We start from the raw sequence: 57,351 nt of genomic DNA on the forward strand, positions 1-57,351 counted from the left end.
AAGCTGACCGAAATTGGGTGAAAAAAACGGCTTGATCAAGACGGATACTCGAGACGTTAAGCCTTCTGATCGTAGCCATGATCAGCGCCCGTACGGTGATGCTCGAGCGATACTGCCGCTTTCCGATGATCGCATCGCAGGAATGCGTTTGGCCGGGTCGAGTTCTGCCTGCACCATGATCGTGAATCTCCTCCGGGTGTGCAGGAAATCTTGGCCAAAGATCTGCAACTCAAAGAGAAAATGAAATAATATTCGGGAGCAGGGCTTTGCACTCCAAAAAAATCGTTGAGCGATGAAACTTTTTTCTTCGTCTTTTTCGGATCTGGCCAACATTCATTTCGACAGACATGAACAAGCGAAGGAAACCGAGAAAGTCCGAGAAAGCCGTCGAAGTTACGGCATGACCCTCCAGTCCAAAATCTTGACAACAACAATAACCATGGAGGTTCCAAATGAACGCACTTTCCACCCTCGATCTGCGCGATGCGACTTCGGTCTGTCGCACGCCCATTCACGATTTTGTCGAGCACCATTGGCCTGCTCTGCGCCACGCTGCTGATTTTCTTGGCGGCAGGCGCGCGATTGCAGAAGCTGACCGGCTGTTTGGTGATCTTGCCCGTAGCTTTGAAATTGGCACGCATACACGTCGGCGCATCGAACGTCTGATCCGGCTCCTCGAACTCGATGATGAAGTTGTGAGCGGTGATCATATGCTCACTCTCGTCAATCCTTCAGATCCGATCGTCGAAGAACTTTGCCTGCTTCTGGACGGATTGAGACAGGCTTTTGACATGTTCATCGGCGAGCAGGCGGCCGCCTGAAGACTGCCCCGTTCTTTACTGCCCCCCACCACTTCCAAAAGGAGTGTCAGAAATGACCCTTAATCCCAAACATGAGCAATTCGCCGTGGACGCACGTTTGCAAGATCACCTAATGGAAAACGGAGAGACCCTGTCTGATCTTCTCTCCGCAATTGGGGATCAAAAAGCCCTGTCTGCATTGTCCAACTTGCGCAGTGGCGATGTGTGCTGTGTCCGGTGTCAGGCAAGAAACGTCAGGGCGGTCATTGAGTGCCTGTGCGGCGCTTTCGAAGTGCCAGACGCCACGCGTCCGGACTTCGATGCAGCAGTCCGCTGGCACGGCGCACGCTTGGTGGACGTCCATTCTGGTTTCGCAGGGTGTACCCCATCCGGAGAAAATTACTGATCCGCACGAACAGCACAATTTTCTGATCAGTCGAGCTTGGGAAACCTCCTGAGCTCGGCAGGAAACAAGAAAAAAAGAGCATGTTATGAAAGACTTCCATACCACCGCGTCACTCAGCAACAAAAAAACGGTTGCGATGTGTAGCCAGCCTGATCAGGAAACCGCGGCGCTTCAGCAGCCAGATACACACCCAGTTTGCCGCAAAGAAAATGGCGAAACTGATCTCTTTGCAAACGCAATCAGACTTCCGTCTGAATCATCCGCTGCCAGAACTATCCTGAAGTCGTCCGCCTGGCGGGCGAGTGGCCAGCTTGTTATCGGGACCAATCCAGGCCGCCTAATCCAGATCGACAGTGAACTGGAATACAAGGTCGCACTGATCTTGTCAGTGAAGCCAGATCTTGCTGACTTGCGTGAGCAGGTCTGTTTCAAATGGTTTGATCAAACAGGCAAGTCCCACAGTCATTTCTTTGACTTTGTGATCACCTGCAAGTCAGGCGAGCGGACGGCCGTTATCGTGAAAGAAGCTTCACGTTTGCGTAGCGAGCGATTGCGGCGTGAAATCAAGATGATTGGTGCGCAGGCTGTACCAAACTTTGCAGACCGCGTGATCGTCGTAACCCAGCGCGATATCAACGCAATTGATCTTCACAACGCGAAACTGCTGCACGACGTTCGGCACCCCGATCTCGAAGCTGATGAAGCGGCGGTGGCCGTAACAAACGGTTTGGTTGGTGCCGCGACCATCGCTGACCTCTCGGCAATGATGGAGATGGGCGGTCGCGGATTTCGTGCATTGGCGAGGCTTATTCGCAGGCAGGCCCTCGTCCTTTTGCATCATGAAGTTGTCTCGCATGGCTCATTTGTGCGGAGGGTTATCTGATGCTTATTTATCGCCCAAGTGAAAAACAGTCCCGCCTTGCATTCAGCTCTTGGGACGAGATCATCCTTGATGGAGTTGCTTTTCGTAAGGGCTGCATTCATCACACGGATAGAGGCAGCCAATACTGTTCCCATGACTATCAGAAAGTCTTGAGAAAACATGGCCTCAAAGCGTCCATGAGCGGAAAAGGAAACTGTTACGATAACGCAGGCGTCGAAAGTTTCTTCAAATCCCTAACAGGCCGAAATGATCTGGCGCAGAAACTGGCAGGGACGAAGAGAGGTCGAAGTCGCCTTTTTCGAATACATCAATGGCTTCTACAACCCGCGCCGCAGACACTCAGCCTTGGGCTGGAAAAGCCCCGCGGCATTCGAACGAAAGGCCGCTTAACATGAGCACCTGACCGGAACGAAACCGGTGCAGGTCCAGTCTTCGAGCACAGGCGGCACTGGAAGCGGGGATCGGCGTTCACTGTCTTGCCAAACCGCCGGTAGAACTCGGGATGCGCCTCGGGCGCCATCCCCTGCGCGAAGCATCCCGGCGTCTTGCAGGAAGGCACGGCTGGATCATGCTCTTGCAAATGCTTGAGGCGTTGGTATTTTTCGGCAATCGCGCGGTTGTTCTTGATCCGCGAGGTTTTGTTGCAGGTCGGGCACCTGAAGAACTCTTCGTGCTTCTTGCTGCTGACCTCGCCTCGAAGAGCGGCCGGCGGTGCCGGTGGCTTCTCTCCCGGCCGCTTGAATGGGTCCGGATGCATATCGTAGTTTTCGTAGGCAGGGTTGCGGCAGAAGTTCAGGTCGAGGACCTCGAAGGCTTCGGGAAACCTCCGCCCCAAGGGCGGATTTTCTGTCGAAGATATTTTCGAGACAAAACTCATTCGAGACAAAACTCACCTGATCTCTCCCTCTGATAATGCGTCAACTGTCTTGTCTGAAAAGGAATGCTGGCCACTGTGCGGCCAACAGAAGCAATTATTTCAACATTTGCCGTGAGGGACTGGCCCAAGCAGGGTGCCTTTTCTTTTGCGGTGTTCTGGTCTTTCGTGACGTGGCGTTTCGGCGCGCGGCTTTCCCTTGCCCGGCCCTTGCGCATCGCCCATGCTGCGTCAAAGGCCCGGAACGGACCGTAGGGGAGGACTGAACATGCCAAGATTCGCATCCGTCGCGGACCGTGATGCGGTTGAAAACGAAATGCCCTGGGCTGAACGCCAGCGGCCCGAAACCATGTTTCAGTTTCTGTCTGACGTAAAGGTGCGCTACCCGTCGCGCCCTGCAATCACGTTTCAGCTGTTCTCCGGCCCCAACGACAAGGCACAGACCCTGACCTGGGCGCAGCTTCATGGCCGTGTGACACAGGCGGCGAACCTGTTTCGCAGCCTTGGCGTGGGCGAGCATGACACCATCGCCTATCTGCTTCCAAACTGCCTTGAAACCGCAATTGCCCTTCTGGGCGGCGCCGTGGCGGGCATCGTGAACCCGATCAACCCGCTGCTGGAACCGGAACAGATTTCAGCGATCCTGCGCGAAACCAACGCCAAGGTGCTGGTCACGCTCAAGGCTTTCCCAAAGACCGATGTGCCGCAAAAAGCTGCCGAGGCGGTGAAGCACGCACCCAACGTCAAAACCGTGCTTGAGGTTGATCTGAACGGCTATATGACCCCGCCCAAAAGCTGGATCGTGCTACTTATCCGTCCCAAAAACCCGGTTGAGCACAAGGCGACTGTCAAATCCCTCAACGCCGAGGCGGCCAGAATGCCGGCCGACCGTTTGACCTTTGCCGATGCGACGGGCGACCGGGTCGCGGCCTATTTCCACACCGGTGGCACCACCGGCATGCCAAAGGTCGCGCAGCACAAATATTCGGGCATGATCTACAACGGCTGGCTGGGGGCGACGCTTTTGTTTGATGAAACCGACGTGCTGATGTGCCCCTTGCCGCTGTTTCACGTTTTTGCCGCCTATCCGGTCTTCATGTCGGCTATCGCCTCGGGGGCGCATGTGGTGTTTCCCACGCCGCAGGGCTATCGGGGTGAGGGGGTGTTCGACAATTTCTGGAAGCTGATCGAACGCTGGCAGGTCAGCTTTCTGATCACCGTTCCCACCGCCATTTCCGCGCTGATGCAGCGCCCGGTTGATGCCGATGTATCGTCCCTGAAAACCGCGCTTTCAGGGTCCGCACCCCTGCCGATCGAGCTATACAACCGGTTTGAAAAAGCCACCGGTGTGCAGATATCCGAAGGCTATGGCCTGACCGAAGCGACCTGCCTTGTATCGTGCAACCCGGCGGATGGGCTTAAAAAGGTGGGCTCTGTCGGAATTCCGCTGCCCTACACGAACGTGCGTATTCTGTTGCCCGACGAAGACGGTTTCCGCGAATGTGCGGTCGATGAAATCGGTGAAATTTGCATCGCGAACCCCGGCGTCTTTGAAGGCTCGACCTACACCGAGGCCGACAAGAATCACGATCTGTTTGCCGAAGGCCGGTTTTTGCGTACCGGCGATCTGGGCCGGATGGACCCCGACGGCTATCTGTGGATCACTGGCCGCGCCAAGGATCTGATCATCCGTGGCGGCCACAATATCGACCCCGCCGAGATCGAAGAGGCGATGCTGATGCACCCCGCCGTCGCCTTTGCGGGCGCAATCGGCCAACCGGATTCGTTTGCCGGGGAACTGCCCTGCGCCTATGTCGAACTGGTCGCGGGCGCGAGTGTGACCGTGGATGAACTGATGGAGTATGCGCAAAAACACATCCACGAACGTGCGGCCTTTCCCAAACATATCGAGGTGCTGGATGAATTGCCAAAAACCGCCGTCGGCAAGATATTCAAGCCGGGTCTGCGCAAACGCGCCATTTCCCGGGTGCTGAACGCCACCCTGGCCGAGGCCGGTCTGGCCGCCCATGTGGTTAGCGTGATCGAGGATAAGAAGCGCGGGTTGGTTGCGCATATTGCCACCACCGGCACCATTGATCAGGCGGCATTGGCAGCCAAACTGGGCGAATTTGCGGTGCCGTGGGAATGGGAACGCTAAGAGGCGGGTGGGGTGGCGCAGCGGTTGCACCTGCGCCCGCCACCCCCATTCTCTGGCCCCTTCACCATCGGCGTCAGAAAACGTCGGCCAAATACAAGATGATGATGATCGGGATCGGAATGCCGATTACCCAGGCTAGAATTCCCTTCATGGCGTGTCCTCCGCATCGGGCTATGAGTCAATAACGCGGCTTGCTGCTGATTGGTTCCGCCCGGGGTTTTGCCCCGCCGGGCTTGCCTCCATGCGCCCGCGGCGCTACGCAAGGCCAACCCTTTGTGAGCGGAGCCAATATGTCCCTTCTTGATGATCTGATCGCCCGTTCCGGCGGCGTGTGCGAATTTTGCGGCGACAGCGCCGGCCTGACCCCGGTTGAGGTGCCCCCCGGTGACGAGGCGGTTTTGCTTTGCGCCACCTGCACTGATGATGCGACCCCGCCGTCGCATTGGCGCTGCCTTGAGGGTGCGGCATGGTCCGGCGTCCCCGCTGTTCAGGTTGCTGTGTGGCGCAAACTGGGCGGTATTGACGCGCCTTGGGCCAACGAGGCCCGCGCGAACATGACGCTGGATGCAGCGACCCAATCCTGGGCAGACGCGGGCGCAGCCCTGCCGGGGGTTGAACACCGTGACAGCAACGGCGCGCTGCTGTCGGCTGGCGATACAGTCGTGTTGATCAAGGATCTGCCGGTCAAGGGCGCGGGGTTCACTGCCAAACGCGGCACTGCCGTGCGCGGCATCAGCCTTGTTGCGGACAACGCCGCCCATATTGAAGGCCGGGTCGAGGGGCAACGGATCGTGATTCTGACTGAATTCGTGAAAAAGAAATAAGCGCCATTATCCGATATGAAAAAGGGCAGGGGCTGTGCGGCCGATGCCATTTCCTTAGCGTGATGCGGTTCTGATTTGTGTTTCCGGGGGGCACGGGCACCTTGCGCCTATAGGTTCTTTTTAGTGCCCCCTGATCCGTTCAGGCCGAAACCAGCTTTCCGCCAACCCACACAGCGGTCACGGCCCGGTCATCGCCCATTATGATGGTCGGAAACACCGCCTCCCACAGATCATCCGCCCGGACGGAACGCTGGGCGATGGCAGGTGTCGAGGCCAGATCCAGCACCACCAGATCCGCCTCCATCCCCGGTGCGATATTGCCGACCGACGCGTCAATGCGCAGCGCACGGGCCGACCCAACGGTCGCCAGCCACCACAGCTGTGCGGGGTGCAACGCCACATGGCGCAACTGCGCCACCTCATAGGCTGCGGCCATGGTGCGCAGCATGGAAAAGGATGATCCGCCCCCGGTATCCGTGGCCAGCCCCACCCTTTGCCCCGCAGCAATCAGGCCTTGCAGGTCAAAAAGCCCCGACCCGATAAACGTGTTCGAGGTCGGGCAATGCGCCAGCGCCGCGCCGGTTTCGGCCAGACGGTCGCGTTCGCGCGCCGTCAGGTGGATCGAGTGGCCGTAAACCCCCTTTTCCCCCAGCAATCCATGTGCCTCATAAACGTCCAGATAATCGCGCGCCTCTGGAAACAGGTCTTTGACCCACTCAATCTCATCAGATTGTTCGCTCAGATGGGTCTGCATCAGGCAACCGGGGTGCTCGGCCCAAAGCGCCCCAAGGGCAGACAGTTGTGCGGGGGTAGAGGTGGGGGCGAAGCGTGGCGTGATGACGTAGGACAACCGGTCCACCCCATGCCAACGGCCCAGTAGTGCGCGGCTGTCATCATAGGCGCTTTGCGCGGTATCGCGCAGCCCATCGGGGGCGTTGCGGTCCATGCATGTCTTGCCTGCCAGCGCCCGCATCCCGCGCCCGCGCGCCGCTGAAAAGAACGCATCCACGCTTTCGGGGTGAATTGTGCAATAGCTGCACATCGTTGTTGTGCCATGGGCAAGGGCCAGATCCAGATACCGCCCGGCGATCATGGCGGCATAGGCCGGGTCGTCAAAGCGCATCTCTTCGGGAAAGGTGTAGGTGTTCAGCCAGTCTATCAGCCGCTTGCCCCAGCTCGCGATCATGGCAGTCTGTGGGTAATGCACATGGGCATCAATGAAACCCGCGGAAATCAGCGCCGCGCCATAATCATGGACATGCGCGCCGGGGTGGGCCGCCTGCAACGCTGCGGCCTCGCCCACCGCCGTGATGCGCGCGCCCTCGATCAGCACACCGCCGCGCACCCATGTGCGCGCGGCCGCCGGCCCCTCGGTGAATGGGTCGCCATCAAACGCGATCACCTGCCCGATCAACAGCTCTGCCATATAGTTCGCCCCGCTTCTTGCCTGTGGCCCATGCTAGGCATACGGGAAGATAAGGTAAATCGCCCAAACCTCTGTTTATGAGATGAGCCCTCGGTTATGGTGCGGCCGAACAGAGGGGGATACATGGCCGAATTGCGCGCAGAGGAACAGGATCGCGAAGAACAGGACTACAGCCTGGATACCGACCTGGTTGATCAGATCCTGGAGGCGGTTCATGCGCGCGATACTGCGCGCCTGACCGGCCTGTTGGAATCGCTGCACGCCGCTGACGTCGCTGATATTCTGGAACAGATCGGCGGGCCCGACCGGCGTGCCCTCCTGGCGCTTTGGGGCCGCGAAATTGACGGCGATATCCTGTCCGAGGTCGATGACGCGATCCGCGAAGAAGTCATCGAAGCAATGCCGAAAGACGTGCTGGCCGAAGCCGTACGCGAGCTTGAATCAGACGATGTTGTCGACCTGATCGAAGACCTTGAAGAGCCCCAGCAAGAGGCAATTCTGGGCGCCTTGGAAGAGGCCGACCGGGCCGCGGTGCAACAATCGCTGACCTACCCGGAATATTCCGCTGGCCGTCTGATGCAGCGTGAGGTGGTAACCGCGCCGGAACACTGGACCGTCGGTCAGACAATTGATTATCTGCGCGCCACAGACTGGCTGCCCGATCAGTTTTATCATGTGATCCTGGTTGATCCGGCGCATCACCCGCAAGGCTATGTGACGCTGGGCAAACTGCTATCGGCAAAGCGCGCGACGCCCCTGCGCGACATTGTCGAAGACAGCTTTCGCAGCATCTCGGTTTACCAGGAAGAGGCCGACGTGGCCTATGCCTTTAACCAGTATCACCTGATCTCGGCGCCGGTTGTCGATGAACACGACCGATTGATCGGCGTGATCACCATTGATGACGCGATGGCGGTGCTGGATGAGGAACACGAGGAAGATTTCTTGCGCCTCGCAGGGGTGGGTGACGAATCCTCGCTATCGGATACGGTACCTGAAACCATGCGCCAGCGGCTGCCATGGTTGGGTATCAACGTGATGACGGCAATTCTGGTTTCCGGGGTGATCTCGCTTTTCGAGGGCACGATCGAGCGGTTGGTGGCACTGGCCGTTCTAATGCCGATTGTTGCCTCGATGGGGGGGAATGCAGGAACCCAGACGCTGGCCGTTGCGGTCCGGGCCCTTGCGACCAAAAGCCTGACCGATTCCAACGTCTGGCGCGTTGTGCGGCGCGAGGCGCTGGTCGGGTTGATCAATGGCACGGTATTCGGTCTGGTGATGGGACTGGTGGCCTGGACCTGGTTCGGGCGGCCAGAACTGGGGTTGGTCATTGGTGCGGCGATGGTGGTCAACCTCTTTGTTGCGGCGCTTGCGGGGATTCTGGTGCCCCTTGGTCTTGAGAAAATGGGCGCGGATCCGGCCTTGGCGTCGGGAACATTTGTTACGACGATGACAGATATGGTGGGCTTTTTCACCTTTCTGGGCCTTGCGGCCGCAGTGCTTTTATGAGCCCGCAAGACAAGAAATCCTTCGTCCGCCGCTCGGCACTCGCTGCACGGCGCGCTGCAAGTTCGGCGGGTTCGGGCCGCGCGGTTGAACTCTTGTCATCGGTGCTTGCCCCCTACCGCAACGCAGTTCTTGCAGGATACATGCCAATGCGCAGTGAACTTGACCCACGGCCCGCCATGGCTGCGCATAGGGGCCCGGTTGCAGTGCCGGTGATCCTTGATAACGGTCTGCCACTTGCGTTCAGGGCCTGGTCGCCCACGACCCCCATGCAGCCTGGCGCCTTTGGTGCGCTGATTCCCGAGACGGGCGATTGGCTGTCCCCAAGCGTCTTGATCGTGCCGCTTTTGGCATTTGACCGGCGTGGCTTCCGTCTGGGCTATGGCGGGGGGTTTTATGACCGTACCCTTGAACACCTGCGTATAAACGGCCCGGTCACTGCCATCGGCTTTGCCTATTCCGCCCAGGAATTGCCCGCGGTGCCGATCGAACCCACAGACCAGCCTTTGGACCTGATCGTGACTGAAACCTCGATCATCCTGCCCCACAATTAGGCCCTGGCTGCCAAAGCTTTTGTTTGGTGCAAATACTCCGGGGGTCCGGGGGCAGCGCCCCTGGTCGGTTTGAGTATTTTTACCAAACAAAAGCCGCAATAGAAGACTTGCCCTTCGTAACCTGAATGCCTAACCCTTGCAGTATGAAAATACTCTTTTTGGGCGATGTCATGGGCCGCGCAGGACGCAAGGCCATAACCGAGCGTTTACCAGGCCTGCGGGGTGACTGGGGGCTGGACTTCATTGTGGTGAATGGTGAAAATGCCAGCGCGGGTGCGGGGCTTACGCCGGATCACGCGCGCGGGATTTTAGATGCGGGCGCCGATTGCGTGACCCTGGGTGATCATGCCTTTGATCAAAAAGACATGCTACGCTTCATCGAGTCCGAGCCGCGGATACTGCGACCCCTGAACTACGCCAAAGAGGCGCCGGGCAAGGGCGCGCGGCTTTTTTCTGACGCGCGCGGGCGAAAAATTCTGGTTACGCAGGCGCTTGGGCAGGTTTTCATGAAGCGGCCTTTTGATGATCCGTTTTCGGCGGTTGATGCCGTGTTGCGGGCACATCCCTTGGGTGGGCTGGCCCAGGCCATCCTCGTCGATATGCATTGCGAGGCCACCTCGGAGAAGATGGCGATGGGTCATTGGTGTGATGGCCGGGCAAGCATGGTTGTGGGCACCCATACCCATGTGCCCACAGCGGATGCGATGATCCTGGGGGGCGGTACCGCCTATCTTAGTGATGCGGGCATGTCTGGCGACTATAATTCCGTTATCGGAATGGACAAAGCCGAACCGATGCGCCGGTTCATTACCGGCATGGGCCGCGAGCGATTTACCCCTGCCGAGGGCGAGGCGACTTTGTCAGGGTTTTACGTTGAAACCGATGATCGAACCGGCCATGCCAAACGTTGCACCCCGGTGCGGGTTGGTGGGCGGTTGGCGCAGGTGACGCCGCTTTCGGCGGCGGTTTGAACGTTGCCTATGCCGATGGCGGTGCTTGTGCGGCGCTGGGGCGACGCTATGATCGCGGTGAACGACAACAGGCCCACATATAATGCTTGATCTAGCGCTATCGCAGACCACCGAGGCCATTTTGACCCTGACCGTGGTTCTGGTCATGCTGATCCTGTTCATGCGCGAGAAGTACCCGACCGAAGTTGTCGCGATCGGGGGCGCGGCTTTTGTTCTGGCGCTGGGCATTGTGCCATATGATGATGCGGTCAAGGTGTTGTCGAACAGCGCCCCCTGGACCATCATCATGATGTTCCTGATCATGGGGGGGCTGGTGCGTACCGGTGCGCTGGACTGGGTGACCCGTCAGGCCGAGGCCCATATTGACAACCGCCCTATCGTCACCCTGATCGCCATTTTCGCGCTTATTGCCGCGGCTTCTGCATTTTTGAACAATACGCCGGTGGTGGTGATGATGATTCCGGTGATGATGACGGTCGCGCGAAAACTGGGAATAACGGCCTCCAAGTTATTGATTCCGCTGTCTTATGCGGCGATCCTAGGGGGCACTGTCACACTGATTGGCACTTCTACCAACCTTTTGGTTGACGGGGTGGCGCGGGACCGGGGGCTTGCGCCTTTTACCATGTTCGAGATTTCGGGCATGGGTGTTGTGCAGGTGTTGGTGGGCGGGCTCTACATGGCGCTGATCGGGCGGCACCTGCTTCCGGACCGGGCCTCGATGGGGATGTTGCTGGGCAACAAGCGGCGGCTGAAATTCTTTACCGAGGTGGCGCTACCCGAAGACTCGGCGTTGATCGGGCAGAACGTGCTTGAGGTGGATCTGTTCAAACCCGAAGGTGTGCGTGTCATCGACGTGCTGCGCGGAGATGCCAGTTTGCGCCGTGATCTGGGGGCGGCCATTTTGCAGGCTGGTGACAGGGTGGTTTTGCGCACCGACATGGCAGAGCTGTTGGGCATGCAGCACAACCCGCATTTGCGGATGGTGGACAAGCTGAGTTCGGTGCAGACGGAAACCGTCGAGGTGCTGATTTCGCCGGGGTGCCGGATGATCGGGCGGTCCTTGGGCGAATTGCGGCTGCGCCGTCGCTATGGGGTTTATGTGCTGGCGGCGCATCGCCGCAACCAGAATATCGGGCGCAAGATGGATGATCTGGTGGTGGTTGTCGGTGATACGCTGCTGCTGGAAGGTGCCGCCGAAGATATTGCCCGTCTGGCGGCCGATATGGATTTGGTCGATGTCGCAAAGCCGCGCGCGCAGCCTTACCGCAGAACGCACGCGCCCATTGCCGTGGGGGCGCTGGTTGGCGTGGTGGCGCTGGCCGCTTTTGATGTGGCGCCGATCCTGGCGCTGGCGGCGGTTGCGGTGGCCATTGTCCTTTTGACCCGCTGCATTGACGCCGAAGAGGCGTTTTCGTTTCTGGAAGGCCGGCTCTTGGCGCTGATCTTTGCGATGTTGGTGGTGGGGGCGGCGTTGGACCATTCGGGCGCGGTCAAGATGATTGTTGATCTGATCGCCCCGCATATGACCGGGTTGCCGGTATTTGTGACATTGCTTTGTGTCTATGCCCTGGCCTCGACGCTGACCGAGGTGGTTTCCAACAACGCGGTGGCGGTGATCTTGACGCCGATCGCGATTGAGCTTGCGGCGGCGTTGGGGATGGATGCGCGCCCGTTTGTGGTGGCGGTGATGTTTGCGGCCTCGGCGGCATTTGCCACACCGATCGGGTATCAGACGAATATGCTGGTTTATGGGCCGGGCGGATACCGTTTCACGGACTATATGCGGGTTGGGATACCGCTGAATGTGATTCTGGCCCTGACTGCCTGTACAATGATCCCGCTGATTTGGCCGGTCTAAGGAATGACGCACATGAAACGCCTTTGCTTTTTCGTCGCGCTGGCCGGGCTGGCCGCCTGTACCGGCCCGGTTGCCGACGCCAACCCAGATACGGTGCATCTGTCGGGCAACATGCTTTCGGTGATGTTTAGCGATGGCGTTACCTGCAGCGCTGATTACCGCGCCCTGCCGTCGGGCATGCTGAGGGGCTGCGCCCATCCGCTGCGGTATGATGTCGTGGTTACGCACGAAAGTTATTTTACGGCGCTACCGAAACTGTTTGAACCCTACGCCAGCATAACGCTGACCAAACCGGGGGGCAGGGTCTGGCATTACCGCACGCCCAAGTCGGTTGATCCGGATTTTGGCCGACGGTAAGCCTTAGGCTGCTTGCGGCCCCCCGCCTCGCTGGCATATAGAGACGCCATAATATCGACATCGGACGGAGAGCGTCATGGCAGGCCATTCAAAATGGGCGAATATCCAGCACCGGAAGGGGCGGCAGGACAAGCTACGCTCCAAGCTGTTTTCCAAGCTGGCAAAAGAGATAACCGTTGCCGCAAAGATGGGCGACCCGGACCCCGAAAAAAACCCGCGGCTGCGGCTGGCGGTCAAGGCGGCCAAAGCGGTTTCCTGCCCTAAGGATGTGATAGACCGGGCGATCAAGAAATCGCTGGGGGGCGATGCCGATGATTATACGGAAATCCGTTACGAAGGATATGGCGCGAACGGTATCGCCATTATTGTTGAGGCGATGACCGATAACCTTAACCGCACCGCGTCAAACGTGCGTAGCTATTTCACCAAATGCGGTGGCAATCTGGGCACCACGGGGTCGGTTTCGTTCATGTTCGACCGGGTGGGCGAAATCACCTATCCGCCTGAGGCAGGCGATACGGATACGGTGATGATGGCGGCGCTGGACGCCGGGGCTGATGATGTCGAGTCCGATGAAGAGGGGCATTGGATCTATTGCGCCGATACCGCGCTTAACGAAGTGTCGCTGGCGCTGGAGGCGGCGTTGGGCGAAAGCACCGAGGCCAAGCTGATCTGGAAACCGCAAAACCGGACCGAGGTTGACCTGGAAACCGCGACCAAGCTGATGAAGCTGATCGACATGCTCGAAGATGATGACGATGTGCAAAACGTCACCCATAACTTTGATATGCCCGACGATGTAGCGGCACAGCTTTGACGGGGGGTGCCGCTAAAAAGCCGCACATCTTGCGCTAGGCATTCTTGATTTCAGAAATAAAAAGGCCCTCAGCATCGTCTTGCCAAGGGCCTTTTGAATTGGGTCGTATCAACCTTATTTCGGGTAATGTTGAACCGCGTAGATGCAGGGTTCACGGCTTAAAAGCTGTAATGACGAACCGTTTTCTCAAGCTTGGGGCTGCGCCGACCCAGCCACATGTCGCGGTGCAATTTCAGGTTGGCCTGCTCTTCTTTTGAAAGGGTAAGGGCGGATTTCACCCAGGCAGCAATTGCATGAAAGATCGAATTCGAGGTGTTCTGTTTCATTTCCATACTCTCCGAAATGCGCGGTGGTCGCGCTTTGTTTTAGGGTTCAGGCTGATCGGGTTTATCGCCAACAACCTTCGTTACCAGAGATATAGGCGCCTTTGACACTTAATGCGACACTTCTTCGGGCAATGCCGCAATGCAGAAAATGCATGGATGGCGCGATTGAACTTCTTGTTTTCAATCTAAGATCTGGCGGGCCATTGGCTGGAAAGCCTGCCATCTGTCCAGTCATAGAGCGCCTTGAACGCCCCCGCGGCCAGAACGCTTAGCGCTGTAACAACGCAAAAGCGCAAGGCATCTGACCGCAGTCCAAGGGATGTCACCAGCGAAATGACCGGCACATGGACGATGTAGAGAAATAATGTCACCGAACCGATATGCATCAGGCCACGCGCCAATGGGGTGGGTATGTCGATCGAAAGCCGCCAGATAATTGCCAGGGCGCCGCAAACTATCATGTAATTGACACTGTGCGGGGCATCGCGCCAACTGATCCACCAGACCAGCAGGGTAACAAGCGTCATGAGTGCTTTTTGCGCTCGGTCGCGGGTAAAGAAAATACACCATCCTAAAAGCAAAAGCTCAATCGCGGCGAGCGGATGTCGATGCCGGATTGGTGGCGCAATGTCTGCCACCGGGGAAAAGCGTATGGCCAGCACCACACACGCGAGGATAAACAGGCCAATTGCAAACGGATATCGCACAACCTGGTGCCGGCAGGACGGCAGTAGGAAGGGAAGGGTAAAAAGCAGAACGATTTGCGTATAGGTGCTGACAAACCAATAGGGAACAAGACCCTTTAGGGAAATCACTTGCTCGAAATTTCCCAGCAGAACAAACCAGGGTACGCTGACCGGATGCCATAGCAAAGAAATCAGGCTGATCAGCAGATAATAACAGGCAAGGATCGGCACCAGCATGCTGCGCCAGGTGCGCAGAACATTGCCTTCAAATAGCGTGTGGCTTTGAAACCGGGCTAACGAATACCCGACCATCATCAGCAAGAGATAAGAGCCTCCCCCCGTCGACCAAGGGGTGCTGTGCAAGGCAACCACCGAAAGAATGGCGATGACACGCGCAAGAAGATCGGCGCGCACCCGTTGAACGGAAAACCTGCCGCCTGCAGATGCCGGCCGCACAGGTTTTTCCTGCGCCAAAAGCGTGCGCAGCGGTAGGGTCTCCCAATCGGGGGGGGCCACACCCAGCTTGGTCAAAAGATGTAACTGGAGGTCCAGATAGGCCAGGCTATCGCCGCCAAGATCCACAAAACTACGATCAAGATCAAGAACCGGCATCCGTAGTGCCCGCTGCAATGCTGTCCGCGTGTCCAAACCGGTTTCTTGGGCGCCGGGCTGCAAGGCGTCCGCCTGACGGGCGAGGGTGCGGTAATCCACCTTGCCCGAAGGGAGCAACGGGGCCGCTTTGATCGAAGAAACCAGGATTACATTTTGCGGCAAATGATAAAGCGCTGAGATATGATCTTGTAACTGCCCAAGATTTGTAGCGTCTTGCACAAAAACCGCGAGCTGCGCATCCGAGCCGGTGACATAAACGCGGTTACCTTCGGCTCGTAGTTGGGTTTCCACCTCGTCCAGACTGATGCGCAGGCCAAAGATCTTGATAAACCTGCTGGCACGTCCGGTAATGCGGAAGTATCCGTTTTCAAGTCGCTCTGCCAGATCGCCGGTATGAAGGACGCAAGGCCCCGCAGGTGCGCCCAGATCGGCGCGGGTTACCGCATAACCCAGCATGACATTGGGGCCTTCATAGACAAGCTCTCCGGTTGTGTTGGTCGCCTGCACCTCTTGGCCCGTGCTGTCCAACAACCGAAATCCGCCACCTTCCAACGGGCGCCCGATTGTGTGGAACCACGCTTGGGCGTCTTCGGGTGGTACATAGGACATGCGCGGGCCGGCCTCAGTTTGGCCATACATGATGAAAAGCTGCCAGCCCTCGCGCGCGGCCTTGTCAGAAAATTGCCGCGCCAGAACCGGATCCAGCCGTCCCCCCGCCTGTGTGATGTACCGCAGCCGAGGCAGCCAGGCGAGGTCGCTTAAAAGTTCGAACTGGGTCGGCACCAGCGCAAGGGAGTTGACCTGCATGCGCGTGGCCAAAGCGCGTAGATCCGCATCAATAAGCGAACCCTCGGTCAGGACCAGCCCGGCCCCACGCAGCAGATGGGTATGCAAGACCGACATGCCGTAGGAATAATGAAACGGCAAAAGGGTTATCGCCCTGTCATCACAGGAGATATGAAGGTAATCCGCAATCGCCGCAGCATTGGTTGCCAGATTTTGCCGCGACAGGCGTACCAGTTTGGAGGCCCCCGTGGTGCCCGAGGTCGAAAGCAGCACTGCAAGATCGGGGTGCATCTCAATGGGGTCCGTAAACGCAAACACCGGCTTCCAGTCTGCGGCGCGTCGAAAAATGATATTGGGCCGATAGGTCTGAACGATCTGACTTTCGCGGCCTGCGGAACCCTCTGCGACCAGAATCACCGGCCAGTGCGCCCGTAGCGCCCCAAGATAGGCGATGATGGCCCCCGGCTCATTGACAGCTTCCAGCAGGATCAGGGGGCGGGTGACATCCGGCGGCAATCCGGCCTCTATTTCCAGACAAAATGCGTCTACCTTGACCGCAAGTTCGGTGTAGGAAATTGAAAAGTCGTGCTTTATCAGGGCGAGTTGATCGCCATGGCTTGCCAAGGTATCCCAGAAATCCATTTTCAAGCTTGGCCTTATATGTGCTGATATTTCCGATCGGGCAGTCAAATGGCAGCTTTGGCCCTAGCCTTGGGTCGAAATTCTGAGCGCGCTTTGCGGCTTTTGGCGTTTTCAGTTGTCTGTCAGTTGGCCAGATCGGCACCAGTGAGTTTTCGTCTGTTTCATGAAAAACTGTTACCGCGTCGCATGCGTGTATCAACAAGAATATACGCCTGATCGCGTTTTTTCGATCTTCCCGTTTTGCGCTTCTAACTTTTGCGCTTCTCGGCCTGTAACTGGCTGATTGAGGCGGGGTCTTGGCGTGCTGAAGTCACCCACAATTTCCAACAAATCGACAGCTTGACGGGGCTGGCCATCCTGCGGGCAGGTTAATATGAGACTGCAAGATCCGACCAGAGCCCGGAGAGAATTTTGATAAATCCTGGCCGCTGTAGCCCAGGCCAACCTATTGCAAAACCACGATTGGGGCGGTTTTCGGATCTGTCCGCATCCGGCACCGTCTAGCGGCAAGAGGGATTGCCCGCAGCAATGCCTTGAATTCGACTCCGGTCAGGGCAGAATCGGAGTTGCCATGATAAAGATGGTGCGCATGCGTGACAGGTTGGGGGGTGGCAATACTTCGTATTCCCACTTTATCCACAGCCCCCGCTCTGTTGCCCAGATTACCGGGCTAGTTCGTGCACTGATAGGTTTTCGTGACGTTGTAAACATCGCAGCCACCGTATCCGCCAGTCAGGCATGTGCGCCGGCTACCTTCAAATGGGTCGGCCCTTCTGTAACCCCAGGCATTGCAGCGTTTGGTCGCAGACCGCAAAGCCTGCTCCCAGTCAACCTTGGACACTTCAAGCGAGCTTTCTGTATAGCCCATTTCAACCGTTCCATCGGCGCGGCTGCCACCAATCGGCAGGGCATCCCGCTGCACTTCGCAGCCACTGAGCGCGAGAATCCCCAGTGTAAGGATCATGATTTTTTTCATAAATAATCTCCGGTAATCAGGTAAAACATAAATGCTCCACCATGGTGACCAAAGCGTGGCGCATGTGTGTTGAAAACGGTTTTTGCCGCCCGCTTCAGCCCCCGGCGCGGGTAAAGTCGGTGCGGTTGTCGGCACCAAGCCCAAGCCAGCCTGCGGTGGTGCGGGTCAGATGCGCAACAATGGCGACGCGCTGCGTCAAGCCGCGCTTTTCAGCCTCAACTGCGGCGGCACCGGTTTTGCCGGGAAAATCCGCCTGGATATACTGCGGCGCAAGCAGTTCTTGCCCTGTGCGGGCATCGACCACCTGCACGGTATAACGGATGTCATGAACACCGGTTCCTGCGGGGGCAGATCTGCGCGCCTTTTTGTTCAGCGCGTGGAACTTTGAAACCGTGACTTGAAACCGGACCGGACGGCTGCCGCGCAGGCCCGTTGCCCCGGCGGTGATCCCTTCCTTGACGATCCAGCCGACTTGCGCGCGCCGATCCCCAAGGGGCTCTTCCTGCCAGACGATATCCGCCCTTGGGACATAACTTTTGATGTCCTCTGACACGCTAAGCGTTTGCGGGACCGTCACGTTAACCGCGGCAAGCCGCCAGTCGCGCGCCTGTTCCGGCACCGGCTCATACTCGGTTGCCCAGTTCGACCCGCAGGCAGCAAGGGCGGTTGTCATGGCTGTCGCCAGCAAAAGAAAGCTGCGGCGGCCGAGCGCGGAGGGTGTGGTCATGTCAAAAGCCTTGTCGCTATGAATTTTCAAACGTGCAGATCATAGCTGCACAGGCCGCTTACGCCAACGGTTTCCAACGCTAAAACAACAGGGTGAAGATTCTCTTTACAATCAAACCATCATTTCCTTCGTGGCGGTCAGCTTCAACTCGGGAAAATCGCGTTGGATTCGGTCGATATCCCATTGCAGACGCGTCAGAAACACCGCGTCCCCATCACTGTCAGTGGCGATATGCTGCTTGTTGATGTTCACCAACCGCTCCACTTCTTGTTTGGGTCCGGAAACCCAACGCGCCGAGGTGAACTGGCTTGACTCGAACCGCACCGGCAGCCCGTATTCCAACTCGATCCGCGAGGCGAGAACCTCAAACTGAAGCGAGCCGACAACGCCGACGATGAACCCCGACCCGATCATCGGTTTGAACACCTTGGCGGCACCTTCCTCGGCAAATTGCAGCAGCGCCTTGTCCAGATGCTTGGCCTTCAGCGGATCCAACGCGCGCACCGTCTGCAAAAGCTCGGGCGCGAAGGAGGGGATACCGGTGAAACGCAGCAGTTCGCCCTCGGTCAGCGCGTCGCCAATCCGCAACTGCCCGTGGTTCGGAATGCCGATGATGTCGCCGGCCCAGGCCTCTTCGGCCAGTTCCCGGTCGGCGGCCAGAAACAGCACAGGATTGGTCACCGCCATCTGCTTTTTGCTGCGCACATGGGTCAGCTTCATGCCGCGTTCAAAATGCCCCGAGGCAAGACGCACAAAGGCCACCCGGTCGCGATGCTTGGGGTCCATGTTGGCCTGTACCTTGAACACGAATCCCGTAACGGTGGGTTCTTCGGGGCGGATCGTGCGGTCAGCATGCTGCGGCTGCGGCTCGGGGCCGTGTTCGCCCATCCCATCCATCAGTTCCTTCACCCCGAACGAATTGATCGCCGAGCCAAACCAGATGGGCGTCAGGTGCCCTTCCAAAAAGGACTGTCGGTCAAAGGCCGGCAGCAGTTCGCGCGCCATCTCCAACTCTTCGCGCAGCTTTGCAAGCTGACCTGCGGGGATGTGCTTTTCCAGTTCCGGGTCATCCAGACCGTTGATCTTGATGCTTTCGGCGACGCGGTTACGGTCGGCGCGGTCCATCAGTTCCAACCGATCATGCAAGATGTCGTAACACCCTAGAAAATCACGCCCCATGCCGATCGGCCAGCTGGCAGGTGCCACGTCGATCGCCAGATTTTCCTGTATTTCGTCAATAATCTCAAATGTATCGCGGCTTTCGCGGTCCATCTTGTTGCAAAAGGTCAAGATCGGCAGATCACGCAGACGGCACACCTCAAAGAGCTTGCGGGTCTGGCTTTCGACACCTTTTGCGCCGTCAATCACCATGATCGCGGCATCCACGGCCGTCAGCGTGCGGTAGGTATCTTCCGAAAAATCCGAGTGCCCGGGCGTGTCGACCAGATTGAACCGGTAACGGCGAAAATCAAAGCTCATCGCTGAGGCAGAAACCGAAATCCCGCGGTCCTGCTCCATCTTCATGAAGTCGGACCGGGTGCGCCGCGCCTCGCCCTTGGCGCGCACCTGGCCCGCCATCTGGATCGCTCCACCAAACAGCAGAAACTTTTCGGTCAGCGTGGTTTTTCCAGCGTCGGGATGCGAAATGATCGCAAAGGTCCGGCGGCGGGCAATTTCGGGCGGGAGGGATGAGGTCTGGTTCATGGCGCGGGGTTTATCTGCTGCGCCGGTCTGGCGCAATCACCCACAATGCCCGCCGCCGTTAACAATCACCCCTATCGGCGGCTTTTTTTTGGCGTAAATACTCACCGGGGGGAGGCCGCAGGCCGGGGGGCGGTCAGCCCCCCTCTACTCCGGTCCCGTCTTCGGTCAGTCGGTTTTGCGAAACAGCTTGTCACGGGTGGCGCTATCGATCAGCTCTGGCCCCGCCTCGGTGCCAAGATGCGGTTGGTGGGTCAGGCCCGGCAGGTGGGCGCGCACCTCTGCTGCCAACTCATCGGGCAAAAGGCTCAGCGTGGTATCGCTGACCAAAAGGCTTTCGCAGGGAATACCTTCGGCATAGACAATCTCGTGGCGGTCAAAGACCAGCGCGTAATAATTGATATAACCGCCCTCGCGCCGCCAGACATGACTACCATCCACCAGATATTTGGCCTGCACCAGAATCTCTGCGGTCTGGCCAATTCGCTGCGCACCGCGCCGATAAAGAAATATCCGGTGATGCGGGCTGACCACCAGATCACCCTCATTGCCCAGCGTGCCCGCTGAAATCACCACCGGCGCGAATGACCCCAGCGCGCGCAGCGTCGCCTTGGCCACCAGTCGAACGGGTTGCGGCCCGGAATCGCGGGTCAGCACCATATCGCCAGGGATCAGCATTTCAATCGGGCGCTGCATTCCACCTGCCAGCGTGATCATCGTGCCGGTGGTAAAGGCAATGCAGATCAGGTCTGACAGACGCACTGTCCCCGGATCCTCATGCACTTCGATCAACGTATACTCGGTGCGTGGCGCCATAGGGGTCATGGGCAGCGCATAAAGATCGTGGGTTTTTCCATGCTGAATCATTAGAATATCCACGATATCGCCATCAGCGGCCATCATCACATGACGGCCAACCAGCGTGACAGGGTCACCGGCCTGGCCAATTTGTGAACCGGGCGCAACAGTCTGCTCGCGTACAGTGTCAGTCGGGGGCGCGGAATGCAGCATCAGCGTCATGCTTTGCGCTGCGCGGTCAAGCTGATAAATGTCGCCACGTTCGCATAGCCCGGCCAGGTTCAGCCCGTCGCCCTGATTGGCCCCCGATGTCACCCGGACCGCATCGGCCGCAAAAACATGTGTGACTGTGACGGGTGGTAGGGCGGGGGCGTTCGTAGGCATCGTTGCCAAAGTCCTGTGCAAGCCAAGTGTATGTCCGGCAATCCGGCTTGGGTGGGGTGTAAACCAAATCAATTGCCTTTGGGTAAAGTAATTCAATAATCTTGGGCTTACCCTTGCGGCGGCCCTTTTGCGCCATTACCGGCGCAACAGAGGGTCCGGGTACGGAATGATAGCCCAATTCGGGCATGACTATGAAGGAGTGGACGATGGATCTGGGAATCGCGGGCAAACGTGCCTTGGTTTGTGCCGCCTCGAAAGGGTTGGGGCGCGGTTCCGCCGAGGCGCTGGCCGAAGCAGGCGTTTCGCTGGTGATCAATGCGCGCACGCCGGGGCCGCTGGAACAGGCCGCAGCCGACATTGCCGCGCGTCACGGTGTCAGCGTGGTGCCGGTTGCCGCCGATATCACAACCGCGGAAGGGCGCGCCAGGGTTTTGACGGCCGCAGGCGATGTGGATATTTTGGTAACCAATGCCGGTGGGCCGCCGCCGGGCCTGTGGTCGGACTGGTCGCGCGACGATTTCATCAAGGCGTTGGATGCCAATATGCTGACGCCGATTGCGCTGATGCAGGCGTGCCTTCCGGGAATGATGGCGCGGGGCTGGGGGCGGGTGGTCAATATCACCTCGCAATCGGTGAAATCACCGATTGGCGTGCTGGGTCTGTCAAACTCGGCGCGGGCCGGGTTGACGGGCTTTGTCGCGGGCACGGCGCGACAGGTGGCTGCCTCGGGTGTGTGCATCAACAATCTGCTGCCGGGCATCCACGCGACCGACCGGGCGCTGGCGCTGGATGGGGGCGTGGCCACGGCGCAAGGCATCACCCTTGAGGCGGCGGCGGCACAGCGTCAGGCAACCATCCCCGCCCGCCGCTATGGCACCGCAGCAGAATTCGGCGCGGCCTGTGCCTTTTTGTGTTCCGCCCATGCCGGGTTCATTGTCGGGCAGAATATCTTGCTGGATGGGGGCGGGTTCAATTCGACAATGTGACCGGGCCGGGTGGCTTGCAAGACGGGGGCGGGGCTGGTATCGCACGGTGCCGAAGGGCGCTAAGTTGACTGAATTGATCGGAATGACCGCGTGACCATGCCCTCGCCCGAGAGCGTCCAACAAACGGGCCGCGATGCACCTCCCCGGCTTGAGGTGCAAAATCTGATCCGCCGTTTTGACGCGCAGGCGGTGGTCGATGATGTGTCCTTCAGGATTCCGTCGGGGCAGGTGACGTGCCTGCTGGGCCCGTCGGGCTGCGGCAAATCCACCACGCTGCGGATCATCGCGGGCGTCGACATGCAAGACAGCGGCCAGATTTATGTTGACGGCCGGCTGGTGTGCGACACGGTATTCAGGGTGCCGCCGGAACGTCGCGCCATCGGGCTGATGTTTCAGGATTTCGCCCTGTTTCCGCATCTGTCGGTTGCCGAAAACGTCGCCTTCGGGCTGCACGGCACCCGCGCCGAAAAGCGCGCCCGTGTGGCCGATCTGCTGGAACGGGTTCACCTTGAAGACCATATCGACAGCTACCCCCATGCGCTGTCGGGTGGCGAACAACAACGTGTGGCGCTCGCACGCGCGCTTGCGCCGAATCCGCGTATCCTACTGATGGATGAACCTTTTTCCGGCCTGGATGAGCGCCTGCGCGACGGTATTCGCGACGAGACATTGGCCCTGTTGAAGGAGGAGGGCACCGCCGTGTTGCTGGTCACCCACGAGCCGCATGAGGCAATGCGGATGGCCGATCAGATCTTGCTGATGCGGGCCGGCAAAATCGTGCAGCGCGGCGCGCCCTACAACCTTTATAACGCCCCGGTCGACCGCGCAGCGGCGGCGTTCTTTTCCGATGTGAACATCTTGCGCACGCGGGTGCGGGGCGCGCTTTGCGATACCCCCTTCGGGCAATTCCTGATGCCGGGCCAACCCGACGATACCGAGGTTGAGATCGTCATCCGCCCGCAACACCTGAAAATTGACTTCGACCGCAACGGTCGCGGCCCTAACCCGACGCCACAAGACGGAACAGCCGCCCGTGCCTGCGTCGAGCGCGCCCGCTTCATGGGGCGCGAAAGCCTGATCGAGTATCGTATGGACTTCGACGGATCGGTCTTGAAGGTGACGGTGCCAAATGTCTTTCTACCCAATCCCGGCACGCCAATGTGGTTGACGATCCGCCGCGATCGCTGCTTTGTCTTTCCGGCCAAAGACTGACCCATTCGCTTTTTTTTGGCGTAAATACTCCCGCCGGAGGCCCAACAGAACAGACCCCCCTACGCTGAAGTCCTGGCGCTTTCAGTCGTGGCAGCGCACTTTTGCGGCGCGGGCAGGCCGTGGCCCCATTTTCATTTGGCATTTCCAGCGCGGCACGTTTAGCCTCTTTTGAAACTGGAGGAAAACATGCTGCAAGCAGATGATAACGGGCCCTCGACGCTGCCGCAGGTGCAAGAGGTGCCGCTGGCTGCTATCGCGGATGTGTTGCGCGCTGGTTTGCGCGATTTCATGCGCGCCCCGGCCTTCGGTATTTTCTTCTCAACCGTCTATGTTGTTGGCGGGATGGTACTTTATCTTGTGGTTGCGATGGCAGGGCAGGAATGGTGGTTGATCCCCTTTGTTGTCGGGTTTCCGCTTTTGGCCCCTTTCGCGGCAATCGGCCTTTATGAAGTCAGTCGCCGCATTGAAACCGGTAAGCCGCTGTTTTGGCGCGAAGTTCTGGGCGTCATCTTTGCCCAGAAAGACCGCCAGATTCCGTCAATGTCGATGGTAATCCTGCTGATGTTCATGTTTTGGGTCTTTGTCGCCCATACCATATTTGCCCTGTTCATGGGGGTTGCCTCGTTGACCAATATCACCTCGTCGCTGGGGGTTCTGATGACTGGCAACGGGCCGTTGATGCTTGCCATCGGCACGGGTATTGGCGCGGGTTTTGCCTTGGCGCTGTTTTCGTTTACCGTGGTTGGCCTACCGCTTTTGCTGGACCGGGAGGTTGATTTCATCACCGCAATCGTGACCAGCATCGAGGCGGTTCGGGCCAATCTTGTGACGATGGCGGCATGGGGCTGCACGATCGCAGGGCTTTTGTTTCTGGGCATGGTGCCGCTGTTTTGGGGGTTGTTTGTGGTGCTTCCGGTGCTGGGGCATGCAAGCTGGCACATGTACCGCAGGCTCATGGCGGATTAAGCTGGGCCTGTTCAAAAAAAAGGGCGGGGCCGACTGGCCTCGCCCTCACATCTGAAAGGTATCGTGACGAAGGTTTATTGGCCCTCTGGCATGGGCGGCGCCAGTTTGGGCGTGCCGGTACCGTTCGACAACGGGTCATCCTGACGCTGGACTGAGCCTTCAAAATGTGCGCCCGATTCGATTGCGATTGTCTTGTGGACGATGTCGCCCTCGACCCGCGCGGTTGAGGTCAGCCGGACCTTAAGCCCGCGTACACGGCCGACAACGCGGCCGTTTACAACCACGTCGTCAGCTATGATCTCACCGCGGATCGTCGCGCTTTCGCCAACTGTCAAAAGGTGCGCACGGATGTCACCCTCGACAACGCCTTCCACCTGAATATCGCCTGTGGTCTTGATGTTGCCCGTGATCGTCAGATCTGACGACAGGACCGAGGCCGCAGCTTTGACGCGCGGTGCTGTGGGAACAAAATCCCCGGCGGACTTTGTCATCGTTCCGTCTGAGGTCTTGGATTTTTCAGTGTCGGCCGCAGCTTTTGGGCCGGGCTCATTTATTCTGCTTTTAGAAAACATCTTTGGCCGCCTTGATGAAGGTCATCGGGTTAACAGGTGCACCGCCCACCTGAATTTCATAATGCAGGTGCGGGCCGGTTGACCGTCCAGTATTGCCCATATCACCGATATGATCCCCGCGCGAGACCTTTTGGCCCACGCTTACGCGGATTTTGGACAGATGGCCGTAAACTGTTGTGGTGCCGAACTCGTGCCGGACCTTGATCACATTGCCATAGCCGTTCTGGCGCCCTGCGGTCGTAACAACCCCGTCGGCTGTGCTATACACTGACGTGCCTATCGGGCCGGCCATGTCAATGCCGGCATGCAGCCGCCCCCAGCGGTAGCCGAAGGGCGAGGTAAAGCGGAAAGCCGCCTTCAACGGCATATCGAACGGCATCTTTTCCACAGCGATCCGGTAAAGGTTCATCTGGTCCAGGGAACCAAGAATATTACTGGCGCGCGCCTCATCTGCGGTCAGGCTGGCGTTGCCCTTGGATGAAAAAGATATCGGCGTCAAAGGTCCGCCGTGGCCTGAATAGCCCTTGCGCACCTGTGTCAGGATGCTGTCGGGGTTCATCCCGGCCGCTTTGAACATCTTGTCCAGCGGAGCCATGGAGACAGTTACTGCGCCTTCCAGCGTCGTGAATATTTCGTCATTTCGCTGTTCCAACAGTCGTTTTTCCAGCAAGATCTGGTCGGCTTCGCTACGGGCGGCCTCTGCGTCGCGCTCCATGATGTCGCGTTCCTGGGCGGTGGCACCCAATGCGGCGGTCAGGAAATCAACGGTCGAAGCCATATCCTGGGTGCGCGCGGCGTCCGACACAGCATCGGCGTTGCTGCCGTTCATGTCGGCCTGAACGGCCGCCATTTCGGTGCGCGCTTCGTCGCGTTCACCCATGGTGCGGCGCAGCGTCCCCTGAATCACGTCGATCCCGGTTTCCAGTTCGCGCCGCCGCTCTTCCGAGGAGAGCAGCGTTGACTGCATTTTTGAAACCTGCTCCAGCGCCAACTGAAAGCGGTCTTGCGCCGCCAGCGCCTCGGCTGCGCGGGCATCGCGTTCCTTGGATAGGGTATCAAGCCGATATTCGAATGCCACCTGGGCCCGCGCTGCCTGATCGCGCGTCGAGCCAGAGCTGATCCCATCAATGAACAACAGTGACGTTGCGATGACCGACCAACCAAAGACCAGACACGATACACCCAGCGTCAACGCCTGCGTGATGGGCTTAAGCCGCACGAATCGGGTAGAGGTTTCAGACTTCAAGAACAGCCGCTGTTCGGGCAGCCAGCGTTCAAGTGTTGAATTCAGCCGGTCATTGATGCGTCTGTGCAAGCCACTTGTCCTTTATCGTTTTTGCAAGGGCGGCGCGGACCGAGCCGTTACGTCACCCAAGCGCGGAGTAGCAAGCGCTGTGGTGCCGGCGCAACAAGTTTTGAACGATTTGGTGCAGTGACGGCGGTTCACTGTAAAAATGCGCGGCTTTTCGCCTAATTATCCCCAATTTCGGGCTTTATGAGGTGTTTGACGGCCTCCAGAACTTCTTCGGCATGGCCTGCGACCTTGACCTTTGGCCAAATCCGCGCAACGCGACCCGTGGAATCAATCAGCAGCGTACGACGCTCGATTCCCATGTGGGTCTTGCCGTACATTTTCTTTTCAACCCAAGTGCCATAACGTTCGCAGGTATCGCCGCTTTCATCCGATACCAGCACCACATCGAGGCTGTGTTTGGCGCAAAACTTTTCGTGCCTGGCCGGGCTGTCTTTTGAAATACCGATTATCCGTGCCCCGAAGGCTGCAAATTGCGGCGCAAGGCGGGTAAAATCCTGCGCCTCCAGGGTGCAGCCGGGCGTGTCATCCTTTGGATAGAAATAAAGTACCACCGGGCTGGGACGCAGTGATGACAGGGTAAGGGTTTCGCCGCCGGTCCCGTTTTCTGTCTGGGGCAAGGTAAAATCAGGCGCAGTTTCGCCGATCTGGGGCATCATATCCTCCTTCAGGGGTGAACAGGATTTACGTTTAGGCCGGTTATGCGCCAAGATACAGGCAGACCCGCAACAAGGCCGCACTGTGACGCGCCGGGCAAGTGATGAGGTAGGATGCGCATGGCTGATGGCCAGCCAGAAAAGGCCGCACCAGAACCGGGCGCGGACACCGGCATCGTGACCGGCGACATTGGCGTGGCCGCCGCCGTAAGGGGCGAGCATCGCAAAAGGCGGGTTTGGATGTGGGTTTTGCCAAGCCTGCTGTTGCTGGCATTGGCAGCGGGTTTTGCGGTGATGGTGTTGACGCATCGCCCGCTGGCAGCCCCGGCATGGGTTGTGGCGCGGCTTGAAACGCGGGCCAATGCCGCGCTGGCGGGGGTGGTGCGGGTACGGCTTTCGGGTGGGGCGGATGTGGTGGTCGATCAGGGCTTTGTGCCCAGGGTAAGGCTTCATGGTGTGGTGATAACCAGCCCGTCGGGCCTGCCGATCGCGGTTTTACCTGAATTGCGCAGCACGCTTTACGCGCAACCGTTGCTGCGCGGCAAGATTGTCGCCAAAAGCTTTCGGATCCGGGGCGGCAGTCTGGCAATGCATCGCCTTGCGGACGGCACTTTTGATCTGGCCTTGGGCGGCGGAAACACCTTTACCGCGCCGCGCCCCGAAAACGCCGCCGAGGTGGTAGCCGCCTTTGACGCGGCCTTTGCCACCCCCGCGCTGGCCCGCCTGCAACGCATCGAGGCCGAGGATCTTCAGATCCGGCTGGATGATGCGCGGCAAAACCGCGTCTGGTGGGTGTCTGCGGGGCGCCTGAGTCTGGTGCAGCAAGATACGCGGATCTCGGTCACGCTGGGGTTTGATGTGGGTGAAAAGGATCACCTTCCGGCACAGGTTGCTGTATCGCTCAGCACGCGCAAGGGCAGCGCGGAAACCAGCTTTGGCGCGGCTGTAACGGCGGTTCCGGCCAAAGATCTTGCGTTGCAATCGCCCGCACTGGCGTGGCTGTCGGTGCTGGATGCGCCGATTTCGGGGTCGATCCGATCGGGAATTGATGCGGCAGGCCAGATCGGGCGGATGGATGCGATGCTTGAGATTGGCGAAGGTGCGATCAGCCCCGTTGCAGGCGCGCAACCGGTGCCGTTTGAGGGGGGAAAGGTCTATCTGGGGTATGACCCGGCCACCGAAAAAGTCACGTTTACCGATCTGGCGTTTGACAGCCGCGCAATCAGGTTGCGTGCGCAGGGCCAGGCGGTGCTGCGCGGGCTTGCGGCAGGGCTGCCCGACACCCTGTTGGGGCAAGTCACCATTACCGATCTGCAACTTGACCCCGAGGGGGTTTTTGAAGAACCCGCCCGGTTTTCACAGGGGGCCGCCGATATTCGGCTGCGGCTGAACCCGTTTGGCATTGATCTGGGGCAGGTGCAGTTGATCGAAGGCGATCAGCGCATTTCGGCGCGTGGCCATGTCGGGGCCGATGCCGCAGGCTGGCGGGTGGCGCTGGGTCTGGGGGTGGATCAGATCAGCCAGAACGGGCTGTTGGCGCTGTGGCCGCCCGCCTTGGTGCCACGCACCCGCGACTGGGTGGCGACCAATGTGGCCACGGGAACGCTGCACAACGTTGCCGCCGCGCTGCGCCTTGCGCCCGGGGCCGAGCCGCGGCTGGCGCTGGGGTATGAGTTCAGCGGAGCCGAGGTGAAGGTGATAAAAAGCCTGCCCCCGGTGTTGCAAGGGGCGGGTTTTGCCACCATTGGCGGCACCACCCATGCGCTGATGGTTGAGGCAGGCTATGTGACCGCCCCGGCGGGCGGGCGGGTTGATGTGGCGGATACGGTCATGCTGGTGCCCGATATCCGCATCAAACCGGCCCCGGCCGTCGTGAAATTGCGCACCAAAAGCGCCATCCCTGCGGCGCTGTCGCTTCTGGATCAGCCGCCGTTCGAGTTTTTGACCAAGGCAGGCCAACCGACCGACATCGCCGAGGGCCAAGCCGAGACCGATACCACACTGCGCCTTGTGCTGGCCAAAAAGGTGGACCCGAAGTCGGTAGATTATGACGTGACCGCCCGCCTGACCGATGTGCGCTCTGAAAAGATCGTGCCGGGGCGGGTGCTTGCCGCCGATGAATTGACGCTGACCGCGAGCCGTGAGGGCCTCGAGATAGCCGGGCGGGGCACGCTTTCCGGTGTCGGGTTCGATGCGCGCTGGACGCAGAAATTTGGCCCGGAACACAAGGGCAAATCGCAGGTTGCGGGAAGTATCGAGCTGTCCGCGAAGGCGCTGGACACCTTTCAGATTGATCTGCCGAAAGGGGCGCTGGGGGGTTTGGGCCGGGGGCAATTGACGCTGGATATCACCAAAGGTGCGCCGATCCGCTATGAAATGCAGTCCGATCTGCGCGGGCTGGTGCTGCGCATTCCCGAGGTGGGTTGGTCAAAAGCGGCGGCCACACATGGAACATTGGCCCTGTCAGGGGCGCTTGGCAAACCTGCCACGGTTGACGCGCTAAGCCTGTCGGCGCCGGGGCTTGAGGCGCGGGGGCAGATTACCCTGAACCCGGAGGGCGGCCTGAAACTGGCCAAATTCGACAGTGTTTCGATTGGCGACTGGTTCAAGGGCGGGGTCGCGCTGGCCGGGCAGGGCAGGGGCCGGGCACCCACCATCACGGTCACCGATGGGCAGGCCGATATGCGCCGCGCCAAGCTAAGCGGGGGCAGTGGTACGGGCGGCGCTGTCAAGATCGGCGTGGCACTGGACCGGCTGACCATTTCCGACGGTATTGCCCTGACCGGGTTTCGCGGCGATTTTGGCACCAGCGGGGGCTTTAACGGCTCTTTTGATGCGCGGGTCAATGGCGCCGCGCCCGTGCTGGGGGCCGTGACCCCTTCGACCGCCGGGCGAAGTGCCTTTCGGATTACTGCGCGCGATGCGGGGGCCGTTCTGGCTGCCGCCCATATTTTTGCGCGCGCGCGCGGCGGCAGTCTTGATCTGACGCTGGTTCCAATGCGGGCGCCGGGTAGTTATCAAGGCGTGGCAAAGATCCGAAACCTGAAGGTCAAGGATGCGCCGGTATTGGCGGCGATGCTGGGGGCTGCCTCGGGGATTGGCCTTTTGGAGCAGTTGAACGGCGATGGGCTTGTGTTCAATGATGTCGAGGGGGTGTTTCGCTTGACGCCCGAAGGGGTCAGCATCACAAGGGGCGATGCGATGGGGGCCTCGCTTGGGGTGACGATGACCGGGAATTACTACCCGACGAGCGGAAAGATTGATATGCAGGGTGTGGTTTCGCCATTCTACCTTATCAACGGAATCGGGCAGATCCTGACCCGGCGCGGCGAAGGTGTGTTCGGCTTCAACTATAGCTTGCAAGGCACCGCAGCCGCCCCGCAGATCAAGATCAACCCGCTGTCGCTGCTGACGCCGGGGATGTTTCGCGAAATTTTCCGCCGGGCGCCGCCAAAGGTCGTGCAATGAGGCTTGAGGATTTCGATTTTCATCTGCCCGAGGCGCTGATTGCCACGCGGCCGGCCCGCCCCCGCACCGCCGCGCGGTTGCTGCTGGCTGAGGGGGGGCAGATCCGTGACCAGCAAGTATCTGATCTGGTAAAGATTTTTCGCCCAAGTGATCGGTTGGTGCTGAACAATACCCGCGTCATTCCGGCACGCCTGACCGGTCAGCGCCACCGCGCAAGCACCCAAGGCAATGTCACCGCCAAGGTCGAGGTGACGCTGCTGGAGCCGCTGCCGGGCGGCGCCTGGGCCGCGCTTGCCAAGCCGCTGCGCAAGGTCCGGCCGGGCGAGGAAATTCACTTTTCACCCATACTTTCGGCCCGTGTCATCGCCATTGAGGATGGCCAGCTAAGCCTTGCCTTCAACCTGACCGGCACAGATTTTGACACAGCCCTGGCCAAGGCCGGCGCGATGCCGCTGCCCCCTTATATTGCGGCTTTGCGCGCCCCGGACGAGGCAGACAAATCTGACTATCAGACCGTCTTCGCCCGCCATTCCGGTGCCGTAGCGGCCCCCACCGCCAGCCTGCATTTCACCGAGGATCTGCTGCAAACGCTGGCCGCCCAAGGCGTCGACTTTACCGAGGTCACGCTGCATGTCGGTGCAGGCACCTTTCTGCCGGTCAAGGTTGATGATGTCGCCAGCCACAAGATGCACGCCGAATGGGGCGAGGTTTCCGCCAAAGCCGCTGATGAAATCAACGCCACCCGCGCGGCGGGCGGGCGGATCATTCCGGTGGGGACCACGGCGTTGCGGCTGATAGAAACGGCCGCAGCCTCGGGGCGGGTCATGGCGTTTCGGGGCACCACCGATATTTTTATCTACCCCGGCTACAGGTTTCGGGTGACGGATGCGCTGATGACCAATTTCCATCTACCCAAATCGACGCTGCTGATGCTGGTTTCGGCGCTGATGGGGCCAGAGCGCATCCGCGAAATCTATCGACATGCGGTTGCACAGGGCTACCGTTTCTTTTCCTATGGCGATGCGTCGCTATTGATTCCCCAAGGTCGTAATTAGCGCCCACCGCCGTGCCTACCTGCGCTAAACCCCGCGTTCCGATCAGATGAGGTCCCCGATGCTGAGTGTTTTGCGTAGTTCATGGCCGCTATTGCTGGGCGTGATGTTGCTGATGGTCGGCAATGGGATGCAGGGCACCTTGCTGGGTATTCGCGGCGAGATCGAGGGCATCGGCACCTACGAGATGTCCGTGGTGATGTCGGCCTATTTCATGGGCTTTCTGTTTGGATCGCGGATGACGCCCGAGATGATTCGCCGGGTTGGTCATGTGCGGGTCTTTGCGGCGCTGGGCAGTCTGATTTCTGCCGTGCTGGTGCTTTATGCAACCGCGCCGAACTGGGTTGCGTGGACGGCAATGCGGGTGCTGATCGGATTTTCATTCTCTGGGGTCTATATCGTCGCGGAAAGCTGGCTGAATGCCCAAAGCACCAATGAAAACCGTGGGCAGGCGCTATCGGTCTATATGATCATGCAGATGCTGGGCGTCATTACAGCGCAGATCCTGCTGAATACGGGCGACCCCTCGGGATATTTTCTGTTCGTCATCCCGTCGGTGCTGGTTTCACTGGCGTTCACGCCGATCTTGCTGTCGGTCGCGCCTGCGCCGCCGTTTGCCACCACCAAGCGGATGAGTTTTGCGCGGCTGTTTGCGGCCTCTCCGCTGGGTTGTGTGGGGATATTTTTGCTGGGGGGGGTGTTCTCGGCCTTGTTCGGGATGTCTTCGGTTTGGGGTACCCATGCGGGGCTGAGCGTGCGCGAAATCTCAATCTTCGTTGCGGCGATCTATGTGGGGGGGCTGCTGTTTCAGTATCCGATCGGTTGGGCGTCGGACCGGATGGACCGGCGCGTGCTGATTCTGGCGCTGGCGATCATGGGGGCCGTGTCGATGGGGCTGGTGTTTATAATGGCGCCGGGGTTTGGGGTGCTCTTGTTCATGGCGGCGCTTATTGGCGGCATTGCAAACCCGCTTTATTCATTGATGGTCGCCTATACCAACGACTACCTTGATAATTCCGATATGGCAGCAGCCTCGGCGGGGTTGTTGTTTATCAACGGTCTGGGGGCAATTACCGGCCCGCTGGCAACCGGCTGGCTGATGGAGGCTGTGGGCGACAATGGCTTTTTCCTTTATATCGCACTTTTGATGGCGCTGGTTGCCGCCTATGCCGGCTGGCGCATGACCCGCCGCCCGTCGATCCCTGCCGATCAAACCGGCGCCTTTGCGGTGCTGTCACCGGCCGCAACCACGCTTGCGGTAGAGGCCGCACTGGAGGCCGCGCAGGACACGTCACAGTCAGACACGGATGACACCCCTTCCGTAGGGCATTGATCCCAAGCGCGGAACCTGCCAGCCTTATGTCAAAGGGAGGTGACATAATGAGCGTGAACGACGTTCTGGCCTTTTGGCTGGAGACTGTAGGTCCCTCTGGCTGGTACAAGGTCAACACGGCTTTGGATAACCGGATACGAACCGATTTTCAGCCGCTTTGGGAACGGGTCGCAACGCTGGAATGGGGGGGGACCGCCCGCGGCGCGCTCGCGCAGATCGTGGTGGCAGACCAGTTCCCGCGCAATATGTTTCGCGGCGATCCGCGCAGCTTTGCGACCGACGCGCTGGCGCGTGATCTGGCCGATGCGGCAATTACCAAAGGCTTCGATCTGGACATCGACCCGCCGGCACGGCAGTTTTTCTACCTGCCCTTCATGCATGCCGAAGATATGGCGCTGCAAAACCGCTGCATTGATCTTTTTGATACGCGAATGCCGGGCGATAACCAACGCCACGCCCGCGCCCATGCGCAGGCCATTGCGCGTTTTGGCCGCTTTCCATGGCGCAATGATGCGTTGGGGCGAACCTCTACCCCGGCAGAAAAAGCAATACTGAAGGCCGGCGGCTACAGTGCCGCTCTGGCGCAAACACCCACCATTGATACGGGCAAAAAAATGGTTTAAGGCTAAACTACATTAATTGGAGGAAGTGTCATGGCAGCCAAAAGCTTCGATATGATCGTCATCGGCGCAGGCCCGGGCGGCTATGTCGCCGCGATCCGTGGTGCGCAACTGGGGTTGAATGTCGCCATAGTTGAGCGTGAACATCTGGGCGGGATCTGCCTGAACTGGGGCTGTATTCCTACCAAGGCGCTGTTGCGGTCATCAGAAGTGTTTCACCTGATGCATCGGGCCAAGGAATTTGGTCTGAAGGCCGAAAATATCGGTTATGACCTTGATGCCGTTGTCGCGCGGTCGCGCGGGGTCGCCAAACAGTTATCGGGTGGCATTGGCCATCTGATGAAGAAAAACAAGATCACCGTTGTCATGGGCGCCGCAACGATCCCGGCCAAGGGGCGTGTGCAGGTCAAGACCGACAAGGGCAACGAAGAGCTGACCGCCAAGGCGATCGTCGTTGCCACCGGCGCGCGGGCACGCGAACTTCCCGGGCTTGAGGCCGATGGCGATCTGGTCTGGACCTATAAACATTCGCTGGCACCAAAACGGATGCCGAAAAAGCTGCTGGTGATCGGTTCGGGCGCGATCGGAATCGAATTTGCCAGCTTCTACAATACCTTGGGTGCCGATACGACCGTGGTCGAAGTAATGGACCGTGTGTTGCCGGTAGAGGACGCGGAAATCAGCGCATTCGCCAAAAAGCAATTCGTCAAGCAGGGCATGAAAATTCTGGAAAAGACGACGGTCAAGAAACTGGACCGTGCGCCTGATGGTAAAGGGGGGGGTAAGGTTACCGCCCATCTGGAAGATGCCAAGGGCACGACAACGGCCGAATTTGACACTGTCATTTCGGCTGTGGGCATCATTGGCAATGTCGAAAACCTCGGGCTTGAGGGGCTGGGCGTCAAAATCGACCGCACCCATGTCGTGACCGATGAATACTGCCGTACCGGCGTTGAGGGGCTTTTTGCCATTGGCGATATTGCCGGCGCGCCCTGGCTTGCGCACAAGGCCAGCCACGAAGGCGTCATGGTGGCAGAGCTGATTGCAGGCGGTCATCCACACCCGATCAAACCGGGCAGCATCGCCGGCTGCACCTATTGCCAGCCGCAGGTTGCCAGCGTGGGCCTGACCGAAGCCAAGGCCAAAGAACAGGGATACGAGATTCGCGTCGGTCGTTTTCCGTTTATCGGTAACGGCAAGGCGATTGCACTGGGCGAGGCCGAGGGGCTGGTGAAAACCGTCTTTGATGCGAAAACCGGCGAACTCCTGGGTGCACACATGGTTGGCGCAGAAGTGACCGAGCTGATTCAGGGTTATGTCGTTGGCCGCGCACTGGAGACGACCGAGGAAGACCTGATGAACACCGTTTTCCCGCATCCAACCCTGTCCGAGATGATGCACGAGGCGGTTTTGGATGCCTACGGCCGCGCCTTGCATATGTAGGGATCAAAACCGCGCGTCGGCCTGAAAGACACCTGATCGTTCGCCTAGAGGGTTTTGCAAGGCTATCCGGGCAAAGTGTTGGGCCAGGTGCGTTTCGCGCAGATATTTGACGATAAGGCCCCAATCGCTGGCAACGTGGGCGCGCGCGATTGGGGTTTTCAAAAGGCGCACTGGCGGCAGATCGGTTCGCCGGATCCTGTGTAGGGGTCAAAGACGTCTCTTTCCCCGCCGCGAAAGCTGCTGTCAGCCCTGTGCCATCTGATTGACCAAGCCAAGCGTTGCTTGGGTTGCGCTGCTGCTCATATCAACTGGTTTTCATCAAGGTTTCTTCTTTTGTTCCGAGATCCGGCTTGGAGACTCGGTCTGGATACACTATCAGGTATCGTCTTATCCGGGGGCGAGCATGGCCGAGCAGAAGTTCATCGAAGTACGCGGCGCGCGCGAACATAACCTCAAGAACGTCGATCTGGATATTCCGCGCGACCAGTTCGTGGTGATCACCGGGTTGTCGGGTTCGGGCAAATCCAGCCTCGCGTTCGATACGATCTACGCCGAGGGGCAGCGCCGCTACGTCGAAAGCCTGTCGGCCTATGCGCGCCAATTCCTTGATATGATGGGAAAACCTGACGTCGATCACATCTCGGGGCTTAGCCCGGCGATTTCGATCGAACAAAAGACCACGTCGAAAAATCCGCGATCGACCGTTGGCACGGTGACCGAAATCTACGACTATATGCGGCTTTTGTTCGCCCGCGCGGGCACCCCCTACAGCCCCGCCACCGGCCTGCCGATCGAGGCGCAGCAGGTGCAGGACATGGTTGACCGGGTGATGGCCCTGCCCGAGGGCACGCGGGCCTATCTTCTGGCCCCGATCGTGCGCGACCGCAAAGGCGAATACCGCAAGGAATTTCTGGACCTGCGCAAACAGGGTTTTGCCCGCGTCAAGGTCAACGGCACCTATCATGAGCTGGAGGAACCGCCCGTTCTGGACAAGAAATTCCGCCACAACATCGACGTGGTGGTAGACCGGATCGTAGTGCGTGAGGGTCTGGAAACCCGCCTGGCTGATAGTTTTCGCACCGCGCTGGACCTGGCTGACGGTATAGCGCTTTTGGAAACCGTCGCCCCCGAGGGTCAGGAACCAGACCGGATCACATTCTCGGAAAAATTCGCCTGCCCGGTTTCCGGCTTTACCATCCCCGAAATCGAGCCACGTCTTTTTTCGTTCAACGCCCCCTTCGGCGCCTGTCCCGTCTGCGACGGGCTGGGAATGGAGCTGTTCTTTGACGAACGTCTGGTAGTGCCAGACGTCACCCTGCAAATCGGGAACGGCGCGATTGCGCCTTGGTCCAAATCGAAAAGCCCGTATTTCACCCAAACCATCGAAGCGCTTGCCAAGCATTTTGGCTTTGACCGCCGTAAGGCCTGGAAAGACCTGCCCGAGGCGGTGCAAAAGCTGTTTCTCTACGGGTCGGGCGACGAAGAAATTCCGTTCCGCTTTGACGAGGGCGGCCGCGTCTATCAGGTCAGCCGCACCTTCGAGGGCATCATCCCCAATATGGAGCGTCGCTACCGCGAAACCGATAGCGCCTGGTCGCGCGAGGAAATGGAGCGTTATCAGAACAACCGCCCCTGCGGCGCCTGCGGCGGCTACCGCCTGAAACCCGAGGCGCTGGCGGTCAAGATTGCCGGGCTGCATGTGGGGCAGGTCGTCGAAATGTCGATCCGCGAGGCCCACGCCTGGGCCGAGGCCGTGCCGGCCAGCCTGTCCGTGCAGAAAAATGAAATCGCCAAGGCGATCTTGAAGGAAATCCGCGAAAGACTGGGGTTCCTGATCAATGTCGGCCTTGATTATCTGACACTAAGCCGTGCTGCCGGTACGCTTTCGGGCGGCGAAAGTCAGCGAATCCGCCTGGCCTCGCAGATCGGATCGGGTCTGACGGGGGTTCTGTATGTGCTGGATGAGCCGTCGATCGGCCTGCATCAGCGCGACAATGACCGGCTGCTGACAACGCTGAAAAACCTGCGCGATCAGGGCAATTCAGTGCTGGTGGTCGAACACGACGAAGACGCGATCCGCCATGCCGATTATGTTTTTGACATGGGGCCGGGGGCGGGGGTGCATGGTGGCCAGATCGTTGCACGCGGCACACCCGATGAAATCGCCGCCGATCCCGCCAGCCTGACCGGCCAATACCTGTCAGGAATACGCGAGATTGCCGTGCCAAAATCGCGCCGGGCCGGTAACGGCAAGTCGGTCAAGGTAGTAGGTGCCACCGGCAACAACCTCAAAAATGTGACAGCCGAATTCCCCTTGGGAAAATTTGTCTGCGTCACCGGTGTCTCAGGGGGCGGAAAATCCACGCTCACTATCGAGACGCTGTTCAAAACCGCCTCAATGCGTCTGAACGGCGCACGCCAGACCCCGGCGCCTTGCGAAACGATCAAGGGACTTGAGCATCTCGACAAGGTCATCGACATCGACCAGCGCGCCATCGGGCGGACACCCCGCTCCAACCCGGCGACCTACACCGGTGCCTTCACCCCGATCCGCGACTGGTTCGCGGGCCTGCCGGAGTCAAAAGCGCGCGGCTACAAACCGGGGCGATTTTCGTTCAACGTCAAGGGCGGCCGTTGTGAGGCCTGCCAAGGCGATGGCGTGATCAAGATCGAGATGCACTTTTTGCCCGACGTCTATGTTGAATGCGAAACCTGTAAAGGTCATCGCTACAACCGCGAAACTTTGGAAGTTCACTTTAAAGGCAAGAGCATAGCCGACGTTCTTGATATGACGGTCGAAGACGCGCAAGAGTTTTTCAAAGCCGTTCCCTCGATCCGCGAAAAGATGGATGCGCTGGTCGAGGTGGGCCTTGGCTACATCAAGGTGGGCCAACAGGCGACCACGCTTTCAGGCGGCGAGGCGCAGCGCGTAAAGCTGTCAAAGGAACTGTCGCGCCGTGCCACCGGCCGCACCCTCTACATTCTCGATGAACCCACGACGGGGTTGCATTTCGAAGACGTGAAAAAGCTGCTTGAGGTGCTCCACAGCCTGGTCGATCAGGGTAACACGGTGGTGGTGATCGAACACAACCTTGATGTCATCAAGACCGCCGACTGGATCATAGATATTGGCCCCGAGGGCGGCGATGGCGGTGGTGTGATCGTGGCCACTGGGACACCTGAACAGATAGCCAAAGCCACTCACAGCTACACCGGGCAATACCTGGGCCCGATGCTGAGATCCCGCAGCGTCGCTGCGGAGTGATTTTGGGTTTTGTTTGGCAAAAATACTCCCGCCGGAGGCTCCGCGGCTAGTCCGGGCAGCCTCCGGCGGGAGTATTTTCACCAAATAAATTCACTTATTTCTTCATCGGGCAGGTGTTGAAGCCAAGCACCGAATACATGAGGCAACTTCCCATCAACCCGGTCAATAGCGGCAAGATGCCGATCAGAAACAACCAGCGGTAGCTGGCTTGTGGGTAGACGAAAAAGCCTGCAATCAGGGCAAGCCCGACGACGATGCGCAAAATGCGGTCGATGCCGCCGACGTTGGATTTGAACATTGGTTACTCCATTCACGCGGGCGCTGATGCCCGGTTGCGATAAGCATATCCGATGGCGTGGGGTGCGTCTGTGACTAGGTCACAGCGTTCCAGTCAGGGCCAGCCGTTCCAATGCGGCGCGATTGGTCAGTAGAACGGCGCCACGTTCCGTGCGCACCCAGCCTGCGCGCGCAAACACATCCAGCCTGCGCGATACGACCTCGCGCGCTGACCCGATCTGCGCGGCCAACTCGGCTTGGGTTGCCCTGACCCGATCGCCGCTGGCGCGCGCCAGCAGCGCCTCAGCCAACCGGATCTCAACGCGCTGAAACGCCACGCGCTCCATCAGCTGAATCATATCACCCATCCGTTCGGCGAAGGCGGCAAAGACGAGCCGTCGAAAGCCGGGGGCCTTGTCCATCAGCGCCAGAAAAGGCCCGCGCGGCACCATCACCAGCGTGCAATCAGCTGCCACAATCGCCTCGGACGAGTAATCGCCCCCGCCCAGCAGACCCAGCGTCGATTGAACGCAGCTTTGACCCGGCTCAATCGCATAAAGCAGTAGCTCACGCCCATTTGCCCCGGTCAGAAACACCTCGATCCGGCCAGAAAGCATCAGCGCAAATCCCGCAACCTTGTCGCCGGGGCGAAACAGCACCGTACCGCGACGCAAGGTTTGCGGGGTCAACCGCCCAAGTTCTGCGCGGGTATCGGGTTCCAGTACCGCAAGCGCGGGGGTGTCCAGGGGCCAGTCGTTCATGGGCGAGTAGTAGGCGGCTTGCCGGGCAAAGCACAAGCCGTCATCCGGTCAACCGCGTCCGCGTTTTTCAAACCGCGGCAACATTGCCGAGAAATCCATCCCCTTGCCGCCCTCCTGCTCGACGAAGGTGGTGTAAAGCGCTGCGGCCATCTGCCCCATTGGGGTGTCGGCATCTGCGGCCTCGGCGGCCTGCTGGCTAAGACGCAGATCCTTGAGCATGAGTTCAGCGGCGAAGCCCGGCTTGTAGTTGTTGTCGCTGGGCGATTTGGGGCCAATGCCGGGGGCCGGGCAATATGTATTCATCGACCAGCTGGCGCCGGAAGAAGTTGAAACCACATCAAACATCTTATCGCGTGCGAGCCCCAGTTTATCGGCCAGTGCAAAGGCCTCGCAGGTGGCAATCATGGTGACGCCCAGGATCATGTTGTTACAGATTTTGGCAGCCTGCCCGGCGCCTGCCACCCCGCAATGCACGACCTTCTGCCCCATGATGTCAAATAGCGGCGTGACCGTTTCAAAGGCGGAGTCGGTGCCGCCAACCATGAAGGTCAGCGTTCCGGCAGCGGCCCCGCTGGTGCCGCCGGATACAGGTGCATCCAGCACTTGCAGCCCCGCAGCCGATGCCTGTTCGGCCACAAAACGCGCCGCGTCCACATCAACTGTCGAGCAGTCGCACAGCACCGCCCCCTTGGCCATTGCCGGGATTACCTCGGCCGCCACGGTGCGCAAGATTGCGCCACTGGGCAGCATGGTGATGACCACATCGGCGCCGGTTGCGGCCTCGGCGGCGCTTTGGGCGGGTGTTGCGCCTTTGGGGATCGGGGCGACCGGGTCGTAACCGGTAACGGTGTGGCCTGCCGCCACAAGGTTGGTGGCCATCGGGCCGCCCATATTGCCAAGGCCGATAAATCCGATTTTCACAGCTCAATCCCTCCAGATTGCGGCCTCGGGGCCTAAAGGTTCCAGCATTTGCGCCACATCCTCGGGGCGCAGTGTCGCCAGCGTGTGCCGCCAGACGGGGCGGCGGTCCTTGTCGATGATCTGGGCGCGCACACCCTCCAGAAAGTCGCCCATCGCGGTTGCGCGGCGGGTAAAGCGGTATTCACGGCTTAGTGCTGCGCGGATGGTCGGGTCTGCGCGCGTCATCCGCACCAGTGCCAGCGTGGCGGCCATCGACAGGGGCGAGTTGCGCCGGATCAGCGTTAGCGTGTCGGTTGCGAAATCGCTGTCCGTCCTGGTCAGCCGCCCGATGATCGCGGCAAGGTCGGGTGCGCTAAAGGCCGCGTCGATCTGCGGTGCAAGCGCGGCCAAAGCCGACGCCGGGGCAGGGGTACCCTGAATGATGGTGGGATTGCCGGTGGCTATAAGCCGGGCTTTCAGCGCGTCCCACTTGGCCTCGGGCAGGTAGGTATCGGCAAAATTCGCATGGATTGCGTCACCTGCGCCCATGCGGGTGCCGGTAATGCCCAGATATTCACCCAAAGCGCCCGGTGCGCGGGCCAGCAAAAGCGTGCCGCCCACGTCGGGAACCAACCCGATGCCGCTTTCGGGCATCGCCATCTGGGTGCTGTCACCGACGATCCGGTGGCTGGCGTGGCCGCCCACGCCCACGCCGCCGCCCATCACGAATCCCTGCATGAAGGCAACGATCGGTTTGGGGAATTCTGCGATAGACGCGTTCATCCGGTATTCTTCGGCAAAGAATTCATGTGAGACGGTATGATCGCCTGCCCGCCCCGCGTGATACATCGCCGCGATGTCACCCCCCGTGCAAAAGGCGCGCTCACCCATGGCGTCGATCAGCACCAGATCCACCGAAGGATCGTGGCGCCAGTCATCAAGCGCGGTCTCGATTGCGGTGGCCATCTGGTGGTTCAGCGCGTTCAGGGCAGCGGGGCGGGCAAAGGTCAGGCGTCCGGCGCGGCCTTCCTTGCGGGCGATGATATCGGCCATCAGCCGCGCTCTGCCAGCATTGTGCGGGAAATGATCAGGTGCATGATCTCATTCGTCCCTTCCAAGATCTGATGGACACGCAAATCGCGGACCAGTTTTTCAATACCATAATCGGCCAGATAACCGTAGCCGCCGTGTAGTTGCAGGCAGGTATTGGCCACCTCAAACGCGGCATCGGTGACATACATTTTTGCCATGGCGCAGAATTTCGTGGCATCGGGGGTGCCCTGATCCAGTTTCCACGCCGCCTGACGCAAAAAGATGCGCGCTGATTGCAGCTTTACCTCTTGCTCGGCCAGCCGGAATTGTAGCGCCTGAAACTGGTCAAGGGTTTTACCGAAGGCCGTGCGCTCGCCCATATAATCCAGCGTCAGATCCAGCGCCCGCTGCGCGCCGCCTAGCGCGCCGGCGGCGATGTTCAGCCGCCCGCCATCCAGCCCGGCCATCGCATAGGCAAAGCCCTTGCCCTCATCACCGATGCGGTTTTTCAGCGGCACGAGGCAATCATCGAACTGCACCTGCGCGGTAGGTTGCGCGCGCCAACCCATTTTCTCTTCCAGCGCGCCAAAGGAAAGGCCGGGTGTGCCCCCTTCGACAATCACCGTGGAAATCCCTTTGGGACCAGCATCTCCGGTGCGCACCATGGTGACGTAGGCATCCGAATAGCCCCCGCCCGAGATGAACGCCTTGGTGCCGTTCAACCGGTAGCCCTGATCGGTCACGTCCGCGCGGGTTCGCAGCGCCGCCGCGTCAGAGCCTGCCCCCGGTTCGGTCAGGCAGTAGGAAAAGACCTTTTCCATGCTGCACAGCGCCGGAAGCCAGGCTGCCTTGACCTCATCCGAAGCGAATTTGTCGATCATGCCGCCGCACATGTTGTGGATCGACAGGAACGACCCCACCGCCGGGCAGGCCATCGCCAGCGCCTCAAAGATCAGCGTTGCATCCAGCCGCGACAGGCCAGAGCCGCCATAGTCTTCGGAAACATAAATCCCGCCAAGGCCCAGTTCGGCCACCTTCGGCCAGAGCGATCTGGGAATCGTGCCTTCGGATTCCCATGTGCGGGCAAACGGCGCGATATGCTTTTGCCCGAAGGCATGGGCCATATAAAATATCGCCTGCTGTTCCTTGCTGAGTGCAAAATCCATGTGTCCTCCCCCAAATCCGGTGCCGCAGATGAAATGGATTGAACGCCCGCTCAGTTTTCAATCCTCGCAGCAATTTTGCAAGCGCCGTCTGTTTGCAGGCCGGTTGGGGCGGGTCGGGCAAAGGTGGGGTTGCCCCGCCGAAGGAGATATTCGGCGGGGCTTGGTTTCAGGTCAGTCCATCGCCTTGAAGTTGAAGGCGGACCCTTCCTTGATGCCGCTGGGCCAGCGCGCGGTCACTGTTTTCGTGTGGGTATAGAACCGGAACGCATCGGGACCGTGCTGGTTAAGATCCCCAAAGCCCGACTTTTTCCAGCCGCCGAAGGTGTGATAGGCCAGCGGCACCGGGATTGGCACGTTGATACCGACCATGCCGATATTGATCCGCGCGGCAAAATCGCGCGCGGTATCGCCGTCGCGGGTAAAGATCGCGGTGCCATTTCCATATTCATTGTCAAGGGCATAGCCGATGGCCTCTTCATAGGTCTTGGCCCGCACCGTTGACAGAACCGGGCCAAAGATCTCTTGCTTGTAGATCTCCATATCGGTGGTGACGTTGTCAAACAGCGTCGGGCCAACGAAAAAGCCGTTCTCATAGCCTTGCAGTTTGAAATCGCGCCCGTCGCAAACCAGCGATGCACCCTGATCCACCCCCGAGGTGATCAGGCCCTTCACGCGCGCCATGGCGGCACTGGTGACCAGCGGGCCATAATCCACGTCGTCACCTGCCGTCCACGGGCCGACTTTCAGCCTTTCAATGCGCGGCACCAGCATTTCGATCAGCCGGTCGGCGGTTTCGTCACCCACCGGAACCGCAACCGAGATCGCCATGCACCGTTCGCCCGCCGCGCCAAAGCCGGCGCCGATCAACGCGTCTGCCGCCTTTTCCATATCGGCGTCAGGCATGATGATCATGTGATTCTTGGCGCCACCAAAACACTGCACACGTTTGCCGTTGGTGCAGCCACGACCGTAGATATACTCTGCAATCGGGGTCGAGCCGACAAAACCCAGCGCCTGCACGGTGTCATTGTCAAGGATCGCATCGACGCTTTCCTTGTCGCCGTTGATTACCTGAAGGACGCCATCCGGCAGGCCGGCCTCTTGCAAAAGTTCCGCCAGCATCAACGGAACCGACGGATCGCGCTCTGACGGTTTGAGGATGAACGCGTTACCGCACGCCAGCGCAGGCCCCATTTTCCACAGCGGAATCATCGCCGGAAAGTTGAAAGGCGTGATCCCTGCCGTCACGCCCAAAGGCTGGCGCATCGAATACATGTCGATCCCCGGCCCGGCGCCATCGGTAAATTCACCCTTCAAAAGATGCGGCGCGCCGACGCAGAATTCAATCACCTCAAGCCCGCGCTGCACATCGCCCTTGGCATCCGGGAAGGTCTTGCCATGTTCCGATGACAGCACCTCGGCCATCTTGTCCATGTCGCGGTTGATCAGGCGGACGAATTCCATCATGACCCTTGCGCGTTTTTGCGGGTTGGTGGTGCCCCATTTCACCTGCGCTTTGGCGGCATCGGCCACGGCGCTGTCCAGCTCGGCCTTGCTGGCAAGGGCTACATGCGCTTGCACCTCGCCGGTGGCCGGGTTGAAGACATCGGCAAAGCGGCCCGATTTTCCGGCAACCATCTTGCCATTGATCCAGTGACCAATCTCTTTCATCACATCCTCCTAAATATTATGGGCCCACTCTAGTCTTGCAATTTTGCCTGACAAAGAGGCAATTTGGCAAAAGCGTTTTGCGTTTTTGCAAAGGGGCGAAACTTGACTGACTGGGATGACTTGCGCGTATTTCTGGCGGTGGCGCGGGCGGAAAGCCTATCGGGCGCGGGGCGGGTGCTGAAACTGGATGCCGCCACCGTGGGGCGCCGCATCGCCCGGCTGGAAGAGGCGCTAAGCGCCAAACTGTTCGATAAGAGCCCGCAAGGCTACACGCTGACCGATGCCGGGGCACGGCTTTCGCCGCATGCTGAGCGCGCCGAATTGGCGTTGGCGGGGGCGGCTGAAGAATTGGGTGGCGTTGCGGGGCAATTGACCGGGCAGCTGCGTATCGGTGCGCCGGACGGTTGCGCCAACTATCTGCTGCCCCAAGTCTGCGCGCAGTTATGCGATGCGCATCCGGGACTGGAAATTCAGGTCGTTGCACTGCCGCGGGTGTTCAACCTTTCCAAACGCGAGGCGGATATGGCAATCACCGTTTCGCCGCCGAACGCTGGCCGGCTGACGGTGCAAAAACTGTCTGACTATCAGCTGCACTTGGTTGGATCGGCGGATTATCTGGCCTGCCATCCAAAAATCCTCAGCCGCGCGGATCTGCGTGGGCACCGGATGATTGGCTATATTCCCGACATGATTTTTGACAAGGAACTGGATTATCTGGCCGAAACCGGCGCCGAGACGGTCGGGCTCGCGTCAAATTCGGTGTCGGTGCAGATGCAAATGGTGCGTGCAGGGGCGGGGCTGGCGATAGTGCATGACTTTGCGATTCCTTTTGTTCCGGGCCTGCGCCGGTTGCTGATCCGTGAAATTGCGCTAAGCCGCGCCTTTTGGCTGATCCGTCACGCCGACGACCGCCGGTCCGAACGCCTGACCCGTCTGGCCGAAACACTGGCTCTGGCCTTTCGGCGTGAAATCACCCGGCTTGAGGCGCTGGCCGCGCTACCCTGAATTGCTAAATTGCCCGCAACCGCGCTTGACAGAAGCGCAAAGCGGGGTGACGCTACGAAAAGGCGGGTTAAAAAGGAGATCATGATGCAGGTTCTGCAAATTCTAAACTCGAAGGCACTGCATGAAGTGGTCACTGTCAAACCGGGAACAACGGTTGGTGCAGCCTCGGAGCTATTATCAAGCCGCCGGATCGGTGCGGTTATCGTATCGCCCGATGGCAAGAATGTCGCCGGGATTTTGTCCGAGCGTGACATTGTGCGCGAGTTGGGCCGCAAGGGTGCCGCTTGCATGGCTGACAAGGTGGACGACATCATGACCAGCAAGATCATCGGCTGCACCCGTGATGACTCTGCGCTTCAAGTGCTGGAAATAATGACCGAGGGCAGGTTTCGCCACATGCCGGTCATGGAAAATAACGAGATGATCGGCCTGATTTCCATCGGTGATGTGGTGAAGGCACGCCTGTCGGAACTGGCAATGGAAAAAGAGGCTCTTACCGGAATGATCATGGGGAACTGATGCCGCATTTGGCCAAAGCCGCCCTTGCATTTTGAGGCGCAATATAGTTGCGTGCAAAAATCTTTCAAGGCGGACCAAGGAGAGACCTCATGCGTATCGGCCTTTATCCGGGCACCTTTGACCCAGTGACGCTGGGCCATATTGATATTATCCAGCGCGCTATGGTGCTGGTGGATCGGCTGGTGATCGGGGTCGCTATAAATCGCGATAAAGGGCCCCTGTTTTCGCTGGAAGAACGGGTTGCGATGTTGGAGACCGCGTGCGTCGATGTCATGGTCAAGACAGGCGGAGAGATCCTGGTGCACCCGTTCGAAAATCTGCTGATTGATTGCGCCCGCGATGTGGGGGCAGGGGTCATCATTCGCGGATTGCGTGCAGTCACTGATTTTGAATATGAGTTTCAAATGGTTGGCATGAACCGCGCCTTGGACTCTACAGTCGAGACGGTGTTCCTGATGGCTGATGCCCAGCGTCAGGCAATCGCCTCGAAACTAGTCAAGGAAATAGCGCGGTTAGGTGGGGATGTTTCAAAATTCGTCTCGTCTGACGTCAAGGTGCGGCTTGACCAGAAATTCGGCTGACTTCTGGCGAACTCTTGATCAAGGAACGCGGCAACCGAAACAAAGCTTGGCCCCGGCGATTTGACAAGGTGTCGGGGGGCATGGCCCCCCCAAAATAACGTCAGATCAGTTTTCCCATCGCCACGGCGGTGTCTGCCATTCGGTTCGAGAAACCCCATTCATTGTCGTACCAGGCCAGCACACGAACCATACGGCCCGATAGAACCTTGGTTTGATCCATATGAAAAATGGAGGAATGGGCGTCATGGTTGAAATCCATGCTTACGTTTGGCATGTCTGTGTAACCTAAAATACCCTTCAGCCAGCCATCCGCCGCTGTGCGAATGATGCTGTTGATCTCCTCAACAGTCGTGTCGCGTGACGCCTCAAACACTAGGTCAACGGCCGACACATTCGGTGTTGGCACCCGGATCGCGACCCCATCGAGTTTGCCTTTCAGCTCGGGCAAAACCAATCCTACCGCCTTTGCGGCCCCGGTAGAGGTCGGGATCATGCTTAGGGCGGCGGCGCGGGCGCGATACAAATCCTTGTGCATCGTATCCAGTGTCGGCTGATCGCCGGTGTAGCTGTGAATGGTGGTCATGAAACCTTTGGTGATGCCGACCGTATCGTTCAGCACCTTTGCCACCGGTGACAGGCAGTTGGTGGTGCAAGAGGCGTTTGACACAATAAGCTGATCCACTGTCAGCGTGTCATGGTTGACCCCGTAAACAATGGTATTGTCCGCCCCCGCCGAAGGGGCAGAAACGAGTACTCGGCTAGCGCCATTTTCAAGGTGGCTTGCTGCTTTGTCGCGTGCGGTAAAGATCCCGGTGCATTCCAGAACGATATCGACATGTGCCCACGGCAGCTCATCAGGGCTGCGGATGGCGGTCACCTCAATCGGGCCCCGGCCTACGTCAATCGTGCTGGCTGTGGTCGTAACCGTCGCGGGAAAACGACCGTGAACCGAATCAAAGCGAAGCAGATGCGCATTGGTTTCCACCGGCCCCAGATCATTGATCGCTACCACCTCGATATCAGTTCGTCCTGATTCGATGATTGAACGCAACACGTTACGACCGATCCGGCCAAATCCATTTATCGCTACCTTTACCGTCATCATCACCTCCTGAACCAAGCAGGGTGACACCCTACTGTTAGTTTAGCGCTAACATCGGTGTTTATCGCTAAACGTCAACCCATAACTAGGGCGTTTAGCGCCAGAAAGCGACGTAATCGACAAGATCGAAGATCTTTTTAGCTATGAAAAGACTTGCGTTCCAACCGTAGAATACGAAATCAATCAGAAAAAATGCGACAATCAATAGCCCGATGCCCAATGCAATTTTGTTCGTCATCCGGCCTTATGGCGCCCCTTGCTACAAGAGGCGCCCCATCGCACCGGCCACGTCGGCCATACGGCATGAAAAGCCCCATTCATTATCATACCAAGCCAGTACACGCACGGTGCGTCCACCGACAACCTTGGTTTGCTCGGGGGCAAATATGGATGAATGGGGCGTGTGGTTAAAGTCGATAGAGACCTTTGGCTCGGGATCATAAGATAGCACCATGCCCATGTAGCCGGCAGCCGCTTCGCGTACGATTTCGTTGACCTCATCGCGGGTTACGGATTTTCCGGCCTCAAAGGTAAGGTCCACTGCCGACACGTTGGGCGTCGGCACCCGCAGCGCGGTTCCGTCCAGCTTGCCCGCCAGTTCGGGTAGCACTTCGCCTAGCGCCCGGGCCGCACCGGTTGAGGTGGGGATCATCGCCATCGCGGCCGCACGGGCGCGATAAAGATCCTTGTGTCGGCGGTCCATCGTCGGCTGATCGCCGGTATAACTGTGAATCGTAGTCATGATTCCGCGTTCGATTCCGATCGTGTCGTTCAGCACTTTTGCCAGTGGTGCCAGACAGTTGGTCGTGCATGACCCATTTGAGACAACATGATGATCGGTTGTCAGTTGGCGGTGGTTGACACCATAAACCACGGTCTTGTCGGCATTGGTTGCAGGCGCTGAAACCAGCACCCGGCGTGCGCCCCGAGTGAGGTGAACTGCCGCTTTGTCGCGAGAATTGAATTTCCCAGTGCACTCAAGAACAACATCGACGCCTGACCAGTCTAGCTCTTCCGGCTCATACGTCGACATCACTTCGATCGGGCCGCGCCCCAGATCCAGGGTTTGCCCTTCGACCCGGATCGACCCCGGAAACCGCCCATGTACCGAGTCGTATTTAAGCAGATGTGCGTTCGTCTCGATCGGGCCGGTGGCATTGATCTTGACGACCTGGACGTCATTTCGTGCAGCTTCGGCGATGTGGGCCAAAGTACAGCGCCCGATGCGGCCAAAACCATTGATCCCGATGGTGACGGTCATTGCGCTCTCCTATGTCTCGCAAGTCACGGGCGCGGGGGCCTGCTGCGCCTCTCCCATGGGTTTGCATACCATGGCGTCTACGGTAATAAAATCCTTCAAATCAATGTGTTAGCGAAAACATACCCTGTTGGCGTTAACAGCAGGCGCAAAGCGGCATGAAAATTGGTGCTTTTTATGCCCGCGATTGCCGCCCCAGGGCTGGGTCGGGGCGGGCAGGATGCTAATCTTCATCTTCTGCAATCAGGAATATTTCGCCCGCGGCCTCAATTTCACGGATTGCAGCAACAATCGCGCCCTTTGCCTCTTCCCCATCCTTCTCTTTGACCTTGCCCAGATTGCTTACTTCTTCGCGTAACGCTGCTGCCATGCGTTGCGATATATTCGCGAGGATGAACTCGGCTGATGCGGCATCTTCGCCGGTGGCGGCTGCCAGTGCGCAAACCATTTGCGCCTGATCCACTGCCCTGAGAATTTTCGGGATATCACGCGCGTCAATACGGGCGGGAATATTGGTGAAGGTAAAGATTGCCTTGCGAACCCTGTCGGCAAAGACCTGATCTTCCTCGTCCAACCCCTTCAGAACCGCATCCCGCGTTGCCGCCGCCGAATAGTTCAGGATTGCGCCGACACGTTCAACAGGCCCGGTATCAAAGGCTTTCGTCGGAATCGCGTCCAATTGCCCGGCCAACGCCTGTCCTATGCGCCAGACCGTTTCCGGCGCGACATTACCCGTCAGCGAGACCGCATAGGCCACCCGCCGCGCCTTGTCCCCCGCCAAACGCCCCAACAGCTCGGCAGCCTTCGCTACGGATAGTTTTGATAGCATCACCGCGCCAACTTCGGTGCTTTCCTCCTCCAATACCGGCAACAACTGATCCACCGATAGCCCCGCAATCCGCAGCCACGGATCAGATTTGGAACTGGCTCCTGCCATCCGTCTAAGCCGATTTGATGCCGAGGCCGAAAGATGCCCGTCCAGCATCGTCAACGCCCCATCCAGGCCCTCAGGGAAGGATAATCCAACCTTCTCAATATGTTCGCAAAACTCCTCGATCACCGCAGACAGGGTGTCGCGGTCCACCATTTTCATCCCGGCGATCTGTTCGGTCAGTGCGGTTTGCGCATCTTCGGATAGTTGGGCGAGCGGCAATTGCGCGCCTTCTGATAAGAGCAGACGCACGATTACCGCTGCCTTCTGGCGCCGTGTCAGCGATGCAGGTGGGGGTAATTCCGTCAGCCGGCCCAGACCCTGAAATGGTGCGATTGCGTTCACCCGACCCTCCTTGATATCGGTAAAGACCGATCAAAGACAGCCTCGCACAGCGGGGTTAAAAGGCCCTTACCCGTATTTGTTTTTCATCTAGCTGGACTGGATTACACAGGCATTGACGCCCGCATCCCAGATCTGACCCACCGGGCAGCGCGTCGCCTGGCGGTCATCGTGACAGCCGTTGGCCACAGCCGAGAACGGTAAAAATAGAAGGGCCAGCAGTGCAAACACTTTGGTCTTCATGGTGGTCTCCTTTCCTGTAACGACGAAAAGAAGACCACGAAGCGGTGCGAATCACCCTATCACGGCTGCGTGATCAGGCACCAAACACCCGCTTGAAAATGGTGTCGACATGCTTGGTGTGGTAGCCAAGATCAAACTTTTCCTCGATCGCGGCAGGGCTTAGGGCGGCGATCACTTCAGCATCGGCCAATAGCTCGGTCTTGAAATCCGCGCCCTTTTCCCAGACCTTCATCGCATTGCGTTGCACCAGACGGTAGCTGTCTTCGCGTGAAACACCCGCCTGCGTCAGCGCCAAAAGCACCCGCTGACTCATCACGAGACCGCGAAATTTGTTCATGTTTGCCAACATGTTATCGGGGTATATTACCAGCTTTTCAATCACCCCAGCCAGACGGTGCAGGGCAAAATCCAGCGTGATTGTGGTGTCAGGGCCGATCGCGCGTTCAACGCTTGAATGGGAAATATCGCGCTCGTGCCAAAGCGCCACGTTTTCCAGGGCAGGCACCACCGACATCCGCACCAGCCGCGCAAGGCCGGTCAGGTTTTCTGTCAGCACCGGGTTGCGTTTATGCGGCATCGCGCTCGAGCCCTTTTGACCGGGGCTGAAGAACTCCTCAGCCTCCAGCACCTCGGTGCGCTGCATGTGGCGGATCTCGATTGCGACGTTTTCGATGCTGCTGGCGATGACACCCAGCGTGGCAAAGAACATCGCATGACGATCACGCGGAATGACCTGCGTGCTGATCGGCTCGACCCGAAGGCCCAGTTTTTCGCACACATGTTCCTCGACCGCCGGGTCGATATTGGCAAAAGTGCCGACAGCACCTGAAATCGCGCCGGTGGCCACTTCCCAGCGGGCCTTTTCCAAACGGTTCTTGTTGCGGTCCATTTCGGCGTAGAAGCGCGCAAAGGTCAGGCCCATGGTGGTTGGTTCGGCATGGATGCCGTGGCTGCGGCCAATGCGGACGGTGTCCTTATGCTCGAACGCGCGTTTTTTCAGCGCCGCCAGAACACGGTCCATACCGGCCAGCAAAATGTCGGTCGCGCGCACCAGCTGCACGTTGAACGTGGTGTCCAGCACATCTGAACTGGTCATCCCCTGATGCACGAAGCGCGCATCATCCGCCCCGATATGTTCCGCCAGATGGGTCAGAAAGGCGATCACGTCATGTTTGGTGACGGCTTCAATCTCATCAATCCGTGCAACGTCAAACGTCGCATCCTTTGCGCGCCAGACCGCTTCGGCATTGGCGCGTGGGATCACCCCCAGATCGGCCTGGGCGTCGCAGGCATGGGCCTCGATTTCATACCAGATCCGGAACTTGGTTTCCGGCGACCAGATGGCGACCATTTCGGGGCGGGAATAGCGCGGGATCATGACGGGACCTTTGTTTGCTGGGGTTGTGCGCCTGATAGCGGCTGGACAGCGCCGGGGCAAGGTGCCGATGGGCGCTAGTGGCTGGCTATGGCGTGGCGGGCAAGGTAGGGGTGACAAAAGAGGTGAGTTATGGATTTGCCCGAGATCGGGGTCTTCACGCCGCAAAACGCGCGCGATCAGGCAATGGCGGCGCGCCTTGCTGCGTTTCTGGCGCGTGAATCGGCGGCCTTTGGGCGCGATCCTGCTACCGGTCATGTCACCGGGTCGGCGGTGGTGGTCAACCCCGCGCGCGACAAGATGGTGTTGACCCGCCACGCGACGCAGGGGCGCTGGTTGCACCCCGGCGGGCACTGCGATGGCATCCGTGACCCGCGCTTCGTGGCCCTGAAAGAGGCGTATGAGAAATCCGGTCTGCCGCGGATCGACCCGCTGGGCAGTGACATTCTGGATATCGACATCCATGAAAGTCCGGCCTGCGGTGCGGACCCTGCCCACCTGCATTACGATCTGCGCTATGTCTTTATTGCCGCCGAGTCACCGCCGCGTGCCCTGGCAGAATCGACGGCGCTTGCATGGGTGCCGTTGGCGCGGTTGCAAGACTACAGCGATGACGCCTCGGTCCTGGTCTTGCGCGACAAACTGGCCCGTATTTGATATTTTTCAACCGTCTTTGGCGCATTGTCACCGCAGAGGGTGCCGCTATTGTAGGGGCGGTAAGGTGGCGTCCCTTGAATATGATCAAGCGGCGAAACCCGTGTGAAAGGGCGCCGGTTTCAGCGCCCTTCAGGATTGTGCTTTCCGCTGCCTCAGCAGGAATAATACATCTGGTATTCTACCGGATGGGGCGTGTGTTCAAAGGCGTAAACCTCTTCCCATTTCAACGCCATGTAGCCGTTGAGCTGATCCTTGGTGAAGACATCACCGGCCAACAGAAAGTCGTGGTCTTTTTCCAGTTCGACCAGCGCCTCGCGCAATGAGCCACAGACGGTGGGAATTTCGGCCAGTTCCTCGGGGGGCAGATCATAAAGATCCTTGTCCGACGCCGGGCCGGGGTCGATCTTGTTGCGGATCCCGTCCAGCCCTGCCATCAATAGCGCTGCATGGCAAAGATAGGGGTTGGCCGCCGGGTCGGGAAAGCGCGCCTCCACCCGTTTCGCCTTGGGCGACTCGGTCCAGGGAATACGAATCGCGCCTGAACGGTTGCGCGCGGAATAAGCCCGCAGAACCGGCGCCTCAAAGCCCGGAATCAGCCGCTTGTAGCTGTTGGTCGAAGGGTTGGTGATCGCGTTCAGCGCTTTGGCGTGCTTCAGGATGCCGCCAATGAACCACAGCGCCTCTTGCGACAGATCGGCATATTTGTCGCCCGCAAAAATCGGTTTGCCGTCTTTCCAGATCGACATGTTGACATGCATGCCGGACCCGTTGTCCCCCTTGATCGGCTTGGGCATGAAGGTTGCCGATTTGCCGTAGGCATGGGCCACGTTGTGGATCACATATTTGTATTTTTGCATGTTGTCGGCCTGTTCGACCAACCCGCCAAAAAGCATGCCCAGTTCGTGCTGGGTTGAGCCGACCTCATGGTGATGCTTGTCAACGCGGATCCCCATACGCTTCATCGTTGACAGCATCTCAGCGCGCAGATCCTGGGCGGCGTCCGTCGGGTTTGTCGGAAAGTAGCCGCCCTTGACGCCGGGGCGGTGGCCCGAGTTGCCCATCTCATATTCAGTGTCGCTGTTCCACGAGGCATCGACCGCATCAACCTCGAATGAGACCTTGTTGATCGCGACGCTAAAACGCACGTCGTCAAACAGGAAAAACTCGGCCTCGGGCCCCCAGTAAGAGGTATCCCCTATTCCTGTCGATTTAAGATAGGCTTCGGCCTTCAGCGCCGTGCCGCGCGGGTCGCGCGAATAGGGCTCGCCGGTGTCGGGTTCGACGACGTTGCAATGCACGCACAGCGTTTTTTCCGCATAGAACGGGTCCAGATAGATCGATTCCGCGTCCGGCATCAGCTTCATGTCGGACTGGTCGATCGACTTCCAGCCGGCAATCGACGATCCGTCGAACATGAAGCCTTCTTCAAAGAAATCCTCGTCAATCAGATCCGAACATAGCGTGACATGCTGCAAGCGCCCGCGCGGGTCTGTGAAGCGCACATCGACGTAATCGACCGCCTCGTCCTTGATCAGCTTGATGACCTCATTAACCTTACTCATGTGACTGCAACCTTTCGTTAGGGCGTCGGTTTGGGGGCATGCCCCCTGATTGATTGGCTAGGCAGGGCGCGTCAAAGCGCATCGTCGCCCGTTTCGCCGGTCCGGATGCGGATTGCCTGTTCCACCGGCGATACAAAGATCTTGCCGTCACCGATTTTTTCGGTCCGGGCGGCAGAAATGATCGCCTCGATCGCGGTTTCCACCATATCGTCGGGCAAGACCATTTCGACCTTCACCTTGGGCAGAAAGTCGACGACGTATTCGGCGCCGCGATAAAGCTCTGTATGGCCTTTTTGGCGCCCAAACCCTTTGACCTCAATCACGCTAAGCCCCTGAATGCCCGCTTCTTGCAGGGCCTCTTTCACGTCATCAAGTTTGAAGGGCTTGATGATTGCTTCAACCTTTTTCATCCGGCCAGACCTCTTTGCGATTGGTGTTGGTGCGTTGTGACCACTTTCAAAGCGGGGGGGCAATCGGCTAGGCTATTTCCACCTTTCGGGAAAGGCAGATTCCCTCGGTTTTGCCTAAATTTAAGGCGGAAGGCATATTTTTTGGGCGCAACTACAACTTTGAGGGCGCGATGACCCATTTCCTACTGACATCTGGTCAGATGCGCGCCGTGGAACAGGCCGCGATCAATATGGGCAGCGTAACGGGGCGTGACCTGATGGAGCGTGCGGGGCAGGGTGTCGTAAGCGCGATCTTTGCGGCGTGGCCGCAGTTGCAGGCGACGTCGCATCGGGCGGTGGTGCTGTGCGGGCCGGGTAATAACGGGGGCGATGGCTTTGTCATTGCGCGGCTGTTGACAGAATGGGGCTGGACTGTAGAGGTGTTTTTGTCTGGCGATCCGGCGAAACTGCCGCCCGATGCGCGCAGCAATTATACGCGGTGGTGTGCGATGGGAGGGGTTCGCCCCCTTGAGCGCGCCGCAGTCAGCCAACTGATTCCCGCGGCCGTTTTTCACGATCCACAACAGATGCCCCCCGTGGCGCGCGCTCAGGTGGTGGTGGACGCGCTGTTTGGAACCGGGTTGACCCGTAAGGTTGAGGGTTTGGACGGTCTTTTTGACCTCTCTGCGCAGTGCCGCGATCTGGAGTTTCCGAAATGGATTTCAGTAGATGTGCCGTCCGGGCTTTGTGCGGACAGCGGCAGGGGGCTTGATCGGCAGGTAGAAAAACCACACGCGATCCTGCGCGCGGATCTGACGGTTACGTTTCAATGGCCAAAGGTGGGGCATTTTCTGGCGTATGGCCCATATTTTTGCGGTCGTGTCGCAGTGGCCGATATCGGGTTGACTGCCTGCGACGGTGATCCGCCCTCGATACCGCCTGTTGGCGATTGGCCCAAGCGCCCGGTAACCTTGTCGGGGTTTGCAAACGCCTCAGGAATTCTTGCCAAGCGGATTGAAGGACACAAATATTCCCACGGCCACGCGTTGGTTTTGTCGGGTGGGGTGGGCAGGGGGGGGGCCGCACGTCTGGCGGCACGCGGCGCGTTGCGCATCGGTGCGGGGCTGGTAACAGTGGCCTGCCCCCCCGAGGCGTTGACGGAAAATGCCGCGCGGCTGGATGCGGTGATGCTGCGCACGCTGGCAGATACGGCGGCCTTTGATGAAATGATTGCGGATACACGGTTGAACGCCTTGCTGTTGGGCCCCGGTCTGGGGGTAGCGCGGGCGCGGGCCATGGTTCCGGCGGCGCTGGCGGCAAAGCGCGCCTGTGTTCTGGACGCGGACGCGCTGACGGCCTACGCGGGCGCGCCGGATAAGCTGTTCGCGGCGCTGCACAAAAACTGTGTGCTGACCCCTCACAAAGGTGAATTCACACGCCTGTTCCCCGATATCGCTACGCGACTGGATGCGCCCGCTACCAAGGGCCCCGCCTATTCCAAGGTGGACGCCACGCGCGATGCCGCAGCGCGGGCCGGGTGCGTTGTGCTGCTTAAAGGTGTGGATACGGTTATTGCCACCCCCGAGGGTGAGTGCGGCATCAATTCGGCCCATTACGCGCGCACCGCACCCTGGCTTGCGACGGCTGGGGCGGGCGATGTGCTGGCGGGGTTCGTCACCGGGTTATTGGCGCGGGGAATTGCCCCTTTTCAGGCGGCATCCACAGCCGCGTGGCTTCATGTCGAAGCTGCGCGCCACATCGGTCCCGGTCTTATCGCCGAGGATTTACCCGATGCGTTGCCGGCCGTTTTGAGAACGCTTCACGCCTGAATGCGGCGGGTCAATGGCGCGGCTTTGGCGGTCACGCGCATCGGCTCGGTGCCGATCTCGACGCCATTGGCATAGAATGCCGCCGAAGCGTCCAACGTCAATGTGTAAATCTGCACCCGAACTGATGCTATGGGCGCTATGAACGCATCATCCACCAGACGTTCGACCGGGACGAGCGCCGATTTCTTCCCGTATAGCACCCGCGCCCGCCAATCACGCAGCAACACCCGCGTTTGCGGTGCCAACAGCAACGCCTGCGTCGGGCGCTCAAACCCCAAACAGCAGGACCGAATACCGATCATCGGCCCGACGATCATGGTTTGATGAATATGGGTGATCTTTTGCACGCCAGAATGCGTGACCACACTATCACCGACGAGTAGATATTCTACCGGAAGCGGGCCTTCCGTTGTGCGCACCTCGCTACCCCGCGCGATACCACCGTAGCGGGTCGAGGTGGGCTGGGGCATGGTGGTTCCATGCATGGCGTGGTGTCCAGTAATCAGTTTGGCCATTGTGGTAATCCTACAGTCCCTTTCTTTTACCTTTTCGCAGCAATAAGGCAATAACTGGTTAATCGCTGGTCTTTTTCTAGCCTATCTGCTGATCACCCGATCTGTGCTTTTTCGCTCGCCTTTGTGCGAACCACTTGCTAGAAGGCGCCTTGTTGCGGGTGTGGCGGAATTGGTAGACGCACCAGATTTAGGTTCTGGCGCCTTTGGCGTGGGGGTTCGAGTCCCTTCACCCGCACCATGTTGATATCATTGATCATTCTCTGGTTTCTTCTTTGCCTCAGCCTGCGGCACCGGGGCGCGCGACAAGGTCTTTTTCGATGACGGCATCCTCTCCCCTTTTGTGTGGGGCTTGAATCATGCGGGCCTGACAGCCTTAGGAAACTTAATGTGTCAGTAACCTGACTCCGGAGAAAGCCCGTGATTGAGCGGCTTTTGCGCGCGTCAAGAAAACCACCCCCACGACGGCCGAGTTTGAAGCTTGGCTTGATCAGGACGGATCACAAGTCTTTGTCAAATCCCAAACCTGCGAGGCGCTTTGGCAAATTACTGAATACTGAGGCAGTTTGTTTCTCTTCCAGATTTATGGCGGCGTTGTGATGGGATTCAACACCCCCTCTTATTTTATGTGCGCGGTGGGTATCATGCGATATCGGCGCTGCGGCCCGCGATAATCATTTCCAAAGAGATGTTGAAACGGTGTCTTCAATCCGGCGGAAAAGACGATGGCAAAGCGCCGGTCCCGTGAAGGGGGCGGGGTGGGCTTGGTCGCGGTGCGCCGGTTGGGTAAGGTGAAAACATGGTGAATGGCGCGATTTTACCATAAGCCCCGCGGCAAACTGGATTGGCGGGCAAATCCTGAGGGCGTGCACGAACTCGGTTAAGGAAAACGACGATGAACAGAATGCTTGCAGCGATCACGACCGTATCCCTGACATTGGGCAGTACCGCCATGGGGCAGACGACCGCGCCACTCGGGGCAGGGGCATCAGACCCAAATACCCTTGGCTGGATGCAGGGATTTCCACCGCCTGCGGACAAAACCATCCGTTTTACTGACCCTGACTATTTTTCTTTCCCAAAGCTGCGCTGGACCGTGTGCCACTTTCGTGAACTGATGCCGTCCGTCGCCGTCCGAAATGGCACCAATGGGGTAAGCGCGCTTCCCGCCGACCCTGATGCCGGGTTGGACGCTGTGACCTTTACACCGCTTGGCGGCGGCGCCCCCCTGACGTGGAACGCCGCGTTCGGTATAAACTACACCGATGGTATTTTGGTTC

At 59.1% G+C, this 57,351-nt stretch carries 52 protein-coding genes, 1 tRNA gene and 1 pseudogene (1 of these 54 only partly in view); 28 read left to right on the forward strand and 26 right to left on the reverse strand.

Annotated features, from left to right (window positions below):
* The first annotated feature begins 452 nt into the window (after positions 1–452).
* The 4 genes and pseudogenes from ACM62R_RS02780 to ACM62R_RS02795 all read left to right on the forward strand — a co-directional run bounded on the left by ACM62R_RS02780 (position 453) and on the right by ACM62R_RS02795 (position 2,479).
* Positions 453–821 (forward strand): hypothetical protein, encoded by a 369-nt coding sequence (locus ACM62R_RS02780; RefSeq protein WP_415182547.1) that lies wholly within the window; start codon positions 453–455, stop codon positions 819–821.
* A gap of 52 nt (positions 822–873) precedes the next feature.
* Complete coding sequence (locus tag ACM62R_RS02785) at positions 874–1,206, forward strand: hypothetical protein (RefSeq protein WP_415182548.1); 333 nt, start codon at positions 874–876, stop codon at positions 1,204–1,206.
* A gap of 85 nt (positions 1,207–1,291) precedes the next feature.
* The gene (locus ACM62R_RS02790) at positions 1,292–2,089 is read left to right on the forward strand and encodes a hypothetical protein (protein WP_415182549.1); all 798 of its coding nucleotides are present in this window, start codon (positions 1,292–1,294) and stop codon (positions 2,087–2,089) included.
* Positions 2,089–2,479 (forward strand): annotated as a pseudogene (locus tag ACM62R_RS02795) (IS3 family transposase). Before ACM62R_RS02790 ends, ACM62R_RS02795 begins: the two are co-directional and overlap by 1 nt.
* On the opposite strand, the gene ACM62R_RS02800 reads toward ACM62R_RS02795, so the two are convergent.
* Positions 2,397–2,966: a hypothetical protein gene (locus tag ACM62R_RS02800; protein ID WP_415182603.1), complete on the reverse strand. Its 570-nt coding sequence runs from the start codon at positions 2,964–2,966 to the stop codon at positions 2,397–2,399. The pseudogene ACM62R_RS02795 and the gene ACM62R_RS02800 sit on opposite strands and share 83 nt — an antisense overlap.
* Before the next feature lie 265 nt (positions 2,967–3,231).
* On the opposite strand from ACM62R_RS02800, the gene ACM62R_RS02805 reads away from it, so the two are divergent.
* Together ACM62R_RS02805 and ACM62R_RS02810 are read left to right on the forward strand one after the other, a co-directional pair.
* On the forward strand, positions 3,232–5,121 hold the full coding sequence (locus tag ACM62R_RS02805; protein WP_415182550.1) for an acyl-CoA synthetase: 1,890 nt from the start codon (positions 3,232–3,234) through the stop codon (positions 5,119–5,121).
* A gap of 290 nt (positions 5,122–5,411) precedes the next feature.
* Positions 5,412–5,945: a PhnA domain-containing protein gene (locus tag ACM62R_RS02810; protein WP_415182551.1), complete on the forward strand. Its 534-nt coding sequence runs from the start codon at positions 5,412–5,414 to the stop codon at positions 5,943–5,945.
* A gap of 139 nt (positions 5,946–6,084) precedes the next feature.
* Here ACM62R_RS02810 and guaD read toward each other — a convergent pair whose 3' ends face one another.
* Complete coding sequence (guaD, locus tag ACM62R_RS02815) at positions 6,085–7,371, reverse strand: guanine deaminase (RefSeq protein ID WP_415182552.1); 1,287 nt, start codon at positions 7,369–7,371, stop codon at positions 6,085–6,087.
* 123 nt (positions 7,372–7,494) lie between these two features.
* Here guaD and mgtE point away from each other — a divergent pair, with 123 nt between their 5' ends.
* The 6 genes from mgtE (at position 7,495) to ACM62R_RS02845 (ending at position 13,437) form a co-directional block, all read left to right on the forward strand.
* Positions 7,495–8,880 (forward strand): magnesium transporter, encoded by a 1,386-nt coding sequence (gene mgtE / locus ACM62R_RS02820; protein WP_415182553.1) that lies wholly within the window; start codon positions 7,495–7,497, stop codon positions 8,878–8,880.
* Positions 8,877–9,431: a 5-formyltetrahydrofolate cyclo-ligase gene (locus ACM62R_RS02825; RefSeq protein ID WP_415182554.1), complete on the forward strand. Its 555-nt coding sequence runs from the start codon at positions 8,877–8,879 to the stop codon at positions 9,429–9,431. The genes mgtE and ACM62R_RS02825 overlap by 4 nt, the downstream gene beginning before the upstream one ends.
* A gap of 143 nt (positions 9,432–9,574) precedes the next feature.
* Positions 9,575–10,402, forward strand: a complete 828-nt coding sequence (locus ACM62R_RS02830) for a TIGR00282 family metallophosphoesterase (protein WP_415182555.1) — start codon at positions 9,575–9,577, stop codon at positions 10,400–10,402.
* An 82-nt stretch (positions 10,403–10,484) separates the two neighbouring features.
* Positions 10,485–12,263 (forward strand): SLC13 family permease, encoded by a 1,779-nt coding sequence (locus ACM62R_RS02835; protein ID WP_415182556.1) that lies wholly within the window; start codon positions 10,485–10,487, stop codon positions 12,261–12,263.
* A gap of 12 nt (positions 12,264–12,275) precedes the next feature.
* Entirely contained in the window at positions 12,276–12,620 is a 345-nt protein-coding gene (locus tag ACM62R_RS02840) for a hypothetical protein (protein WP_415182557.1), read from the forward strand.
* A 76-nt stretch (positions 12,621–12,696) separates the two neighbouring features.
* Complete coding sequence (locus ACM62R_RS02845; protein ID WP_415182558.1) at positions 12,697–13,437, forward strand: YebC/PmpR family DNA-binding transcriptional regulator; 741 nt, start codon at positions 12,697–12,699, stop codon at positions 13,435–13,437.
* Positions 13,438–13,595: 158 nt separating this feature from the next.
* Here the strand turns inward: ACM62R_RS02845 and ACM62R_RS02850 are convergent, their stop codons facing one another.
* The 6 genes from ACM62R_RS02850 to ACM62R_RS02875 form a co-directional block, all read right to left on the reverse strand.
* Positions 13,596–13,763: a hypothetical protein gene (locus ACM62R_RS02850; protein ID WP_415182559.1), complete on the reverse strand. Its 168-nt coding sequence runs from the start codon at positions 13,761–13,763 to the stop codon at positions 13,596–13,598.
* Positions 13,764–13,948: 185 nt separating this feature from the next.
* Positions 13,949–16,489, reverse strand: coding sequence for an AMP-binding protein (locus ACM62R_RS02855; RefSeq protein ID WP_415182560.1), 2,541 nt, complete (start codon positions 16,487–16,489; stop codon positions 13,949–13,951).
* A 670-nt stretch (positions 16,490–17,159) separates the two neighbouring features.
* Entirely contained in the window at positions 17,160–17,465 is a 306-nt protein-coding gene (gene yecR, locus ACM62R_RS02860; RefSeq protein WP_415182561.1) for a YecR family lipoprotein, read from the reverse strand.
* Between the two features lie 94 nt (positions 17,466–17,559).
* Complete coding sequence (locus ACM62R_RS02865; RefSeq protein WP_415182562.1) at positions 17,560–18,192, reverse strand: DUF6778 family protein; 633 nt, start codon at positions 18,190–18,192, stop codon at positions 17,560–17,562.
* 111 nt (positions 18,193–18,303) lie between these two features.
* Entirely contained in the window at positions 18,304–19,896 is a 1,593-nt protein-coding gene (locus tag ACM62R_RS02870) for a peptide chain release factor 3 (protein WP_415182563.1), read from the reverse strand.
* Between the two features lie 165 nt (positions 19,897–20,061).
* Positions 20,062–21,075, reverse strand: a complete 1,014-nt coding sequence (locus ACM62R_RS02875; protein ID WP_415182564.1) for a Hint domain-containing protein — start codon at positions 21,073–21,075, stop codon at positions 20,062–20,064.
* A gap of 206 nt (positions 21,076–21,281) precedes the next feature.
* Here ACM62R_RS02875 and ACM62R_RS02880 point away from each other — a divergent pair, with 206 nt between their 5' ends.
* From ACM62R_RS02880 to ACM62R_RS02890, 3 genes are all read left to right on the forward strand, one after another.
* On the forward strand, positions 21,282–22,061 hold the full coding sequence (locus ACM62R_RS02880; protein WP_415182565.1) for an SDR family oxidoreductase: 780 nt from the start codon (positions 21,282–21,284) through the stop codon (positions 22,059–22,061).
* A gap of 96 nt (positions 22,062–22,157) precedes the next feature.
* Positions 22,158–23,273 carry an ABC transporter ATP-binding protein gene (locus tag ACM62R_RS02885; RefSeq protein WP_415182602.1) on the forward strand — a complete coding sequence of 372 codons (1,116 nt, stop codon included), beginning with the start codon at positions 22,158–22,160 and terminating at the stop codon, positions 23,271–23,273.
* Positions 23,274–23,459: 186 nt separating this feature from the next.
* A complete protein-coding gene (locus ACM62R_RS02890) occupies positions 23,460–24,239 on the forward strand; it encodes a DUF2189 domain-containing protein (RefSeq protein WP_415182566.1) in 780 nt (259 codons plus the stop codon).
* Positions 24,240–24,313: 74 nt separating this feature from the next.
* On the opposite strand, the gene ACM62R_RS02895 is transcribed toward ACM62R_RS02890, so the two are convergent.
* From ACM62R_RS02895 to ACM62R_RS02905, 3 genes are all read right to left on the reverse strand, one after another.
* Positions 24,314–24,811 carry a bactofilin family protein gene (locus ACM62R_RS02895; protein ID WP_415182567.1) on the reverse strand — a complete coding sequence of 166 codons (498 nt, stop codon included), beginning with the start codon at positions 24,809–24,811 and terminating at the stop codon, positions 24,314–24,316.
* Positions 24,801–26,126: a DUF5930 domain-containing protein gene (locus ACM62R_RS02900; protein ID WP_415182568.1), complete on the reverse strand. Its 1,326-nt coding sequence runs from the start codon at positions 26,124–26,126 to the stop codon at positions 24,801–24,803. The genes ACM62R_RS02895 and ACM62R_RS02900 overlap by 11 nt, the downstream gene beginning before the upstream one ends.
* Before the next feature lie 155 nt (positions 26,127–26,281).
* Complete coding sequence (locus ACM62R_RS02905; protein WP_415182569.1) at positions 26,282–26,779, reverse strand: peroxiredoxin; 498 nt, start codon at positions 26,777–26,779, stop codon at positions 26,282–26,284.
* 114 nt (positions 26,780–26,893) lie between these two features.
* Between ACM62R_RS02905 and ACM62R_RS02910 the strand changes: the two genes are divergently transcribed.
* From ACM62R_RS02910 to uvrA, 6 genes are all read left to right on the forward strand, one after another.
* The gene (locus tag ACM62R_RS02910) at positions 26,894–30,247 is read left to right on the forward strand and encodes a hypothetical protein (protein WP_415182570.1); all 3,354 of its coding nucleotides are present in this window, start codon (positions 26,894–26,896) and stop codon (positions 30,245–30,247) included.
* The gene (gene queA, locus ACM62R_RS02915; protein ID WP_415182571.1) at positions 30,244–31,302 is read left to right on the forward strand and encodes a tRNA preQ1(34) S-adenosylmethionine ribosyltransferase-isomerase QueA; all 1,059 of its coding nucleotides are present in this window, start codon (positions 30,244–30,246) and stop codon (positions 31,300–31,302) included. The genes ACM62R_RS02910 and queA overlap by 4 nt, the downstream gene beginning before the upstream one ends.
* 58 nt (positions 31,303–31,360) lie before the next feature.
* Positions 31,361–32,632, forward strand: a complete 1,272-nt coding sequence (locus ACM62R_RS02920) for an MFS transporter (protein ID WP_415182572.1) — start codon at positions 31,361–31,363, stop codon at positions 32,630–32,632.
* Positions 32,633–32,679: 47 nt separating this feature from the next.
* Positions 32,680–33,255, forward strand: coding sequence for a DUF924 family protein (locus ACM62R_RS02925; RefSeq protein WP_415182573.1), 576 nt, complete (start codon positions 32,680–32,682; stop codon positions 33,253–33,255).
* Positions 33,256–33,285: 30 nt separating this feature from the next.
* Positions 33,286–34,695, forward strand: coding sequence for a dihydrolipoyl dehydrogenase (gene lpdA, locus ACM62R_RS02930; RefSeq protein WP_415182574.1), 1,410 nt, complete (start codon positions 33,286–33,288; stop codon positions 34,693–34,695).
* A 403-nt stretch (positions 34,696–35,098) separates the two neighbouring features.
* Positions 35,099–37,960, forward strand: coding sequence for an excinuclease ABC subunit UvrA (gene uvrA / locus ACM62R_RS02935; RefSeq protein WP_415182575.1), 2,862 nt, complete (start codon positions 35,099–35,101; stop codon positions 37,958–37,960).
* Positions 37,961–38,054: 94 nt separating this feature from the next.
* Here the strand turns inward: uvrA and ACM62R_RS02940 are convergent, their stop codons facing one another.
* From ACM62R_RS02940 to ACM62R_RS02965, 6 genes are all read right to left on the reverse strand, one after another.
* Positions 38,055–38,258 carry a DUF2892 domain-containing protein gene (locus tag ACM62R_RS02940; protein WP_415182576.1) on the reverse strand — a complete coding sequence of 68 codons (204 nt, stop codon included), beginning with the start codon at positions 38,256–38,258 and terminating at the stop codon, positions 38,055–38,057.
* Between the two features lie 79 nt (positions 38,259–38,337).
* A complete protein-coding gene (locus ACM62R_RS02945) occupies positions 38,338–38,997 on the reverse strand; it encodes a Crp/Fnr family transcriptional regulator (protein ID WP_415182577.1) in 660 nt (219 codons plus the stop codon).
* 48 nt (positions 38,998–39,045) lie between these two features.
* The gene (mmsB, locus tag ACM62R_RS02950) at positions 39,046–39,918 is read right to left on the reverse strand and encodes a 3-hydroxyisobutyrate dehydrogenase (protein ID WP_415182578.1); all 873 of its coding nucleotides are present in this window, start codon (positions 39,916–39,918) and stop codon (positions 39,046–39,048) included.
* Between the two features lie 3 nt (positions 39,919–39,921).
* Positions 39,922–40,950, reverse strand: a complete 1,029-nt coding sequence (locus ACM62R_RS02955) for a 3-hydroxyisobutyryl-CoA hydrolase (RefSeq protein WP_415182579.1) — start codon at positions 40,948–40,950, stop codon at positions 39,922–39,924.
* Positions 40,950–42,095 (reverse strand): acyl-CoA dehydrogenase family protein, encoded by a 1,146-nt coding sequence (locus tag ACM62R_RS02960; RefSeq protein ID WP_415182580.1) that lies wholly within the window; start codon positions 42,093–42,095, stop codon positions 40,950–40,952. The genes ACM62R_RS02955 and ACM62R_RS02960 overlap by 1 nt, the downstream gene beginning before the upstream one ends.
* 171 nt (positions 42,096–42,266) lie before the next feature.
* Positions 42,267–43,766: a CoA-acylating methylmalonate-semialdehyde dehydrogenase gene (locus tag ACM62R_RS02965; protein WP_415182581.1), complete on the reverse strand. Its 1,500-nt coding sequence runs from the start codon at positions 43,764–43,766 to the stop codon at positions 42,267–42,269.
* Positions 43,767–43,868: 102 nt separating this feature from the next.
* On the opposite strand from ACM62R_RS02965, the gene ACM62R_RS02970 reads away from it, so the two are divergent.
* From ACM62R_RS02970 to coaD, 3 genes are all read left to right on the forward strand, one after another.
* Entirely contained in the window at positions 43,869–44,771 is a 903-nt protein-coding gene (locus ACM62R_RS02970) for a LysR family transcriptional regulator (RefSeq protein ID WP_415182582.1), read from the forward strand.
* Positions 44,772–44,855: 84 nt separating this feature from the next.
* On the forward strand, positions 44,856–45,290 hold the full coding sequence (locus tag ACM62R_RS02975) for a CBS domain-containing protein (RefSeq protein ID WP_415182583.1): 435 nt from the start codon (positions 44,856–44,858) through the stop codon (positions 45,288–45,290).
* 89 nt (positions 45,291–45,379) lie between these two features.
* Entirely contained in the window at positions 45,380–45,871 is a 492-nt protein-coding gene (coaD, locus tag ACM62R_RS02980) for a pantetheine-phosphate adenylyltransferase (protein WP_415182584.1), read from the forward strand.
* 100 nt (positions 45,872–45,971) lie between these two features.
* Here the strand turns inward: coaD and gap (ACM62R_RS02985) are convergent, their stop codons facing one another.
* The 6 genes from gap (ACM62R_RS02985) to purB all read right to left on the reverse strand — a co-directional run bounded on the left by gap (ACM62R_RS02985) (position 45,972) and on the right by purB (position 51,125).
* A complete protein-coding gene (gene gap / locus ACM62R_RS02985; protein ID WP_415182585.1) occupies positions 45,972–46,973 on the reverse strand; it encodes a type I glyceraldehyde-3-phosphate dehydrogenase in 1,002 nt (333 codons plus the stop codon).
* Between the two features lie 94 nt (positions 46,974–47,067).
* Positions 47,068–47,211, reverse strand: coding sequence for a hypothetical protein (locus ACM62R_RS02990; protein ID WP_415182586.1), 144 nt, complete (start codon positions 47,209–47,211; stop codon positions 47,068–47,070).
* Positions 47,212–47,232: 21 nt separating this feature from the next.
* Positions 47,233–48,234, reverse strand: coding sequence for a type I glyceraldehyde-3-phosphate dehydrogenase (gap, locus tag ACM62R_RS02995; protein ID WP_415182587.1), 1,002 nt, complete (start codon positions 48,232–48,234; stop codon positions 47,233–47,235).
* Between the two features lie 220 nt (positions 48,235–48,454).
* Entirely contained in the window at positions 48,455–49,507 is a 1,053-nt protein-coding gene (locus ACM62R_RS03000; protein WP_415182588.1) for a flagellar motor switch protein FliG, read from the reverse strand.
* Between the two features lie 87 nt (positions 49,508–49,594).
* Positions 49,595–49,747 (reverse strand): hypothetical protein, encoded by a 153-nt coding sequence (locus ACM62R_RS03005; protein WP_415182589.1) that lies wholly within the window; start codon positions 49,745–49,747, stop codon positions 49,595–49,597.
* A 73-nt stretch (positions 49,748–49,820) separates the two neighbouring features.
* Positions 49,821–51,125 (reverse strand): adenylosuccinate lyase, encoded by a 1,305-nt coding sequence (gene purB / locus ACM62R_RS03010; RefSeq protein ID WP_415182590.1) that lies wholly within the window; start codon positions 51,123–51,125, stop codon positions 49,821–49,823.
* 129 nt (positions 51,126–51,254) lie between these two features.
* Between purB and ACM62R_RS03015 the strand changes: the two genes are divergently transcribed.
* Entirely contained in the window at positions 51,255–51,779 is a 525-nt protein-coding gene (locus ACM62R_RS03015) for an NUDIX hydrolase (protein WP_415182591.1), read from the forward strand.
* Positions 51,780–51,931: 152 nt separating this feature from the next.
* Here the strand turns inward: ACM62R_RS03015 and glnA are convergent, their stop codons facing one another.
* Both glnA and ACM62R_RS03025 read right to left on the reverse strand, forming a co-directional pair.
* Complete coding sequence (gene glnA / locus ACM62R_RS03020) at positions 51,932–53,341, reverse strand: type I glutamate--ammonia ligase (RefSeq protein WP_415182592.1); 1,410 nt, start codon at positions 53,339–53,341, stop codon at positions 51,932–51,934.
* Between the two features lie 71 nt (positions 53,342–53,412).
* Positions 53,413–53,751, reverse strand: a complete 339-nt coding sequence (locus tag ACM62R_RS03025; RefSeq protein WP_415182593.1) for a P-II family nitrogen regulator — start codon at positions 53,749–53,751, stop codon at positions 53,413–53,415.
* 170 nt (positions 53,752–53,921) lie between these two features.
* On the opposite strand from ACM62R_RS03025, the gene ACM62R_RS03030 reads away from it, so the two are divergent.
* On the forward strand, positions 53,922–55,559 hold the full coding sequence (locus tag ACM62R_RS03030) for an NAD(P)H-hydrate dehydratase (RefSeq protein ID WP_415182594.1): 1,638 nt from the start codon (positions 53,922–53,924) through the stop codon (positions 55,557–55,559).
* On the opposite strand, the gene ACM62R_RS03035 is transcribed toward ACM62R_RS03030, so the two are convergent.
* Positions 55,550–56,074 carry a Hint domain-containing protein gene (locus ACM62R_RS03035; protein WP_415182595.1) on the reverse strand — a complete coding sequence of 175 codons (525 nt, stop codon included), beginning with the start codon at positions 56,072–56,074 and terminating at the stop codon, positions 55,550–55,552. The genes ACM62R_RS03030 and ACM62R_RS03035 overlap by 10 nt on opposite strands.
* 154 nt (positions 56,075–56,228) lie before the next feature.
* Here ACM62R_RS03035 and ACM62R_RS03040 point away from each other — a divergent pair.
* A tRNA-Leu gene (locus ACM62R_RS03040) sits at positions 56,229–56,312 on the forward strand.
* 654 nt (positions 56,313–56,966) lie between these two features.
* Positions 56,967–57,351 carry the 5' portion of a serine hydrolase gene (locus ACM62R_RS03045; RefSeq protein WP_415182596.1) on the forward strand. The gene runs 1,262 nt beyond the window's last position, so the window shows 385 of its 1,647 coding nt (coding positions 1–385); its start codon is at positions 56,967–56,969; its stop codon lies off the right edge, out of view.

Source organism: Phaeovulum sp., from assembly GCF_047638075.1.
Lineage (GTDB): Bacteria > Pseudomonadota > Alphaproteobacteria > Rhodobacterales > Rhodobacteraceae > UBA6197.

Bases quoted from the DNA above. Each gene is read 5' to 3' on its own strand.
- ACM62R_RS02940 (WP_415182576.1), bottom strand. From the start codon at position 38,258: ATGTTCAAATCCAACGTCGGCGGCATCGACCGCATTTTGCGCATCGTC.
- ACM62R_RS02825 (WP_415182554.1), top strand. From the start codon at position 8,877: ATGAGCCCGCAAGACAAGAAATCCTTCGTCCGCCGCTCGGCACTCGCT.
- purB (WP_415182590.1), bottom strand. From the start codon at position 51,125: ATGATCCCGCGCTATTCCCGCCCCGAAATGGTCGCCATCTGGTCGCCG.
- ACM62R_RS02890 (WP_415182566.1), top strand. From the start codon at position 23,460: ATGCTGCAAGCAGATGATAACGGGCCCTCGACGCTGCCGCAGGTGCAA.
- ACM62R_RS02990 (WP_415182586.1), bottom strand. From the start codon at position 47,211: ATGACGAACAAAATTGCATTGGGCATCGGGCTATTGATTGTCGCATTT.
- ACM62R_RS03025 (WP_415182593.1), bottom strand. From the start codon at position 53,751: ATGAAAAAGGTTGAAGCAATCATCAAGCCCTTCAAACTTGATGACGTG.
- ACM62R_RS02875 (WP_415182564.1), bottom strand. From the start codon at position 21,075: ATGCCTACGAACGCCCCCGCCCTACCACCCGTCACAGTCACACATGTT.
- ACM62R_RS02855 (WP_415182560.1), bottom strand. From the start codon at position 16,489: ATGGATTTCTGGGATACCTTGGCAAGCCATGGCGATCAACTCGCCCTG.
- ACM62R_RS03030 (WP_415182594.1), top strand. From the start codon at position 53,922: ATGACCCATTTCCTACTGACATCTGGTCAGATGCGCGCCGTGGAACAG.
- ACM62R_RS02790 (WP_415182549.1), top strand. From the start codon at position 1,292: ATGAAAGACTTCCATACCACCGCGTCACTCAGCAACAAAAAAACGGTT.
- coaD (WP_415182584.1), top strand. From the start codon at position 45,380: ATGCGTATCGGCCTTTATCCGGGCACCTTTGACCCAGTGACGCTGGGC.
- ACM62R_RS03015 (WP_415182591.1), top strand. From the start codon at position 51,255: ATGGATTTGCCCGAGATCGGGGTCTTCACGCCGCAAAACGCGCGCGAT.
- lpdA (WP_415182574.1), top strand. From the start codon at position 33,286: ATGGCAGCCAAAAGCTTCGATATGATCGTCATCGGCGCAGGCCCGGGC.
- ACM62R_RS02945 (WP_415182577.1), bottom strand. From the start codon at position 38,997: ATGAACGACTGGCCCCTGGACACCCCCGCGCTTGCGGTACTGGAACCC.
- ACM62R_RS02800 (WP_415182603.1), bottom strand. From the start codon at position 2,966: ATGAGTTTTGTCTCGAAAATATCTTCGACAGAAAATCCGCCCTTGGGG.
- ACM62R_RS02840 (WP_415182557.1), top strand. From the start codon at position 12,276: ATGAAACGCCTTTGCTTTTTCGTCGCGCTGGCCGGGCTGGCCGCCTGT.
- uvrA (WP_415182575.1), top strand. From the start codon at position 35,099: ATGGCCGAGCAGAAGTTCATCGAAGTACGCGGCGCGCGCGAACATAAC.
- ACM62R_RS02925 (WP_415182573.1), top strand. From the start codon at position 32,680: ATGAGCGTGAACGACGTTCTGGCCTTTTGGCTGGAGACTGTAGGTCCC.
- ACM62R_RS02910 (WP_415182570.1), top strand. From the start codon at position 26,894: ATGCGCATGGCTGATGGCCAGCCAGAAAAGGCCGCACCAGAACCGGGC.
- queA (WP_415182571.1), top strand. From the start codon at position 30,244: ATGAGGCTTGAGGATTTCGATTTTCATCTGCCCGAGGCGCTGATTGCC.
- ACM62R_RS02835 (WP_415182556.1), top strand. From the start codon at position 10,485: ATGCTTGATCTAGCGCTATCGCAGACCACCGAGGCCATTTTGACCCTG.
- ACM62R_RS02780 (WP_415182547.1), top strand. From the start codon at position 453: ATGAACGCACTTTCCACCCTCGATCTGCGCGATGCGACTTCGGTCTGT.
- ACM62R_RS02905 (WP_415182569.1), bottom strand. From the start codon at position 26,779: ATGCCCCAGATCGGCGAAACTGCGCCTGATTTTACCTTGCCCCAGACA.
- ACM62R_RS02880 (WP_415182565.1), top strand. From the start codon at position 21,282: ATGGATCTGGGAATCGCGGGCAAACGTGCCTTGGTTTGTGCCGCCTCG.
- guaD (WP_415182552.1), bottom strand. From the start codon at position 7,371: ATGGCAGAGCTGTTGATCGGGCAGGTGATCGCGTTTGATGGCGACCCA.
- yecR (WP_415182561.1), bottom strand. From the start codon at position 17,465: ATGAAAAAAATCATGATCCTTACACTGGGGATTCTCGCGCTCAGTGGC.
- ACM62R_RS02850 (WP_415182559.1), bottom strand. From the start codon at position 13,763: ATGAAACAGAACACCTCGAATTCGATCTTTCATGCAATTGCTGCCTGG.
- ACM62R_RS02975 (WP_415182583.1), top strand. From the start codon at position 44,856: ATGCAGGTTCTGCAAATTCTAAACTCGAAGGCACTGCATGAAGTGGTC.
- ACM62R_RS02830 (WP_415182555.1), top strand. From the start codon at position 9,575: ATGAAAATACTCTTTTTGGGCGATGTCATGGGCCGCGCAGGACGCAAG.
- ACM62R_RS02870 (WP_415182563.1), bottom strand. From the start codon at position 19,896: ATGAACCAGACCTCATCCCTCCCGCCCGAAATTGCCCGCCGCCGGACC.
- ACM62R_RS02865 (WP_415182562.1), bottom strand. From the start codon at position 18,192: ATGACCACACCCTCCGCGCTCGGCCGCCGCAGCTTTCTTTTGCTGGCG.
- gap (WP_415182587.1), bottom strand. From the start codon at position 48,234: ATGACCGTCACCATCGGGATCAATGGTTTTGGCCGCATCGGGCGCTGT.
- ACM62R_RS03005 (WP_415182589.1), bottom strand. From the start codon at position 49,747: ATGAAGACCAAAGTGTTTGCACTGCTGGCCCTTCTATTTTTACCGTTC.
- ACM62R_RS02965 (WP_415182581.1), bottom strand. From the start codon at position 43,766: ATGAAAGAGATTGGTCACTGGATCAATGGCAAGATGGTTGCCGGAAAA.
- ACM62R_RS02955 (WP_415182579.1), bottom strand. From the start codon at position 40,950: ATGGCCGATATCATCGCCCGCAAGGAAGGCCGCGCCGGACGCCTGACC.
- ACM62R_RS02805 (WP_415182550.1), top strand. From the start codon at position 3,232: ATGCCAAGATTCGCATCCGTCGCGGACCGTGATGCGGTTGAAAACGAA.
- gap (WP_415182585.1), bottom strand. From the start codon at position 46,973: ATGACGGTAAAGGTAGCGATAAATGGATTTGGCCGGATCGGTCGTAAC.
- glnA (WP_415182592.1), bottom strand. From the start codon at position 53,341: ATGAGTAAGGTTAATGAGGTCATCAAGCTGATCAAGGACGAGGCGGTC.
- ACM62R_RS02785 (WP_415182548.1), top strand. From the start codon at position 874: ATGACCCTTAATCCCAAACATGAGCAATTCGCCGTGGACGCACGTTTG.
- ACM62R_RS03035 (WP_415182595.1), bottom strand. From the start codon at position 56,074: ATGGCCAAACTGATTACTGGACACCACGCCATGCATGGAACCACCATG.
- mgtE (WP_415182553.1), top strand. From the start codon at position 7,495: ATGGCCGAATTGCGCGCAGAGGAACAGGATCGCGAAGAACAGGACTAC.
- ACM62R_RS02810 (WP_415182551.1), top strand. From the start codon at position 5,412: ATGTCCCTTCTTGATGATCTGATCGCCCGTTCCGGCGGCGTGTGCGAA.
- ACM62R_RS02885 (WP_415182602.1), top strand. From the start codon at position 22,158: ATGCCCTCGCCCGAGAGCGTCCAACAAACGGGCCGCGATGCACCTCCC.
- ACM62R_RS02920 (WP_415182572.1), top strand. From the start codon at position 31,361: ATGCTGAGTGTTTTGCGTAGTTCATGGCCGCTATTGCTGGGCGTGATG.
- ACM62R_RS02895 (WP_415182567.1), bottom strand. From the start codon at position 24,811: ATGTTTTCTAAAAGCAGAATAAATGAGCCCGGCCCAAAAGCTGCGGCC.
- ACM62R_RS02845 (WP_415182558.1), top strand. From the start codon at position 12,697: ATGGCAGGCCATTCAAAATGGGCGAATATCCAGCACCGGAAGGGGCGG.
- ACM62R_RS02960 (WP_415182580.1), bottom strand. From the start codon at position 42,095: ATGGATTTTGCACTCAGCAAGGAACAGCAGGCGATATTTTATATGGCC.